At 43.8% G+C, this 56,375-nt stretch carries 64 protein-coding genes and 5 tRNA genes (2 of these 69 running past the window's edge); 52 read left to right on the top strand and 17 right to left on the bottom strand.

The features are described 5' to 3' along the window. From secY to PHI74_00910, 23 genes are all read left to right on the top strand, one after another. Positions 1 to 1,146, top strand: the 3' portion of a protein-coding gene (gene secY / locus PHI74_01020; GenBank protein MDD5484599.1) for a preprotein translocase subunit SecY. It extends 354 nt beyond the left edge of the window; 1,146 of the gene's 1,500 nt are visible here — the last part of the coding sequence; the start codon falls outside the window, past its left edge; its stop codon occupies positions 1,144 to 1,146. Then, positions 1,147 to 1,746: an EMC3/TMCO1 family protein gene (locus PHI74_01015; protein ID MDD5484598.1), complete on the top strand. Its 600-nt coding sequence runs from the start codon at positions 1,147 to 1,149 to the stop codon at positions 1,744 to 1,746. It abuts the gene before it with no gap. 1 nt (position 1,747) lies between these two features. Beyond that, positions 1,748 to 2,278, top strand: a complete 531-nt coding sequence (locus PHI74_01010) for an AAA family ATPase (GenBank protein MDD5484597.1) — start codon at positions 1,748 to 1,750, stop codon at positions 2,276 to 2,278. After that, positions 2,275 to 3,240, top strand: a complete 966-nt coding sequence (locus PHI74_01005) for an RNA-guided pseudouridylation complex pseudouridine synthase subunit Cbf5 (protein MDD5484596.1) — start codon at positions 2,275 to 2,277, stop codon at positions 3,238 to 3,240. Before PHI74_01010 ends, PHI74_01005 begins: the two co-directional genes overlap by 4 nt. A gap of 40 nt (positions 3,241 to 3,280) precedes the next feature. Further along, positions 3,281 to 3,365, top strand: a tRNA-Ser gene (locus PHI74_01000). A 29-nt stretch (positions 3,366 to 3,394) separates the two neighbouring features. Then, positions 3,395 to 3,883 carry a 30S ribosomal protein S13 gene (locus PHI74_00995; protein MDD5484595.1) on the top strand — a complete coding sequence of 163 codons (489 nt, stop codon included), beginning with the start codon at positions 3,395 to 3,397 and terminating at the stop codon, positions 3,881 to 3,883. 5 nt (positions 3,884 to 3,888) lie between these two features. Continuing rightward, positions 3,889 to 4,410, top strand: a complete 522-nt coding sequence (locus PHI74_00990; protein ID MDD5484594.1) for a 30S ribosomal protein S4 — start codon at positions 3,889 to 3,891, stop codon at positions 4,408 to 4,410. A gap of 4 nt (positions 4,411 to 4,414) precedes the next feature. After that, a complete protein-coding gene (locus tag PHI74_00985; protein ID MDD5484593.1) occupies positions 4,415 to 4,795 on the top strand; it encodes a 30S ribosomal protein S11 in 381 nt (126 codons plus the stop codon). Beyond that, positions 4,761 to 5,576, top strand: coding sequence for a DNA-directed RNA polymerase subunit D (locus PHI74_00980; protein MDD5484592.1), 816 nt, complete (start codon positions 4,761 to 4,763; stop codon positions 5,574 to 5,576). The genes PHI74_00985 and PHI74_00980 overlap by 35 nt, the downstream gene beginning before the upstream one ends. Next, positions 5,577 to 5,744, top strand: a tRNA-Leu gene (locus PHI74_00975). 1 nt (position 5,745) lies between these two features. Continuing rightward, a complete protein-coding gene (locus PHI74_00970; GenBank protein MDD5484591.1) occupies positions 5,746 to 6,099 on the top strand; it encodes a 50S ribosomal protein L18e in 354 nt (117 codons plus the stop codon). Positions 6,100 to 6,104: 5 nt separating this feature from the next. Continuing rightward, positions 6,105 to 6,524, top strand: a complete 420-nt coding sequence (locus PHI74_00965; GenBank protein ID MDD5484590.1) for a 50S ribosomal protein L13 — start codon at positions 6,105 to 6,107, stop codon at positions 6,522 to 6,524. Between the two features lie 4 nt (positions 6,525 to 6,528). Beyond that, positions 6,529 to 6,930: a 30S ribosomal protein S9 gene (locus PHI74_00960; GenBank protein ID MDD5484589.1), complete on the top strand. Its 402-nt coding sequence runs from the start codon at positions 6,529 to 6,531 to the stop codon at positions 6,928 to 6,930. A gap of 5 nt (positions 6,931 to 6,935) precedes the next feature. Next, positions 6,936 to 7,145, top strand: coding sequence for a DNA-directed RNA polymerase subunit N (locus tag PHI74_00955; GenBank protein ID MDD5484588.1), 210 nt, complete (start codon positions 6,936 to 6,938; stop codon positions 7,143 to 7,145). 2 nt (positions 7,146 to 7,147) lie between these two features. Beyond that, positions 7,148 to 7,222 (top strand) — tRNA-Pro (locus PHI74_00950). A gap of 15 nt (positions 7,223 to 7,237) precedes the next feature. Continuing rightward, positions 7,238 to 7,432 (top strand): DNA-directed RNA polymerase subunit K, encoded by a 195-nt coding sequence (locus PHI74_00945; GenBank protein ID MDD5484587.1) that lies wholly within the window; start codon positions 7,238 to 7,240, stop codon positions 7,430 to 7,432. An 89-nt stretch (positions 7,433 to 7,521) separates the two neighbouring features. Beyond that, positions 7,522 to 8,718 carry a phosphopyruvate hydratase gene (gene eno, locus PHI74_00940; GenBank protein ID MDD5484586.1) on the top strand — a complete coding sequence of 399 codons (1,197 nt, stop codon included), beginning with the start codon at positions 7,522 to 7,524 and terminating at the stop codon, positions 8,716 to 8,718. Beyond that, complete coding sequence (gene rpsB, locus PHI74_00935; protein MDD5484585.1) at positions 8,715 to 9,320, top strand: 30S ribosomal protein S2; 606 nt, start codon at positions 8,715 to 8,717, stop codon at positions 9,318 to 9,320. The genes eno and rpsB overlap by 4 nt, the downstream gene beginning before the upstream one ends. Before the next feature lie 7 nt (positions 9,321 to 9,327). Continuing rightward, positions 9,328 to 10,119 (top strand): MEMO1 family protein, encoded by a 792-nt coding sequence (locus tag PHI74_00930; GenBank protein ID MDD5484584.1) that lies wholly within the window; start codon positions 9,328 to 9,330, stop codon positions 10,117 to 10,119. A 69-nt stretch (positions 10,120 to 10,188) separates the two neighbouring features. Beyond that, positions 10,189 to 10,356, top strand: a complete 168-nt coding sequence (locus tag PHI74_00925; GenBank protein MDD5484583.1) for a hypothetical protein — start codon at positions 10,189 to 10,191, stop codon at positions 10,354 to 10,356. 176 nt (positions 10,357 to 10,532) lie between these two features. Beyond that, entirely contained in the window at positions 10,533 to 10,997 is a 465-nt protein-coding gene (locus tag PHI74_00920; protein ID MDD5484582.1) for a hypothetical protein, read from the top strand. A 217-nt stretch (positions 10,998 to 11,214) separates the two neighbouring features. Next, positions 11,215 to 11,940 carry a DUF429 domain-containing protein gene (locus PHI74_00915; GenBank protein MDD5484581.1) on the top strand — a complete coding sequence of 242 codons (726 nt, stop codon included), beginning with the start codon at positions 11,215 to 11,217 and terminating at the stop codon, positions 11,938 to 11,940. 83 nt (positions 11,941 to 12,023) lie between these two features. Next, positions 12,024 to 12,797 (top strand): class I SAM-dependent methyltransferase, encoded by a 774-nt coding sequence (locus PHI74_00910; protein ID MDD5484580.1) that lies wholly within the window; start codon positions 12,024 to 12,026, stop codon positions 12,795 to 12,797. Positions 12,798 to 12,898: 101 nt separating this feature from the next. Here the strand turns inward: PHI74_00910 and PHI74_00905 are convergent, their stop codons facing one another. Next, entirely contained in the window at positions 12,899 to 13,870 is a 972-nt protein-coding gene (locus PHI74_00905; protein MDD5484579.1) for a hemolysin family protein, read from the bottom strand. Positions 13,871 to 14,001: 131 nt separating this feature from the next. Further along, on the bottom strand, positions 14,002 to 14,937 hold the full coding sequence (locus PHI74_00900; GenBank protein ID MDD5484578.1) for a calcium/sodium antiporter: 936 nt from the start codon (positions 14,935 to 14,937) through the stop codon (positions 14,002 to 14,004). A gap of 417 nt (positions 14,938 to 15,354) precedes the next feature. On the opposite strand from PHI74_00900, the gene PHI74_00895 reads away from it, so the two are divergent. Genes PHI74_00895 through PHI74_00870 form a run of 6 tightly spaced genes read left to right on the top strand, consistent with a single transcriptional unit; the run spans position 15,355 to position 21,190 of the window. Continuing rightward, positions 15,355 to 16,179 (top strand): sugar phosphate isomerase/epimerase, encoded by an 825-nt coding sequence (locus PHI74_00895; protein MDD5484577.1) that lies wholly within the window; start codon positions 15,355 to 15,357, stop codon positions 16,177 to 16,179. 7 nt (positions 16,180 to 16,186) lie between these two features. Continuing rightward, the gene (gene mvk, locus PHI74_00890; protein ID MDD5484576.1) at positions 16,187 to 17,056 is read left to right on the top strand and encodes a mevalonate kinase; all 870 of its coding nucleotides are present in this window, start codon (positions 16,187 to 16,189) and stop codon (positions 17,054 to 17,056) included. Next, positions 17,049 to 17,813 (top strand): isopentenyl phosphate kinase, encoded by a 765-nt coding sequence (locus PHI74_00885; GenBank protein ID MDD5484575.1) that lies wholly within the window; start codon positions 17,049 to 17,051, stop codon positions 17,811 to 17,813. The genes mvk and PHI74_00885 overlap by 8 nt, the downstream gene beginning before the upstream one ends. Then, complete coding sequence (fni, locus tag PHI74_00880; protein ID MDD5484574.1) at positions 17,776 to 18,885, top strand: type 2 isopentenyl-diphosphate Delta-isomerase; 1,110 nt, start codon at positions 17,776 to 17,778, stop codon at positions 18,883 to 18,885. Before PHI74_00885 ends, fni begins: the two co-directional genes overlap by 38 nt. After that, positions 18,882 to 20,222: an RNase J family beta-CASP ribonuclease gene (locus tag PHI74_00875; GenBank protein MDD5484573.1), complete on the top strand. Its 1,341-nt coding sequence runs from the start codon at positions 18,882 to 18,884 to the stop codon at positions 20,220 to 20,222. The genes fni and PHI74_00875 overlap by 4 nt, the downstream gene beginning before the upstream one ends. After that, positions 20,222 to 21,190, top strand: coding sequence for a polyprenyl synthetase family protein (locus tag PHI74_00870; GenBank protein ID MDD5484572.1), 969 nt, complete (start codon positions 20,222 to 20,224; stop codon positions 21,188 to 21,190). The genes PHI74_00875 and PHI74_00870 overlap by 1 nt, the downstream gene beginning before the upstream one ends. Here the strand turns inward: PHI74_00870 and PHI74_00865 are convergent. Then, positions 21,187 to 22,377 carry a hypothetical protein gene (locus tag PHI74_00865; protein MDD5484571.1) on the bottom strand — a complete coding sequence of 397 codons (1,191 nt, stop codon included), beginning with the start codon at positions 22,375 to 22,377 and terminating at the stop codon, positions 21,187 to 21,189. The genes PHI74_00870 and PHI74_00865 overlap by 4 nt on opposite strands. Positions 22,378 to 22,480: 103 nt before the next feature. Between PHI74_00865 and PHI74_00860 the strand changes: the two genes are divergently transcribed. From PHI74_00860 to ndk, 5 genes are all read left to right on the top strand, one after another. After that, positions 22,481 to 24,163, top strand: coding sequence for a glutamate--tRNA ligase (locus PHI74_00860; GenBank protein MDD5484570.1), 1,683 nt, complete (start codon positions 22,481 to 22,483; stop codon positions 24,161 to 24,163). A 100-nt stretch (positions 24,164 to 24,263) separates the two neighbouring features. After that, the gene (gene rpl7ae / locus PHI74_00855; protein MDD5484569.1) at positions 24,264 to 24,632 is read left to right on the top strand and encodes a 50S ribosomal protein L7Ae; all 369 of its coding nucleotides are present in this window, start codon (positions 24,264 to 24,266) and stop codon (positions 24,630 to 24,632) included. 5 nt (positions 24,633 to 24,637) lie between these two features. Further along, positions 24,638 to 24,853, top strand: a complete 216-nt coding sequence (locus PHI74_00850; protein MDD5484568.1) for a 30S ribosomal protein S28e — start codon at positions 24,638 to 24,640, stop codon at positions 24,851 to 24,853. A gap of 5 nt (positions 24,854 to 24,858) precedes the next feature. Further along, a complete protein-coding gene (locus PHI74_00845; protein MDD5484567.1) occupies positions 24,859 to 25,113 on the top strand; it encodes a 50S ribosomal protein L24e in 255 nt (84 codons plus the stop codon). A 7-nt stretch (positions 25,114 to 25,120) separates the two neighbouring features. Then, the gene (gene ndk / locus PHI74_00840; GenBank protein ID MDD5484566.1) at positions 25,121 to 25,549 is read left to right on the top strand and encodes a nucleoside-diphosphate kinase; all 429 of its coding nucleotides are present in this window, start codon (positions 25,121 to 25,123) and stop codon (positions 25,547 to 25,549) included. A gap of 51 nt (positions 25,550 to 25,600) precedes the next feature. On the opposite strand, the gene PHI74_00835 is transcribed toward ndk, so the two are convergent. Then, positions 25,601 to 26,050 (bottom strand): hypothetical protein, encoded by a 450-nt coding sequence (locus tag PHI74_00835; protein MDD5484565.1) that lies wholly within the window; start codon positions 26,048 to 26,050, stop codon positions 25,601 to 25,603. 398 nt (positions 26,051 to 26,448) lie between these two features. On the opposite strand from PHI74_00835, the gene infB reads away from it, so the two are divergent. The 3 genes from infB (at position 26,449) to PHI74_00820 (ending at position 30,133) form a co-directional block, all read left to right on the top strand. Further along, entirely contained in the window at positions 26,449 to 28,224 is a 1,776-nt protein-coding gene (gene infB, locus PHI74_00830) for a translation initiation factor IF-2 (GenBank protein ID MDD5484564.1), read from the top strand. A gap of 8 nt (positions 28,225 to 28,232) precedes the next feature. Beyond that, a complete protein-coding gene (locus PHI74_00825) occupies positions 28,233 to 28,625 on the top strand; it encodes a 30S ribosomal protein S6e (protein MDD5484563.1) in 393 nt (130 codons plus the stop codon). Between the two features lie 1,106 nt (positions 28,626 to 29,731). Next, positions 29,732 to 30,133, top strand: coding sequence for a hypothetical protein (locus tag PHI74_00820; GenBank protein MDD5484562.1), 402 nt, complete (start codon positions 29,732 to 29,734; stop codon positions 30,131 to 30,133). Positions 30,134 to 30,486: 353 nt separating this feature from the next. On the opposite strand, the gene PHI74_00815 is transcribed toward PHI74_00820, so the two are convergent. From PHI74_00815 to PHI74_00795, 5 genes are all read right to left on the bottom strand, one after another. Continuing rightward, positions 30,487 to 31,053 carry a MarR family winged helix-turn-helix transcriptional regulator gene (locus PHI74_00815; GenBank protein MDD5484561.1) on the bottom strand — a complete coding sequence of 189 codons (567 nt, stop codon included), beginning with the start codon at positions 31,051 to 31,053 and terminating at the stop codon, positions 30,487 to 30,489. 365 nt (positions 31,054 to 31,418) lie between these two features. Further along, a complete protein-coding gene (locus PHI74_00810; protein ID MDD5484560.1) occupies positions 31,419 to 33,035 on the bottom strand; it encodes a flavocytochrome c in 1,617 nt (538 codons plus the stop codon). A 515-nt stretch (positions 33,036 to 33,550) separates the two neighbouring features. Beyond that, complete coding sequence (gene tpiA / locus PHI74_00805) at positions 33,551 to 34,222, bottom strand: triose-phosphate isomerase (protein ID MDD5484559.1); 672 nt, start codon at positions 34,220 to 34,222, stop codon at positions 33,551 to 33,553. Positions 34,223 to 34,237: 15 nt separating this feature from the next. Further along, a complete protein-coding gene (locus tag PHI74_00800; GenBank protein MDD5484558.1) occupies positions 34,238 to 35,419 on the bottom strand; it encodes a bifunctional 5,6,7,8-tetrahydromethanopterin hydro-lyase/3-hexulose-6-phosphate synthase in 1,182 nt (393 codons plus the stop codon). Between the two features lie 512 nt (positions 35,420 to 35,931). Beyond that, positions 35,932 to 36,005 (bottom strand) — tRNA-Met (locus PHI74_00795). 96 nt (positions 36,006 to 36,101) lie between these two features. On the opposite strand from PHI74_00795, the gene PHI74_00790 reads away from it, so the two are divergent. Further along, positions 36,102 to 36,482 (top strand): ArsR family transcriptional regulator, encoded by a 381-nt coding sequence (locus PHI74_00790; GenBank protein ID MDD5484557.1) that lies wholly within the window; start codon positions 36,102 to 36,104, stop codon positions 36,480 to 36,482. Here PHI74_00790 and rpiA read toward each other — a convergent pair. Next, positions 36,477 to 37,151 carry a ribose-5-phosphate isomerase RpiA gene (gene rpiA, locus PHI74_00785; protein MDD5484556.1) on the bottom strand — a complete coding sequence of 225 codons (675 nt, stop codon included), beginning with the start codon at positions 37,149 to 37,151 and terminating at the stop codon, positions 36,477 to 36,479. The two genes, PHI74_00790 and rpiA, sit on opposite strands and share 6 nt — an antisense overlap. Before the next feature lie 63 nt (positions 37,152 to 37,214). On the opposite strand from rpiA, the gene PHI74_00780 reads away from it, so the two are divergent. From PHI74_00780 to PHI74_00755, 6 genes are all read left to right on the top strand, one after another. After that, entirely contained in the window at positions 37,215 to 37,688 is a 474-nt protein-coding gene (locus tag PHI74_00780; protein MDD5484555.1) for a flavodoxin domain-containing protein, read from the top strand. A gap of 127 nt (positions 37,689 to 37,815) precedes the next feature. Next, entirely contained in the window at positions 37,816 to 38,004 is a 189-nt protein-coding gene (locus PHI74_00775; GenBank protein ID MDD5484554.1) for a zinc finger domain-containing protein, read from the top strand. A 1-nt stretch (position 38,005) separates the two neighbouring features. After that, on the top strand, positions 38,006 to 38,278 hold the full coding sequence (locus PHI74_00770; GenBank protein MDD5484553.1) for an elongation factor 1-beta: 273 nt from the start codon (positions 38,006 to 38,008) through the stop codon (positions 38,276 to 38,278). A gap of 6 nt (positions 38,279 to 38,284) precedes the next feature. Then, positions 38,285 to 38,356: transfer RNA gene (locus tag PHI74_00765), tRNA-Ala, on the top strand. Between the two features lie 13 nt (positions 38,357 to 38,369). Then, positions 38,370 to 39,416: a tRNA-intron lyase gene (endA, locus tag PHI74_00760; protein MDD5484552.1), complete on the top strand. Its 1,047-nt coding sequence runs from the start codon at positions 38,370 to 38,372 to the stop codon at positions 39,414 to 39,416. Beyond that, on the top strand, positions 39,413 to 40,714 hold the full coding sequence (locus tag PHI74_00755; GenBank protein ID MDD5484551.1) for a tryptophan--tRNA ligase: 1,302 nt from the start codon (positions 39,413 to 39,415) through the stop codon (positions 40,712 to 40,714). Before endA ends, PHI74_00755 begins: the two co-directional genes overlap by 4 nt. Positions 40,715 to 40,745: 31 nt before the next feature. On the opposite strand, the gene PHI74_00750 is transcribed toward PHI74_00755, so the two are convergent. Then, positions 40,746 to 41,699, bottom strand: coding sequence for a hypothetical protein (locus PHI74_00750; GenBank protein ID MDD5484550.1), 954 nt, complete (start codon positions 41,697 to 41,699; stop codon positions 40,746 to 40,748). A gap of 396 nt (positions 41,700 to 42,095) precedes the next feature. On the opposite strand from PHI74_00750, the gene PHI74_00745 reads away from it, so the two are divergent. Then, positions 42,096 to 42,878: a type I restriction enzyme HsdR N-terminal domain-containing protein gene (locus tag PHI74_00745; protein MDD5484549.1), complete on the top strand. Its 783-nt coding sequence runs from the start codon at positions 42,096 to 42,098 to the stop codon at positions 42,876 to 42,878. Between the two features lie 320 nt (positions 42,879 to 43,198). Here the strand turns inward: PHI74_00745 and PHI74_00740 are convergent, their stop codons facing one another. Both PHI74_00740 and hypD read right to left on the bottom strand, forming a co-directional pair. After that, positions 43,199 to 43,453 (bottom strand): hypothetical protein, encoded by a 255-nt coding sequence (locus PHI74_00740; GenBank protein ID MDD5484548.1) that lies wholly within the window; start codon positions 43,451 to 43,453, stop codon positions 43,199 to 43,201. Positions 43,454 to 43,655: 202 nt separating this feature from the next. Continuing rightward, entirely contained in the window at positions 43,656 to 44,717 is a 1,062-nt protein-coding gene (gene hypD / locus PHI74_00735) for a hydrogenase formation protein HypD (GenBank protein ID MDD5484547.1), read from the bottom strand. Between the two features lie 57 nt (positions 44,718 to 44,774). Here hypD and PHI74_00730 point away from each other — a divergent pair, with 57 nt between their 5' ends. Further along, on the top strand, positions 44,775 to 46,265 hold the full coding sequence (locus PHI74_00730; GenBank protein ID MDD5484546.1) for a phenylalanine--tRNA ligase subunit alpha: 1,491 nt from the start codon (positions 44,775 to 44,777) through the stop codon (positions 46,263 to 46,265). Next, on the top strand, positions 46,253 to 47,860 hold the full coding sequence (gene pheT, locus PHI74_00725) for a phenylalanine--tRNA ligase subunit beta (GenBank protein MDD5484545.1): 1,608 nt from the start codon (positions 46,253 to 46,255) through the stop codon (positions 47,858 to 47,860). Before PHI74_00730 ends, pheT begins: the two co-directional genes overlap by 13 nt. Here the strand turns inward: pheT and PHI74_00720 are convergent. Continuing rightward, positions 47,853 to 48,554, bottom strand: coding sequence for a SagB/ThcOx family dehydrogenase (locus tag PHI74_00720; GenBank protein ID MDD5484544.1), 702 nt, complete (start codon positions 48,552 to 48,554; stop codon positions 47,853 to 47,855). The genes pheT and PHI74_00720 overlap by 8 nt on opposite strands. Before the next feature lie 57 nt (positions 48,555 to 48,611). Between PHI74_00720 and PHI74_00715 the strand changes: the two genes are divergently transcribed. From PHI74_00715 to PHI74_00705, 3 genes are all read left to right on the top strand, one after another. Beyond that, positions 48,612 to 49,712 carry an S-methyl-5-thioribose-1-phosphate isomerase gene (locus PHI74_00715; GenBank protein MDD5484543.1) on the top strand — a complete coding sequence of 367 codons (1,101 nt, stop codon included), beginning with the start codon at positions 48,612 to 48,614 and terminating at the stop codon, positions 49,710 to 49,712. Positions 49,713 to 49,761: 49 nt separating this feature from the next. Next, entirely contained in the window at positions 49,762 to 50,994 is a 1,233-nt protein-coding gene (locus PHI74_00710) for a potassium channel family protein (GenBank protein MDD5484542.1), read from the top strand. Between the two features lie 161 nt (positions 50,995 to 51,155). Next, entirely contained in the window at positions 51,156 to 51,476 is a 321-nt protein-coding gene (locus PHI74_00705; protein ID MDD5484541.1) for a hypothetical protein, read from the top strand. Between the two features lie 50 nt (positions 51,477 to 51,526). On the opposite strand, the gene PHI74_00700 is transcribed toward PHI74_00705, so the two are convergent. From PHI74_00700 to PHI74_00690, 3 genes are all read right to left on the bottom strand, one after another. Beyond that, complete coding sequence (locus tag PHI74_00700) at positions 51,527 to 52,609, bottom strand: DNA topoisomerase IV subunit A (protein MDD5484540.1); 1,083 nt, start codon at positions 52,607 to 52,609, stop codon at positions 51,527 to 51,529. Between the two features lie 5 nt (positions 52,610 to 52,614). Further along, positions 52,615 to 54,450 (bottom strand): DNA topoisomerase VI subunit B, encoded by a 1,836-nt coding sequence (locus PHI74_00695; protein MDD5484539.1) that lies wholly within the window; start codon positions 54,448 to 54,450, stop codon positions 52,615 to 52,617. Between the two features lie 61 nt (positions 54,451 to 54,511). Further along, a complete protein-coding gene (locus tag PHI74_00690; GenBank protein MDD5484538.1) occupies positions 54,512 to 54,742 on the bottom strand; it encodes an Lrp/AsnC ligand binding domain-containing protein in 231 nt (76 codons plus the stop codon). 75 nt (positions 54,743 to 54,817) lie between these two features. Here PHI74_00690 and PHI74_00685 point away from each other — a divergent pair, with 75 nt between their 5' ends. Beyond that, positions 54,818 to 56,005 (top strand): metallophosphoesterase, encoded by a 1,188-nt coding sequence (locus tag PHI74_00685; protein ID MDD5484537.1) that lies wholly within the window; start codon positions 54,818 to 54,820, stop codon positions 56,003 to 56,005. Further along, positions 56,005 to 56,375, top strand: partial view of an SMC family ATPase gene (locus PHI74_00680; GenBank protein ID MDD5484536.1) — the start only. Its footprint extends 2,026 nt past the window's final position; 371 of the gene's 2,397 nt are visible here — the first part of the coding sequence; the start codon lies at positions 56,005 to 56,007; its stop codon lies beyond the right edge, outside the window. Before PHI74_00685 ends, PHI74_00680 begins: the two co-directional genes overlap by 1 nt.

The raw sequence follows: 56,375 nt of genomic DNA, 5'->3' as shown, positions 1-56,375 counted from the left end.
ACGCTTGTGTTCGTCATGATCGCGCTAACAACACTCCCCCAGATAATGGCCGGCTACTTAATGCCGGATTTAGAGCTAGCAAGTAGGTTGGGCGTATCTCCGACAGTAATAACGACGATGATCTTTATTCAAGTATGCATTGGCGGCATTCTCATTCTATTCATGGATGAGACTGTGTCGAAATGGGGCATTGGCTCCGGAGTCGGCCTTTTTATCGTTGCTGGTGTAGCCGGCGCTTTGATACGTGGTGTTTTTCATTGGGCACCCGATCCATTCGTCATACATCCGTTCACCGGAGGGATGCTTCCAGTTGGATTGATACCAAGATGGTACGAGATATTCACTACGATGGGTTTTGAATGGGTGCTCACCGGAAATGGTTTAATCTTCTTGATGATGGGAGGTGGATTGCTGGCTTTGATTGGCACCATATCTATCTTTGCTATAGTCGTATATGCCGAAAGCACAAGAATTGAGATTCCACTTGCACACTCTGCCGTGCGTGGCGCAAGGGGCAAATTCCCTGTCAAATTGATCTACGCCTCCGTTCTGCCAATAATCCTGATCATGGCCCTTGTTGCCAACATACAGATGGTCGGCATGCTACTCTGGAATAGTGACCTATCAATCGTCGGGCATAACCCACTGATAGGGGCATACGATGGAAATACTGCCACCTTTGGGATCATGTATTATATTTCGTCAATACATAGCCCAACTGAGCTGATACCCAGCGTAGCAATGCACTCCCCCTGGCAGATCGCTCTCAGAATAGTCGTTTACCTGATCATCATGATTCTTGGATCCATCGTATTTGCATTATTCTGGATCGATACGGCTGGAATGGATCCCAGAAGTGTGGCAGAACAAATTCAAAGGTCTGGAATGCAAATTCCTGGATTCAGGCAAAATACTGCATCCATCGAAAGGGTGATGAACCGATATATACCCAAGGTAACCATAATTGGTGGCGCGTTCATCGGCGCATTGGCTGCATTGGCGAGCTTTACAGGCACTGTTGGACAAGCTGGTGGAACCGGTCTTTTGCTGACCGTCAGCATCGTATACGGAATGTATGAGCAGTTGGCATCCGAGCAGCTAATGGAAATGCATCCCATGCTGAGAGGATTTTTTGGTGAGAAATAGATGAACAAGTGGAAGGAATACTTGGATAAGTTTGCATTGATTGCAGGATTTGCCCTCATAATCGGGTTTACGAGTCAAGAATTCCGATATTCGCTAGGAGTCATGATGAACGATCTGTTGGGACCTTTGACAGCCTTACCAATCCATATCTTGATTTTACTATTGTCGGCAATAACGGGTTTATTCGTTTCAGTCATCCAGAAGTATACCATCAACTGGGAGACCACGAAGAAGGCTCAAGAGCAAATGAAAGTTTTCCAAAAGGAGTTTAGAGAAGCCCAGCTATCGGGGAATAAGAGCAAACTGAAGAAATTGGAGGGGCAAAGGGCTGAAATGATGCAAATGCAGTCCGAGATGATGAAGCAGCAATTCAAGCCGATGGCATATACAATGTTGGTCACACTGCCCATATTTGGCTGGCTGTATCATCTAATATTCGTATTACAGCCAGAGGCTACGATCATGTTGCCATTCTACGGTATCAAGATATTGGCAACTGACAAGGTCCTGCGATTTATGCCCGCATGGCTCTTCTGGTATTTTATCTGCTCCCTCTCGATAAGCCAAGTCATTCGAAAGTTATTGAACATAGGTGCATGAAATGATAATCACATTGGGTGGCTTGTCAGGAAGCGGAACCAGCACTGTCGGACGAATGCTTGCAGATATGCTACAATTCGACATCGTATCGGCTGGAGACATGTTTCGGAATATGGCTAAGGAGAGAGGGGTCTCATTATTGGAACTTGGCAAATTGGCAGAAGTCGATCCAAAAATAGATAAAATGATCGACGAAAGACAGGCGGAAATCGCTAAGAAAAAAGATAACGTCTTGATCGAAGGGCGTTTATCGGGATGGATGGTGGATGGTGACATAAAAATATGGCTTAAGGCCCCTGTAGAGTCACGATGCAGCCGAGTCGCATCTAGAGAAGGAATACCATTTGACCAAGCCCTACACGACGCAAAAGAACGAGATGAATGTGATGCAAAACGACACAGGGAGCTCTACCAAATCGATATCAATGACCTGACTCATTATGACTTAGTAGTCGACTCATCCAAGTGGGACAAGGACGGAGTAGCGAAGATTCTTTATGCTTCGATAAAAGCTTTAGGCGATAAAAAATGAATACGCAGAGAGAGATGCTCGTTAGAGCAGAGGACACAACAAATCCAAATTATGGTTGCGATCCAAGAAGACGTGATATGAAGGATCACATCAATAAAGGCTTGATAAACATAGACAAACCGCCTGGCCCAACTTCTCATGAGGTAGTTGCATGGACCAAGAGAATTTTAAATTTAAACAAAGCAGGTCATAGTGGGACGTTGGATCCAAGGGTGACTGGTGTGCTTCCTGTTATGCTCAACGATGCCACCAAGGTTGTTGGTGCCCTACTAACGGCGGGCAAAGAATATATAGGTGTAATGAGACTTCACAGAAACGTTTCAGCAGAGAACTTAACAAGAGTTTTCAGCCAGTTCGTTGGATCGATATATCAACGACCCCCATTAAAGTCTGCTGTAAAGCGACGTATTCGCAAGAGAGATATATACTATCTGGAAATAAAAGAGATGGACGGAAAGGATGTGCTATTCAAAGTGGGGTGTGAAGCCGGAACCTACATTCGTAAGCTTTGCCACGATATCGGCAAAGCGCTTGGAACCGGAGCACACATGTCAGAATTACGCAGGACCCAAGCAGGGCCATTTACAGAAGCAACGATCACGACATTGCATGATCTCAAGGATGCATACGTCTTTTGGGAGGAAGAGGGCATAGAATCCACCCTCAGAAAGGTAATTCTTCCAATGGAAGATGCATTAGATTTCCTGCCAAAAGTAGTCATCAGGGATTCTGCAGTAGACGCAATATGCCATGGTGCAGATCTTGCAGTACCTGGAGTACTATCCGCCCAAAAGGGTATCCATGCAGAAGATTGGGTGGCTGTGTTCACGTTAAAAGGTGAGGCGGTATGCCTCGGTACGGCTAAAATGGATTCACAGCAAACGTTATATGCTGAGAAAGGAGTTGTAGTTGACACCGATAGGGTCTTAATGGAACCCAACATATATCCCAAAGGATGGTAAATAAAGACAATGTGGATTTCACGGGGCTTTAGACCCTTGTGCCGGGGTGGCTGAGCGGCCTAAAGCGCAAGCCTGGAGAGCTTGTGTTCCTCTGGAACGCAAGGGTTCAAATCCCTTCCCTGGCGTGCCTGCTTCGTCTGAGCTGGGTGATAACATGGATAAGCAAAAAACGACAGATGAAAAAATCAAGCACATAGTTAGAATCGCTAGCACCGATCTAGAAGGTAATAAGAGCGTGCACTATGCTCTTACCGGCATAAGAGGTATCGGCAGGAGGACAGCAAGTATAACTGCTCGGAACGCTGGATTGGATCTAAAGTCCACTATGGGTTATTTGTCCGATGAAGAGATTGAACGATTGAAAAAGGCGGTTATGAACTTCGACAAAAGTGCCCCTAGTTGGATGGTCAATAGGCAGAAAGACCCAATACTTGGCACTGAACGACACATTATTGGTCCTGATGTCATGCTGACGTTACGAGAGGACCTCAGCAGAATGAAGAAAACGCGTAGTTACAAGGGCATTAGGCACGAGAGAGGTCACAAAGTCAGAGGTCAAAGAACTAAGTCAACCGGGCGAAAGGGAGCTACAGTAGGAGTTGTAAAAAAGAAGATACTGGCGGCAAAAGGAGAGAATAAGTGATTGCCATGGCTTATCCAGGAAAGAAAAGAAAAACGTATGAAACGCCTCGTCTTCCATGGCAAGCGACAAGGATGACTGAGGAAGCAGAATTGGTCAAAAAATATGGTCTAAGAAATAAGCGAGAGCTTTGGAAGGCATATAGCACACTAAGAAAATACCGACGAGAAGCCCGAGAATTACTTGCAGAGATAACTGAACCTGGCGAGGTGGGGAATTATGCTCGATCGAAATCAAAGAACGTGTTAGGGAAACTAAGCAAGATAGGCTTGCTAAAGAAAAATGCTGAATTAGATGAAATTCTCGCCTTAGGAATCGAGGACATATTGGAACGACGCTTGCAAACGTTGGTCCACAGAAGAGCTCTTGCAAATTCTGCCAAACATGCTCGCCAGCTCATTGTTCATGGCCATGTAGCGGTTGCAGGTAGAAAGATTACCGTTCCGAGTTACACCGTTCTAAAGGACGAAGAGTCCAAGATCGAATACTACGCTAAACCTCCTATTGCTCAGACTCAGAAAGAGGTGTGAAAGCATGTCTGATGGAAAATGGGGTATTGCACATATCTATGCATCGTTTAATAATACGATAGTAACCATAACAGACCTAACAGGGGCAGAAACCATTGCAAAGTCATCGGGTGGGATGGTGGTTAAAGCAGATAGAGATGAGGGCTCACCATATGCTGCTATGCAAGTTGCAATGATAGCTGCAGAGCAAGCCAAAGAAAAGGGCATCGTAGGCGTTCATGTACGAGTGAGGGCCCCGGGGGGTAACAAACAGCGGAGTCCAGGTCCAGGTGCGCAAGCCGCAATTCGGGCATTGGCTAGGGCTGAATTGCGAATAGGAATAATTGAGGACGTGACACCCATACCTCATGATGGAACGCGGTCGAAAGGTGATAGGAGGGTCTGAGACGAAAATCGATATAAGAGAGCTATCTGATCGCAGAGCGAAATTCATATTGTCTGGCGTTTCATCCGCTTTCGCAAACGCTCTAAGGCGGAGTGCGATCGCAGAGGTGCCAACACTGGCGATAGATGATGTTAACATATACGAGAACACATCTGTATTATTTGATGAAATGCTTGCTCTGCGTTTGGGCTTAATCCCCCTGGAGACCGATCTGGAGTCCTATATATTGCACTCTGAGTGCAAATGTGAGGGGGGGTGCCCACAGTGTCAAGTATCTCTGACGCTAAGCGCTGAAGGACCGAAAGTTGTTTATTCCGGAGAGTTAAAGTCATCTGACCCAAAAATAGTTCCTTCAGACAAGAGAATACCCATCATTAAACTCATGGAAGGTCAAAAAGTGGGGTTGGAGGCAATAGCAAGGTTAGGCAAAGGTCGAGAGCATTCGAAATGGCAACCAGCTGTGTGTAGCTACAAAAATATGCCGACCATCTCTGTATCAAAATGCAATGGGTGCGGTGCCTGTGTGGAAGTCTGTCCGACTGGCATACTCAAGCTGGATGATACCTTGAAGATTACTAACGAACTCGATTGTTCCCTGTGCCGCCTTTGTGAGGATATCTGCGAGTTAGGGGCGATACATATTAGCAGTGATCCTGCATCGTTCGTGTTTAACCTTGAAGCCCATGGTTCGCTTCCAGCAGAGGAGATAATCTTAAGGTCAATAGATAACATAAAAGAAAAGACTGATGGGCTAAAAAAGTGCTTGAAGAAGCTAAGTTGAGCGGGGGTTGCCAAGTCTGGTCAAACAAGCCCTTTTCCACCTCGCTTGACGGGAAATGAGAAAAGGGTAGGTCAATGGAGAAATGCAATTTCTCCTTGCTGGGTCAAAGGCGCAAGGTTGAGGGCCTTGTCTCGTAGGAGTTCGCGAGTTCGAATCTCGTCCCCCGCATATGGCAAAAACAAATCCAAGATTGGTCAAATTAGTAGAGGGTCTTAAGATCAAATCACGTGAGAGAGAAGCAGCAATCTGGAAAGATGTAGCAAAGCGGCTAGAAAGACCGACGAGAGATTACGCAGAAGTTAACGTCGGTCAAATAAACCGACATGCATTAGAGGGGGAAACAGTGCTCGTGCCAGGCAAGGTGCTTGGCTCTGGTATTCTAGATCACTCAGTGGCGATAGTTGCTCTTGACTTTAGCCTTTCTGCTAGAGATAAAATCGCGAACGTGAAAGGAAAATGCCTCACAATAGAGCAATTAATGGAGGAGAACCCCTCTGGTAAGGGAGTTCGAATAATTCAGTGATTGAAATGACTATAATCAATGCAGATGGGCTCATATTAGGACGGTTGGCATCAAGTATATCAAAACGTCTACTCTTGGGTGAAGAGATAATCATCGTGAACACAGAAAAAGCCGTAATTTCAGGCTCGAAGTTGAACACGTTCGAAAAGTACAATAGACAAGTAAATAGAGGCACCACGGAGAAAGGCCCGTATTACCCAAAGAGACCAGACCGGATACTAAAAAGGACAATTAGAGGCATGCTTCCCTATAAACGAAAATATGGGCGGAGTGCATATTCCAGATTGAAAGTGTATATTGGAGTGCCATATGAGCTGCAAAATGAGCCTTTTGAGACCATTAAGGATGCTAAAATGACAAGATTGAGTAAGATTAAATATATGCGGTTGGGGGCCCTAAGCCAAAAACTTGGTGCTAAATGGTGATTCAATGACAAAGATTGTCAATGAAAGTGGTAAGAGAAAAACAGCTATTGCAAGAGCCACAATAAAGAAGGGTGTTGGCAAAGTCACGGTGAACAAAAAACCCCTGGAGATCTTAGAGCCAGAGTTGGCACGACTTAAGATCTCTGAGCCATTGCTCATTGCAGGTGATGTTGCTTTGGGCGTGGATGTCGATGTAAATGTGAAAGGCGGAGGCGTCATGGGCCAGGCGGATGCCGTTAGAACGGCAATAGCAAGAGGATTGGTAAAATGGACCGCTGATGAAAAACTCAAGAGCCTATTCTTAGAATATGATCGAAATTTTTTGATCAGCGATGCCAGGCAAAAAGAGCCCAAAAAAATTGGTGGACCTGGTGCAAGGGCAAAGTATCAAAAATCATATCGGTGATGGACATGATTCCAGTTAGATGCTTCACATGTGGAAATGTCATATCTAGTTCGTGGGAGGAGTATAAAAAAAGAGTTGAGGAAAGAAAAAAAGAGAGGGGAACAAACGAGATAAAGGTGGGAGATATACTAGATGACCTGGGCATTAAGAGATATTGTTGCCGACGCATGATATTGTCGCATGTGGAGTTGGTGGATGCGCTGGCAAAGTATTAGCAGGGGTTGTGGGGTAGTCTGGTTTATCCTTCGGCGTTCGGGTCGCCGTGACCTGAGTTCAAGTCTCAGCAACCCCATCCAAAGGTGATTGATTGGATCAAAAATATACGAAATATGAGAAAGCGAGGATAATTGGTGCTCGTGCATTGCAGATTTCAATGGGTGCGCCAGTTTTAGTGAATTTAGAAGGCCTGGATATTCAAGATATTTGTGATCCAATCGAAATTGCGACACTCGAAATGAAAAAAGGCCTGTGCCCCATCACGGTAAATAGAAAAAAGGATTAGACCCCTAAAAGCCCCTGTTTAAACCGTAGATTGTCAAAGATTAAACCCTCTGGGATAGCGCCAATTAGTCATTCAAAGGAGGAAAATTTGTGACGATAATTCAGGATGTGATGATTCGAGAGATATCCGATAGCAGGGGGAACAAAACCATTGAGGTCGATATACGTACGAAAAGCGGTTTCGGGAGAGCGGCAGCACCATCTGGTGCCAGCAGAGGAAGTTTTGAGGCAAGAGTTCTCTCAGTTCCAGAAGCAATCTCAAAAGCAAAAGAAAATGTTCTCCCAAGATTGATCGGTGTGGATGCTATGGACCAAAGGAGTATAGATGCGTTGCTCCATGAGATAGATGGCACAGATGACTTTTCGAACATAGGCGGCAATACGGCTGTTGCGACATCCATGGCAGTAGCAAAAGCAGCGGCATCATCTCTTGGAGTACCATTGTATCGACACCTTGGGTTAGGTAAAAATCTCCCTTATCCGCTGGGTAACGTAATCGGAGGGGGGGCACATGCCCCGGGAGGGACTGACATTCAGGAGTTTTTAGTGCTACCAACAGGTGCAAGATCTATGACAGATGCCGTATTTGCTAATGCCTTAGTCCATAAACAAGTTAAGACGTTATTGGACGATAGAGGCATACCTTGTGGTAAAGGTGACGAGGGGGCATGGGCCCCAAAGATAAGCAATGAGGAAGCGCTTACACTCATATCTGAAGCGATGGAGGATGTATCGGATCATGTCGGATTCAAGATGCGTGCTGCTATTGATGTAGCTGCGACAGAATTATGGGACGGTTCATCCTATATATATTCGAATGTTAACCTCAGTGGAGAGGGGCAGAGGCAATACATTGAGGAATTGATAGACCAATACGACCTATATTACGTAGAGGACCCGCTCCACGAGCAAGACTTCGACGGATTCGCTAAACTAACCTCTGATGCGAGTTGTTTGATCTGTGGCGACGATTTGTTCGTCACGAATTTGATCAGAATAAAGCGAGGCATAGAAATCGGTGCAGCAAATTCCGTGCTGATCAAACCAAATCAGATAGGAACGGTAACAGATGCTTATAAAGCAGTAAAGATGGCAAATGCTAACGGTTATGTTTGCGTTATGTCCCATAGGTCTGGTGAGACTACTGATGATACGATAGCTCACCTAGCAGTCGCGTTTGGTACCCCAATCATCAAGACGGGCATAATAGGGGGAGAAAGAATAGCAAAACTTAATGAATTAATCAGGATAGAAGAGTCGGGTGAAAAGATGGTGGAATTAGCATGAATGAAGATTTTATGGATACCGAATATGAGTCACTTATACCCATGGACGAGTATCTGGCTTCAGGCGTTCATATCGGAACTCAGCAGAAAACTGAAGACATGATGAAGTTCATCTATCGGGTGAGAACGGATGGGCTGTATGTCTTAAACGTTCAGGCAACAGATCAACGCATTAGAGTTGCAGCTAAGATGCTGGCAAGATACGATCCAGAGAAAATAGTGATCGTTTCTGCAAGACAATACGGTCAGCGACCTGCGGAAAAACTCGCCAAATCGATCGGTGCAAAAGCGATTGCAGGGCGATTCATACCTGGAACGTTGACAAATCCACAATACCTAGGTTATACGGAGCCGGACCTATTAATCGTAACAGACCCGAGTGGAGATGCGCAAGCTGTTAAAGAGGCGGTGAGCATTGGGATTCCTGTTATAGGAATGTGCGACACCAACAATATGACCACCAACGTCGACCTGGTGATCCCCACAAACAACAAGGGAAGGAAGGCACTGGCAGTAGTGTACTGGTTGCTCGCCAGGGAAACCCTCAAGGAAAGGGGGGAGCCATTTAGCTATGCTATAGAGGATTTCGAAGCAGAACTATGAGGAGTCTATGAGAAGGCCTGTTGTTGCAGGACAATTCTATAGAGGTGACCCAGAAGGTCTGAGATCTCAGCTAAAGGGCTTTTTTGATGTGGCCGTCCCTGAAGAGGGAAATGAAAGTGTAAGCGGAGGAGTGGCACCACATGCCGGCTATGTTTACTCAGGGCAAGTGGCGGCCCAGGTCTATGCTGCGATCCCTTCCGCCGAGACATATGTCCTCATCGGGCCCAACCACCATGCAATCGGCTCCATCATCGCTTTGTCAAAAGAGACCTGGAGCACGCCCTTAGGCAAGGTGGAAGTGGATGAAGAAATCGTGGATGATCTCTCTTCGAGCATAGACGTGGACGAGGTTGCTCACAGATATGAACACTCGATAGAAGTTCAGTTGCCGTTTTTGCAGTACAGGTTCAAGGAGTTCAAGATCGTTCCCATAAGCATGGGCTTACAAGATGAGGAAACTGTCAAAGATGTCAGCATTGATCTGGCGAATGCATTAAGAGATAAAGATGTCGTGGTGTTGGCATCCTCCGATTTCACCCATTATGAGCCTGACAAAGTGGCAAGGGAGAAGGATAGCTCGGTGATAGAGGCAATCCTTGAGCTGAATGCTTCGAAATTCTATTCCCGAATCTATGAACATCAAATGTCGGTTTGTGGCTATGGGCCCATCGCAGTCATGATGGAGACCACAAAGGCACTGGGAGCAAAGAAAGGCAAATTGCTGAAATATGCTACCAGCGGAGATGTTACTGGTGATAAATCCAGTGTGGTTGGTTATGCGGGGATAGTGATAGTCTGACAGTTATAGGACTGGTTTTTGTTGCGTTAAGATTGGCATAAGACTCTTTAGAAATGAAAAAGGTCAAAAATGAAAGGGCAAACTAACAAACAAAAATTTATAGCGATCGGAGTTTGTTTTATGGGAGCTGGAGCAGCCCTTATGGCAGCAGTTAATCCTGGCGTTGGTGCTGGACTGATGGTCGTAGGAGTCGCATGGATCATCATCGGCTTGAAAAAGCGGAAAAGCGATAAATGAGATACCAATCAAATCGAATTAAACTCCAAATCCGAAATCGATTAATTCATTTTAAATTTCGCTATGTTATCTCTTTGAATATAAAGTAAGCAGCTTACATCAAAAGTAAGAAAGCATTTATAATGGATAGTTTATTCTCCTTATAGAAGCATATATTAAAAAGATGGATAGTTTGTATGGTTGACACGTCTACTATATTATTTGGGGGAGGTGCAATATTAGCAGTCATAGGTGCTGCTTTATTCAGTGCAAGAAAATTCCTATTACAGAGAAGCGAAAAGGAACTCGATGAAATTGAAACAAAATACTTCAATGAAGTTCTAATTACAGAAACCAAGAATTTGGCTGAGGCTGAAGACGTTAGCAGAGAGAAGATTGAGAACTATAAATCTTACTTGGACAGTTGGTATAATTTAAAAAATAATAGGGGAATCCTAAATACTACCACTATGTGGCTTTTCATATTATTTATGTTAACGATAGGTTACCTGGTCCTTTTATCAGCTGATATGGTAAATACAGAGTATTTGATTTTGTTTTTTTTAACTTACATATTCTTTATTTATATGTTAATTATTAGTTCAAAACAGATTAGAGACATCGTAAATAAAATGAATGAAGATTTATCTTATCGTAAATAGGCATTTTGATAAAATGTGAATTCCTAACTGATAGAGGATTTTATGTAAAATCAACGATTATGAAGTAGGAGCACGCTCTCTAAAATATTCTCACGCGTCTATGGGGCAGACGCTTGGCTCGGATTAATATCTCCATTTTGAGCCTCTCTTTTCTGCAAAACTTCAAATACGCTCCCAAGCGTAACGTTAGTCGAATATAGATCTTAAGGGGTTAAAAATGTTTGTTGGTGCTGATGGTTGTAAAGCAGGCTGGTTTACGATTCTACTTAAAGAGAATGATGACTGGGAGATAGAAGTTTTTCCAGACATTTCAAGCCTTTGGAATAAATACAAAAATGCCTCCTGGATACTTCTCGATGTCCCCATTGGTTTAAGAGAGAAAGGATATGAAGAGCGGAAATGCGATAAGAAAGCTAGAGAATTGCTTGGCTCTAATCGTGCCTCCAGTGTGTTTCCAGCACCTTGCCGCCCTGCAATTTATGCTTATGTCAAGGGTTATGAGGAGGCTAACAAGATCAATGAGCAAAAGACAGGAAGAAAGTTATCCTTACAGACCTGGAATATAATTCCTAAGATACGTGAAGTAGATATCCTTTTTTCCAAAGACGAATTTGCTAAATCGAAGATTAGGGAAATACATCCAGAGATATGTTTCTGGGCACTTAGTGGTCATCCGATGCAACACTCAAAAAAGAAACCTGAAGGGCAATCGGAGCGTAAGCAGATATTACAAGCCATTTATCCTTGTACAGAGGACATAATAGAGCATGCTTTATCCACCTATAGAAGAAAGGATGTTAAAATAGATGACATTCTCGATGCCTTATCAGCAGCAGTTACCGCAAGGGTAGGTATAAACAAGCTTGAGTCAATCCCAAAAAAGTCGGAATCTGATTCAAAGGGCTTGAAGATGGAGATGATATACTGTCCTTACCAGAAGTAATGCAAAATCATGTGAAGAATCGTCAAGCATCGGCATTTATCAAAAAGCATTTGTATATAATTAAAGATAAAGAGCTGAACAAAATGAACAATAAAAAGGTAGGTTATGGGAATTGGGTTTCAAAGAGAATGTTGATCACTTTTCTCGGGCTCACATTACTTTTCGGTGTAGCCTCGTTTTTACCTGTTCACATAATTGTTCGGAGTATTCTTGGGTGTCTCTCAGCAATTTTCTTGTTAATCTTTCTATATTTTTATTATGCTCACCATGTGTTCGGCAGAAATGATGGAGCGTTCCAGAAAAAGATAATCGATCTCGTGATGGACAAACTAACCTGGGATGGTCAAGGGAAAGCTCTGGACATTGGCACGGGCTCTGGGGCATTGGCAATTAGTATCGCCAAGAAGTATCCTAATGTAAAAGTCATGGGAATTGATTATTGGGGAAAAAATTGGGGCTATACAAAAAAGATGTGCGAAAAAAATGCGGTTATTGAGGAAGTTAGCGATAGAGTTATATTCAAAAAAGCAAGTGCAGCCAGTCTGCCGTTCAATGATGGGGAATTCGATGCTGCGGTGAGCAATTTCGTCTTCCACGAGGTCAGAGACGCCAAAGATAAACGAGAGCTGATCCAAGAGTCTCTTAGAGTTGTTCGAAAAGGCGGTGCGTTCTCATTTCAAGATTTGTTCCTAATCGGGAAATTCTATGGAAAAGTGGATGATCTTCTTAAGGTCATCGGTAGCTGGAACATTGAAGAAGTGCATTTTACCAACACCTCAAAGTTAGTCAAGATTCCACGATTACTTCGCTTGCCCTGGATGCTTGGAAAGATAGGAATTATTTATGGAAAAAAGTGAGTATGTCACTCATTTTTTTTTGCAATGTCGTTTCATTTAATAGCGATGTAAAAACTTCAATTTATAAATAACAATAAATAACTAGGATTTCAGTTTTAGAGCTACTCAATCTCTCCCACGATTTCTTCAACCAAATCTTCTATGGTTAGCAGGCCCAGCAATTGGTCTTTTTCATCCACTACAATGGCAAGATGCTCTCTGGCTTTTTGCATTTTCCTAAGTGCTGCATCAGCTCGCTCATACGCTTTAAGCTTGAAAATAGGCTTCATAATTTGCTTTATCTTGGTATCCCTATTTTTATATTTCAAAGCGTCTTTTATATTGGCGACTCCAACTATATTGTCGTTGCGATAGACTGGCATTTTGGAGACGCCGGCTTTGCCTGCACGCTCTAAAAAGTGTTCTATGCTCTCAAGCTCTTCAATGGAAATAATTCTATCTTTGGGCACCATTATCTGCCCAAGAGAAATCTGGTCCAGCTCAAAAACCTCATGGACCATTTCGCGTTCGCTCCTTTTTATAGTGCCGAGGTCTTCTGCCACTTCCAGAATAGTTCTCAGCTCCTCCTCGGTGATTGTGAGCTTCTGCGAGGGCAGCTCCCTGCCAAAAGCCCTAATGAGGTTATTTGACAAAAATGTAAATCCTGAAGCCACTGGAGAGAGAAAACGTATGACAAACTTTACTGGCAAAGCAAATCTTAGAGCTATTTTCTCGTTTCTCATCGCAAGTGCTTTAGGGGTGATTTCACCAAATAAAAGTAGAAGGAACGTCATGCCCAAGGTAGCGATTGCAATGCCCATATTACCAAAAATTCTTAGCGTAATCGTACCTGCAATTATTGAAGCGAGCACATTCACAAAATTATTTCCCACGACTATCCCTGTAACGAGTTTGTGAGGCTCTTTTAGGAGTTTTTCGATTATTAGTGCACGCTTGTCTCCTTTTTTTGCATTATGTCTTATCCTTATTTTACTTATTGTCATAAGAGCCATCTCTGCCGCTGAGAAAAATGCAGAGAACATCACCAGAAAAATCAGACAAATTATTCCAATAACGATCCAGAAATCCACCATTTCTTTTTAACCTTTTTATAGTTCACAATTAAATTTGGTAGATAGGATGTCAACATATGATATTTAAGTTTGCCCTCGGAATATTTGCCATTACCTTCGCAACAAGACTCTTAAGGTAACACTCTTTTACATTACATAGAAAAGATATAAAAAATATATAAACAATATGCAGCCAACAATACCGCCCCTTCCCTTCTGGAAATAGAGGAGCCCGTGTATAACATAAGAATAATAACTAAACACATAAAGATCAAAAATATAGTTGCAAGCCAAGAAATCATTTCTATTTGAATTGGCAAGACCAATGAACAGACGCCCAATATAAGTGTTATGTTAAATATGTTGGATCCAATCAAATTACCTATGGAGATGTCTGCCTCTCTTTTATAGGAGGCAACAGAAGAGACAGCCAATTCTGGTAAAGAGGTACCAACTGCTACTACGGATAATGCCAGTACAACATTCGGTATTGCTAGAGCATTTCCAATAAAAATAGATGACCTAACAAGAAGTTCTGCACTCACGATTATCACCATTGTACCCACGATAATAAACAAAATATTTTTGGAGATGCCATTTTTTTGTTTCCCATTTTCTCGAGCATTACCGGTCTCCTTTTTAGCCAATCCTACGAAGAGATACAAATATAAAACAAACACAACTAAAAGTATAATTCCACCGATCCAATTGAGTGCGCCCCTGATTGAGACCACCATGAACAGGGATATCACCCCCAACATGATCGGCATCTCTCTTTTGATGATGACCCTCTTAACCTTTAGTGGTCTCACTAATGCACTTATGCCTAAAACAAGAAGCAAATTTGCGATGCAAGACCCTAGCACATTACCTATGGCTATACTTTCGTAGCCTTCCAAAGCAGCCAAAAAAGATACAAAAGATTCTGGTGCAGAGGTCCCATATGCTACGATTGTTAGGGATATGATGAGAGGAGATACGCCTAATTCGGCAGCAGTTTTTGATGCGCCGTCTACCAAAATTTCTGCACCCTTGCAGAGGAAAATTATACCGATTATGAATATAGCGGAATATAGTAGGAGTTGCATCATTCTTCAAAGGTAATGCCTAATCACTTATATAGCTGATGATTAAATTAAAAGTTGAACCAACTAGTTTGCCCAGATAAAACGTGAGAGGCCTCTGGAATATAAACGAAAATATCAAACTTGAAATAGCATATATTTATTGAAACCGCCCCACATAATAGAAAGCATTATTTAAAAGAGAGAATGTTAATGAAATGAAAAACGAATATAACCATTTATTAGGGAGTTGGCTCTTTGCTGACTTTGATTTTCGTTTTTCTGGCATTAATCTGGAAACATAAGTATCCATCTGACTTATAACTAAATGACTCTACGATCAGAGATATAAGACTCACAATAAACAAATGGCATCAGAATCATGATTTTGTCACGTTTCACGCATACTTTTATCTGGGAAGCTTAATGTATAGGTAAATCATGAAAATTGGTGCATCTACAGCAGTCTACTGGAACTACAAGGATCATGACCTTCCAGCAGCCATAGATCACATGTGCGACATGGAATTCTCTTGTGTGGAGATCGTCTGTGAACATCCTTTTTACACAAATTGGGCAACAAAAGACGCAGATAAGGAGCGGGGGTTAATAAAGGAGAGTTTGGATTCTTATGACCTAAACGTTTCCGTGCATGCACCTTATCATGATGCTAACATCGCCAGTTTTAATCCTGGGATAAGGTCTGAGGTTGTTCGGCAACTAAAAGAAGCGGTTGACGTTGCATCTGACCTTAATGCAGAAATACTTGTAGTACACCCAGGATTTGTGGCATCAAGGAAGTACCCCCGAGATAAGATATACGAGATCATGATAGATACTCTCATCGATATCACAGATTATGCGAGCGAAGCCGATATGACCCTAGGGTTAGAGAACCTTGCCAGTAAGCCTAAGGCATTGGCAGTACATGCAAAAGAGCTAATCAAGATAGTTGCAGATGTAGGTTCAAAAAATTTGCGAGTGACATTTGATGTTGCACATGCCAACACAATCGGAACACCTATTATTGATTTTATCGACGAGCTTGGACCACTCATAAAACATGTCCACGTCAGCGACAACATCGGTTTTAATAATCATTTGCCAATAGGAATTGGTAACATCGATTATAGGGCAGTACTTTCCAGACTGATCAAAAATGATTACAGGGGATTTTTGATAATCGAAGGATGGATACCAAACGATCCTGACCAATTCATTAAACTTAGCAGGGATAAGCTAAAAAATCTGTTGAAAGATTTGTGAGGAGTTCATGGCTATTTGTTCTGCACCTGGAAAAATATTCTTATGCGGTGAACATGCCGTTGTCTACGGGGAGCCTGCTATCGCGTGTGCCATAGATCTGAGAACCCGCGTTAGGGTTCAAGAAGGAGAAAAGTCCAAGATAACTAGCCCTTATGTAGCCGGAGCTGTAAAAAAGATTTCTGATCTGGTGGAATTTGAAAGTGTAACCATAGACATCCATTCTGACATTCCCGTTGGATCTGGGCTGGGGTCCTCTGCTGCTGTTACAATTGCAACTTTGTTTGCACTAAATATGGAGTTCGGCGTCGGTTTGAGCAAAGAGGAGATAGCACAATTAGGGCACCAAGTTGAAAGGGAAGTACAGGGCGCTGCAAGCTTGACTGACACGTTCGTCTCTACGATGGGCGGTGTCTTTTTTGTGCCAGCTGGTAGGAGACTGAACAGCTTGGACTGCGGGATAGTAATCGGAAACACGGGTCTATCCTCCTCAACAAAAGAGGTCGTAGCCCAGGTGGCTCAACTTAAGGACAAGCATCCCGCCATAATTCTGCCCATATTCCACACAATTGGAGAATTAGCAAGAAAGGGCGAGTATTTAGTAAATGAGCGTGATTATAAGAACGTTGGCGAGTTGATGGATATAAATCAAGGTTTGCTCGAATCCTTAGGCGTGGGTTGCCCTGAGTTGTCTGCACAAATATATGCTGCGAGAAAAGCTGGTGCTCTCGGCGCAAAGATAACCGGTGCTGGCAAGGGAGGGTGTATGGTGGCACTTGTCGACTTTGATAAAATGGGGGAGGTCGCATCTGCCATAGAAAGCGTTGGTGGAATGGCAATCCATACAAGGGTAACAGAAACAGGTGTAATACATGAGTGAGGTTACGATACTAAAGATCGGTGGAAGCGTCCTGACTGATAGGAGTAAAGAGAGAACCCTTAAATTGGGAGAGATTAATAGAATTGCAAAAGAGATTGCCTCCGCTGATGTAAGAGACTTGATCATAGTGCATGGCGCCGGCTCGTTCGGGCATCCACAAGCCAAGAGATTTGACTTGGATGTACCCGGAAAATGTGGTTATGAGACCATACTTATTCATAATATAGTAAAAGAACTCAATAGAGTGTTCATCGAAAAATTGGCCGAGAATGGAATGCTTGTTGTGCCCGTTCACCCATTAAACTGTACAATCTCTCGAGAGGGACGGTTAGAAAATATGATGACAGATCAGATCAGATTAATGTTAAAAAATGACCTAGTCCCGGTATTTCATGGCGATGTGGTAATGGACAGGATTTGGGGGAGGGCAATACTGTCTGGCGACCAAATAGTCGCCCATGTCGCCAAGTGCTTAAATGCAGAGAGAGTAGGCATTGGAACCAATGTTGACGGGATAATGGAGGGTACGAAAGTCATGGATGTTATCACTCCGGAAGAGTTTTGCGGCGTTAAAAAATTACTAAAGGGATCCAAGGATGTGGATGTCACTGGGGGCATGGCATCCAAGGCAAATGAGTTGTTTAAACTGGCAGAAGAGGGGGTCTCATCTCACGTATTTAATGCATCAAAAAAAGGTCTTGTCATGAATTTCTTAAGTGGTGAAAGAAATTTCGGTACCATTATTAGAGGTGATTGATCTGGACATACCTAGCAGAAAGATCGAACATCTGCGGCTTTGTGCAGAGAAGGATGTTGAATCATCCCCTAGTGGATTTGAGGATATTATGTTAGTCAATAAGGCGTTACCGGAGATTCACATGGAAAAAATTGACCTAAGCACCGTCTTTCTTGGCAAGCATTTTAAAGCGCCTATTATGATCGCATCCATGACAGGCGGGCATCCTGAAACAAAGAATGTGAATGAGGCACTAGCAGGAGCGGCAGAGGAGCTTGGTATTGGTATAGGGGTGGGCAGCCAAAGGGCAGCTTTAGAGGATCCCAAGCAAGAGGATTCGTTTCGTGTCGTCAGAGATATCGCGCCAAATGCATTCATCTACGCAAATATAGGTGCCGCCCAGCTGAAGGAATATGGCATAAGCGAGATCGAACGAGCGATAGAAATGATCGATGCAGATGCCTTATCAGTTCACCTGAACTTTTTGCAGGAGGCAATTCAACCAGAAGGGGAGGTTGATGCCAGAAATTGCATTAAAGCGATTCGTGCAATATGCGATGAAGTTAGCGTCCCGGTGATAGTAAAAGAGACTGGTGCGGGAATATCACATGCCGTTGCAGTAGCATTAAAAGAGGCGGGTGCTGCTGCGATAGACGTTGGAGGGCTTGGAGGTACTTCCTGGGCAGGTGTAGAGGCCTATCGAGCAAGGGCAGAAGGAGATAAAATATCAGAACATCTGGGCAAATTGTTCTGGAACTGGGGCATTCCCACAGCCATCAGCATCGTCGAATCATCTGTTGGCGTTCCGATCATTGCAACTGGTGGCATACGCAATGGTATACACATGGCAAAGTGTATTACTCTTGGAGCCTCTCTTTGTGGGGTTGCACTGCCCTTGGTGGGGCCTGCCCTGAAAGGTAGGCAAGAGGTAGTTGATGTACTTAAAAGGATGACAGAGGAGCTGAGGGTAGCGATGTTTCTAACGGGTTGTCCTTTCATAGAAGATTTAGGCAACGCTCAACTCATCATAACGGGTGAGACGAGGGAGTATCTAGAACAAAGAGGATTTGATACGGCGAGGTTTTCAAGATGACAGATACAGATATAGGGATAATTGCAGTCGGAGGATATGACGAAGTTGGAAGAAACATGACTGCGATACGGTATGGAAAGGAAATAGTAATAATGGATATGGGCCTTCGCCTTGACAGGGTTCAAATTCATGAAGATGCGGAGACGGAAAAAATGCACTCATTAGACCTTATCAGGGCGGGCGCCATACCAGATGATACGATAATGAATAATATCGAGGGCACCGTCAAAGCTATTGTCTGCACACATGGCCATTTGGACCACATAGGTGCGATCCCAAAACTAGCGCATCGATATAGTGCCCCCATCATAAGCACGCCTTTCACAATGGAACTAATATCACAAGAGATCTCCTCAGAGATGAAGTTCGGTGTGGAAAATGAACTGCGCATACTAAATGCCGGTGAGACTTACCCCATCACAGAGGATATTTCGGTCGAGTTTATTGGAGGACAGCATAGCATAATCGATTGCGTATTTGCTGCGATCCACACCCCACAGGGAATAATCCTATATGCCAACGACTTTAAGCTCGATAGAACGCCTGTTCTCGGAGATGCGCCCGACTTTGATCGGTTAAAAAGTTTGGGGAAGGAGGGCGTAGTTGCCATGATCGCCGAGAGCACCAATGTTCAGCGGTCTGGCAAGACTCCATCGGAGCAGATCGCGCGTGATTTGGTCACTGATGTGCTGGTAGGCACTGAAGAAACAAAATCAGGTGTGCTTGTAACGACGTTCTCATCACATATCGCACGAATCAAAACGATAGTTGAAGCAGCCAATAAAATGGGAAGACGCCCAATATTACTTGGCAGATCCATGGAAAGGTATTCTGAAGCTGCAAAGCGGTTAGGATACATTGATTTCTCTGCAGAGGTGCGTGGGAGCAGAAGATCGATCGACAAAGCTCTTAAAAGGGTCATGACAGAGGGCAAGGAGGAATACTTGATGATCCTGACTGGGCACCAAGGAGAGCCCGGTGCTGTCCTCTCCAGAATAGCGAATGATTCAACCCCCTATGAGATCGAGAGGGGAGATAAGGTCATATTCTCAGCGAACGTGATACCAAATCCACTTAGTGCCGCTAACAGATATATTATCGAGACCAAGCTACAAATGAAAGGCGTTAGGATATATGATGACGTGCACGTTTCTGGACATGCATCCAGAGAGGATCACTGGGAGTTACTCAGAATGGTCAATCCCGAACAAGTCATACCTTCCCATGGAGAACTTAGTATGACTTCAGCATATGCAGAATTGGCGGAAGAGGCGGGCTACGTATTAGGAGATACCGTGCATGTTTTACGCAATGGACAAGAGCTTTGTCTCAGGTGATGTTCATGCATATACTCGATGAAATCAAAAAAAGGGGGAAGATGGTAGATGAGGCCATAGGGCAACTATTGCCCATCATCCATCCTGAGGGGCTTTATCAAGCAGCTCGATATTTAGTTGACGCCGGAGGCAAACGAATTCGTCCTGCGATGTTGATGCTAGCAGCTGAGTCGGTCGGTGGTGACGTAAAAAAAGTCCTTCCTGCAGCAGTTTCCATAGAGCTCATTCATAATTTCACGCTTATTCACGACGATATCATGGACCAAGACGAAATACGAAGAGGCAATCCAACAGTTCATGTAAAATGGGGATTGCCAGCAGCGATACTAGCAGGAAATACGCTCTATTCGAAGGCATTCGAGATCATAACAAACGTCGATGCTCCGCCAAAGATAGTAAAACGCTGTCTGTGCATTCTCTCGAAAACATGTACGGATATTTGTGAAGGTCAATGGATGGATATGGAACTCGCGAAACGAAGCTCTGTTAGTGAGGGCGAATACCTCAAGATGGTCCAAAAGAAGACAAGCGTCCTATTTGCAACATCTGCCATGATTGGCAGCTTGTTCGGTGGTGCAACCCCTGAGATCGCGGACGCATTATGGCAAGCAGAAAGCACAATTGGAGTTGGATTTCAAATACGTGATGATGTGTTAGATTTGATCACACCAGAAGTGCGACTTGGAAAAAGGAGAGGTAATGACCTTATGGAAGGAAAAAAGACATTGATAATGATCCATGCGCTCACAAAAGGCGTTAAATTGGATGCACTTAGCAGAGACTCTTCCAGAGAAGAGATCGACGATGCAGTTCAACAATTAATTGATGTTGGATCAATCGATTATGCGATGGAGAAGGCATTTGAATTAGTGGAACAGGGGAAATCCAAGTTGGATGTGTTGCCAGATTCCACTGCAAAGGAGTTATTAATGGAGTTGGCAGATTACATGATTACTCGCACATATTAAACTTTTAACACATATTCGGGTATAAGTCTTGCTGCCAGTTCTCCAAGACCTAATTCAAGTGTTTTAATCACGACTTCCCTACCCCTATAAATAAACTCGATGTCTTTGGGATTACTAAATATTTTATGCCCTATAGCATTGTGCATCTCAACCTCAAAGTATCTCTCACCTTTTACTTCAATTACATTTGTCACCGTGAGCAGGTCTCTAAACGTATATCCTCCTCCATGGGGTAAAATATTCGCATTTTTTAAAGATGAATAAACGCCCAAAGTTTTCGCCCTCTTGGAAAAACCTAGAATTTCAATCATTTCATCAGAGAGATTCTCTTTGCCCTTTATCAAATATGCGGGCAGATCTGCTCTCAGGGCTATGGGGAACAGGGACCCTCTCTCGTCTTTTATGTAATGTGAGCCCAAAATAATCTCATTATAGTTCAATAACCCCTGATGTAATGGATTTGATATCTCCTCAAAATCTTCAAATAACATTTTTGCTGCTAACCTTCTCTTTTTCTTGGAAAAATTATCTGCAAAATGAAAGAAGCGTAAATATTCTGTCGCATCATTATCGAGAATTACGTTTGACCTTCCAAATGGTGTTTCTATCGTCTCTGCCATTTCACTTAGTATCTCACTTTTATGAACATAAAGCCCAAATCCCTTAACATTGTCGCCCTTTAATTCTGGCGCCCCACTATGGATAATAAACGCATAATCAGGAAAATCTATGTCGGCTAATCTTACGACCTTGAATACATCAATAAAATGGTTGCTTTGACTAAAATCCCATTTTACTTGGACATCATCGATATATGATTCCTTGGTCTCTATATCATTGATTCGCTCTATGAGACTGCCAGGCTGTGGCAGTTCATCCATGCCTCCGACAAGCATACCGCAGGCATTCGGCATCACATCCAAGATTATTGCCTTAGAGGTCCCATCACCCCACGAGATCTTGCCCCCATAACCAAAACCATTGGTCCATCTCATTTTGTTCTTGGTGACAGTTTCATCTGGACCTGAGAGAAAGATAGCGTTAGACTCCATACCCAATTGTTCTTGTATCCAGTGAATCTTCGCAATTCCATATTTCATGTTTTCCCTGCAGAGTGAAGAGCCTATATCCTCTAAACCAGTTGAAAATATGTGCTTCTTCGCTATTTCGAGCCTAGGATTTGACATATCATTTCACCTCAGTAAAAGAGCGACAGTAGATACTTAACAGTAAGAGGATAAAAGTTTTTGTTGCCATAATTTCAAGTAATACAAAAATAGGATAATACCGATGAAAGAATCGATAGAAAAAGTAATTGAAAAACATGCATTACAGAATGCACTCAAATACGATTCAGCCCCCCTAGCAGATGCTGTGATGGGCAAGGTGTTAGGCGAATGCCCCTGGCTTAGAACAAAGACAAGTAAAATTTCACCCCTAATTCAGGGACTCATAGAGAAAGTAAGTGCGATGACCTCTGATGAACGTTTAGCACGACTCCAGCAAATTGCACCTGAATTGATGGTACCCCAAAAAAAGGAGAGAATGCGTGGACTCCCGCCCTTGGAGGCTGGAGAGAAAGTGACGATGAGGATTGCGCCCAATCCCAATGGACCGCCGACATTGGGAAATGCAAGAGGTATAATCATCAATCACGAGTATGCACAAATGTACAACGGCAAGTTCATCCTTCGATTTGATGATACCGACCCAAAGACTAAAAGACCCATGCTGGAAGCCTATGCTTGGTACAAAGAGGATTGTGAATGGTTAGGCGCTAATCCCGATGAGATCGTGATCGCCTCTGATCGAATTGAGGAGTATTATCAATATGCTGAGAAGCTCATAAAAATGGGCAAGGCTTATATCTGTTTCTGTGATAGGGAGAGGTTCAAGATTTTTAAGGATTCCATGAAAGCTTGTCCGCATCGAGAACAAGAAGCAGAGGCCAACCTGAATCACTGGAAAAAAATGTTGGCCGGCGAATATGACGAAGGAGAGGCTGTTTTGCGGATAAAGACAGATATCCTGCATAAAGATCCTGCCCTACGTGATTGGGTTGCTCTCAGGGTCATCAAAGAGTCACATCCTAGAGTAGGACGCAAATATGTGGTCTGGCCAATGCTGGATTTTGAATCTGCGATGGAGGATCATTTGCTTAGAGTCACACACATAATAAGGGGAAAGGACCTGATGGACAGTGAAAAAAGGCAAAAATTCATCTATGACTATTTTGGGTGGAAATATCCCAAGACGAGCCACTGGGGGCGTATAAAAATTCATGAATTCGGCAAGTTCAGCACAAGTGAAATAAAGAGGGCAATCGAAAAAGGAGAATATAGGGGCTGGGATGATCCGCGTCTACCAACAGTGCGAGCCCTAAGGAGAAGGGGCATCCAAGCAGAGGCTATCAGAAATTTCATGATCGATCTTGGCATGAGTGGGACCGATATAGCAGTTAGTATGGACACACTATATGCCGAAAACAGGAAAATTGTAGATACCATTGCTAACAGGTACTTCTTCGTTTGGGACCCCTTACACTTGGACATAGAGAACGCGATGCCAACTGTGGCAAAAGCTCCACTGCATCCCACAGAGAGAAGGGGCTTGAGAGAGATCTCAGTGCAGGGAGAAGTTTTTGTATGCAAAGATGACTTACAAGGCATCAAGAAAGGCGATAATCTACGGCTTAAGGACTTGTACAATATCCAAATCACCGGCTTACGCCCACTTAGGGCAGAGTATATCGGGAACGATTTAAGTATCACCAAAAAAGGCGCTGCTATCATTCACTGGTGTCCTCCAGAAGGAGTTAAGGTCAAAGTGATAGGTCCGGAGAAAGAATACACGGGCATTGGAGAAAGAGGGATTGGCTCAGAGTTAGGTAACGTCGTCCAATTTGAACGGTTCGGATTCGTGAGGATAGATGCCATAAATGATGAGATAGTGGCATATTTTGCGCACAAGTAGTATCGAGCATAAGGTATAAAAAGCAAGGATTTAATATTAGTGGCTCAACACTTCACAATCGATGATTGATGAAGGACTTAGTCCAGAATGAGGTTAGAAAATGGCAAAACCGATATATGTTCGATTTGAGGTTCCAAAAGAGCTAGAGGACCAGGCATTAGAATTGTTGGAATTGGCAAGGGACACGGGTAAAATCAAAAAAGGCACAAATGAAGTCACGAAAGCAATCGAGCGAGGCATCGCAAAACTTGTTTTCATAGCAGAGGATGTTCAGCCAGAGGAAATCGTTATGCACATACCTCCTTTATGCGATGAAAAGAATACGCCCTACATATATGTCCGCAAGCAAGATGAACTTGGTGCAGCAGCAGGATTAAATGTTGGTTGCGTATCCGCTGCAATCATAGATGTGGGCAAAGGCAAAGGTCTCATTGAAGAGATTGCACCAAAAATTAAAGCGTTAAAGTGATCTAAATGGTAGAAGATGAGGGAGTTGTCCCAGCAGAAGTCATACAAGTGCTTGGCAGGACGGGAATGCATGGAGAAGCAGTCCAGGTCAATTGTCGGATTCTCGATGGCATCAATAAAGGAAGGATAATCACTCGTAATTGTATGGGACCGGTGCGCTTAGGTGACATTCTAATGTTACTTGAGACCGCAAGAGAAGCTAAGAAACTGACGACGCGGTGAACCTGATGGAAAATAAATGTTCGTTCTGTAGTAGTCCCATAGAGCCAGGAACAGGCAAGATGTTTGTTCAAAGCGATGGAGCCATCTACTTCTTTTGCTCCTCGAAATGTGAGAATAACTTTGCTCTTGGCAGGGTCTCTCGAAGAACAGAGTGGGTAAGGAAAAAAGTAAAGAAAACGGCCGAGAGCAAATCAAAGGAGAAAGTCGAGAAGCCCAAACCAGCAAGGAAGCCTAAAAAGCCGAGATCGAAGAAAGAGTGATTCGTATATGGGTATGGAAAGAATAGAGCGCACACTCCTGCTGATAAAACCAGATGGGGTCGAACGAAGACTGATAGGAGAGATCATTCGTCGCATCGAGCAAAAGGGGCTAAAGATAACTGCGCTCAAGATGGTGTCTGTTGACGAACAAACCGCAAGACGACTTTATGCAGAGCATGTTCATAAGCCGTTTTTCAGCTCGCTGGTCGATTATATCATGTCTGGCCCTATAGTGGCGACGGTCCTCGAAGGAAAAAATGTTATATCGGCTGTAAGAACCATGGTTGGTGCCACAGATCCCTCTAAAGCCAGCAAAGGCACAATTAGAGGAGATTTTGCCTCCAGCGTCACGCAAAATACAGTTCATGCATCCGATTCATTGGAGAGTGCGAAAAGGGAAATCAGCATATTTTTCGATGATGAATGTACTGAATAGATACTGTTGAAAGATACTTTTGAGGATATTTAACCAAATACCACGTTTATCTCAGACAGTTACTTTGTATAACGGAACTAAATCGGTTTCATCTGAAAATTTTCCTTTCCCCAGCATCTCTACTGTTACTTTGATCGTCCCATATTCGTAGTACTCTTTGGAATCGACTGAAATGTCATCAAAGGGAATTCTAATGTATTTTCCAAACATTTCGCCCAACCTCATTGAATGGTCTATGGTAATAGATTCTTTATGTACTAATTCCATTTTATCCTGATCAAAGGTATCTGAGATATCGTGATAGCCATACAATTCTATGACAACATTCATCGGAACATTCGTGAAATCAATAGGTTCGCTTTTACTATCATAATAAACAACATCAATAGCGACACCTTCAGATTCGGAATCAGCATCGTCACTATACCCAGCAGCCATTATTTTGATGTAGGCTAAATCGTCTAGTTGTTTTTCATTTTCTTGTAATGTGGGCCCATACATAACGCCATGGACTATGACATAGAGGGAAAGCAAAATAACCAGAATAAAAGGTGTTATAGCAATAGCAAATCGCTTTTTATGTTTTCCATACCATCTGTTTTTCAGGGGAATAACAATCCAAAAAAAAATATTGGTCCAAGAGGCATCAAAAGAAATCCAAAACCCATGATGAATCTAGACCAAAAATATGATTCTCCATAGAAACTTATTGCTGCAGCTTCTACTATACTAGCCATGATCCAGAGCATTAAACCCAATATAAAAATGATCAAGCCCTTCCAAAAGTCTTTCATTTTAATTCTCTTGTGTTATTCAATTTTTCGTGAATATTTTGGCCATAAATCATTGTTATCCCCAACATTCTTATATATTGTCTCGGAATAACTAAGCAGACCAAGATGGTAAAAAAGGCAGATCTAAGAACTCCGATCATATGTGTATTGGGCCATATCGATCATGGAAAAACATCGTTACTAGATGAGATACGAGGTACCAGCATAGCGGAGCAAGAAAAGGGAGCCATCACCCAGCATATAGGTGCTACTGAAGTCCCCCTAGCAACCATTCAGGATAAATGCGGCTCTCTCATGAAGGGCGACTTCAAAGTCCCTGGACTGCTTTTCATCGATACGCCCGGACACCATGCCTTTACAACGCTTAGGAGCAGGGGCGGGGCATTAGCAGATCTAGCGGTTTTAGTTGTCGATGCAACAGAGGGTTTTCAACCTCAGACGACAGAAGCTCTTAAAATCCTTCGCCGTTTTAAGACACCTTTTGTATTAGCAGCAAACAAAATCGATCGAATTCATGGATGGCGCCCACATGAGGATAAAGCATTTATATTAACATATGAGAATCAAAGCGAATATACAAAAAGATCACTCGACAACCTCGTCTATAGGCTGATCAATCAGCTAAATGAAGCGGGTTTTAGTTCCGATAGGTATGATAGAATCAGGGACTTCCAGAAGAATGTCGGCGTTATTCCAATTAGCGCTAAGACCGGAGAGGGGATCCCAGATTTACTGATGATCTTGATAGGCTTAGCACAACGCTTCCTCGAGGGAGATCTAAGACTTCATGCAAAAGGCCCAGGTATGGGGACTGTGCTAGAGGTCAAAGAAGAGAGGGGGCTTGGCAAAACACTCGATGTAATATTATATGATGGAGAACTTAAGACTGGAGATACGATAATAGTAGGTAGTTATGGGGAGCCAATCGTGACAAGAGTTCGTGCACTATTAAAGCCAAGACCTCTGACCGAGATCAGGATCGAAGAAAAGTTTCAGCGAGTAGATAAAATCGTTGCAGCAGCAGGTATAAAGGTAGTTGCACATTCTCTGGAGAGCGCACTGGCTGGCTCACCTATGCGAGTTGTTGAGGATGAGGCCCTAGTAGAAAAAATATCAAATGACATTAAATCCGAATTGGATGAAGTAAAGATTAAGACAGACGAGATCGGTGTAACCCTCAAAGCAGATACAATTGGATCTTTAGAGGCGTTAGTGCAAGAGCTAAACGATGCCAAAGTTCCGATATGGAAGGCTGATGTGGGTGACATTTCTAAACGAGACATCATAGAGGCTGCAACGATTAGGGATCCCTATTTAGCGGTCGTCATCGGATTTTGTGTAGAGATGCTTCAAGATGCAAAAGATGAGGCGTTGAGGTCCAAGGTTCAAGTATTTCAAGGTAATGTCATCTATCGGCTGTTAGAGGATTATAATATATGGGTTAAAGAACGGCAGTCGATATCTGAGAGGAAAGAACTGGAGGCAATCATTAGGGCTGGTAAGCTCAGGCTTATGCCAGGTTGTGTTTTTAGGAAAAGTAAGCCAGCAATCGTTGGGGTGAAAATACTCGGTGGTAAAATCAAGCCTGGGGTTTCTGTAATCAAAGAGAGTGGCATAAACGTTGGAATAATCAAGGGCATCCAAGAACACGGAGAGAGTAGAAATGAAGCTGTTGCCGGAAAAGAGGCTGCAGTATCCATCGAAGGGCCCACTGTTGGAAGACAAATAAAAGAAGGGGATATTTTATATGTGGATATTCCAAAAAAACATGCGAGGACCATAGAACAGGAGTTATGTGACACAATACCTGCGGACGAGCTTGAGACGTTGAAGGAGTTTCTAGAAATAAAAAGGAAAATTGACCCATTTTGGGCTAGGTAGGTAAAAACATGGTGAACTTTAGAGTAGTCATTTCAGATCCCCAGAAGGGGAAGGCATATCAAGTGGAAGTTTCTGAAGCACATGCAGATAAGCTTGTGGGCAAGAGGATCGGCAGCACAATTGACGGAGAGTTACTTGAACTCCCTGGTTACGAGTTGCAGATCACAGGTGGAACAGATAAAAATGGATTTCCAATGCGAGAGGATTTGTCTGGGAGTCAGCGGCGAAAAGTCTTGACGTTTGGAGGGACGGGGCACCACCCAATAGATGAAGGCCAAAGAAGACGAAAAGAAGTCTGTGGACGAGAGATATCCATTAACATCAGTCAGATAAATACCATCATCACAAAGTATGGGCCAAAACCAATAGAATACTCTTTGGGCAACGAAAAAGAGAATTAAGGTGATTTTTCTTCAGAACTCTCACTTTTCCTCTTCTCATATTTTTTAATCCACAATTTAATTCTTTTTGGTTGTTTCAATTTTTAGGTTATCCTAAATATATTTTAGGCTCCCTAAAAAAATATACTCTAAAAAGAGTATATCATAACAATAATGTCATATAATATACTTTCTAATATAACTATTAGAATTAGCCAAATATTTTTTATTTAGATGTGATTATATATTTATTTTAGGCTATTTCATCTAACTAAATTGGGTACCATAAATATTATATAAAATATATCTTATAAAAAAGAAAAAGGAACTTTATTGTAAAACGAATTAACATAGAGAACAAGTATTACAACTTATATAGGAACAAAACTCAAAAAATTTCTGAATGATCGATTTTGACATACTTTTGGTCGTTAAGGGGGGAGTTGCACATACCATAACATAAATTCCTATATACTTTGGAATGATTGAGTTGACAATCATCAAGATTTTTTGGGTGCTGAAAATTTGTTCTTATATTATTTGTAATACGGATGAAAAAGAAGTCTATTCAGTAGTACTATGCACATCAAAAACTGAAAATAGGAAAATCCATATGTTGTTTGAACCAAAATCAATTGTAATCAAAAAAGTTCGCTGATTTCAAGATTGAAAAGTTATTTTAAAGGTTTTTTTAAGATAAATAAGTCATAAAAAAGGAATAATAACAAATTAATTCTTTTATAAGGCTTAAAATTAGATGAAGTGAGATACATCTGAGATACATCTAAGATTATATTTTTCATCTAAAAAAGAAAAAAGATAAAATAAAAAAAGAAATTAATTAAAATAATGTAATGAATGTTTTGTTAAAAATGGTTGGTGTGGAAAAAAGTGAGAGTTAAAAGTTGAGAGTTAATTGAAAATAGGGATATAAAATAGAGGTATGATTAAGTTGATTAGTGTCGTATTTAATTACTGTCAATTGATTGAATGAAATGAGTGAACGAAATTGGACGATAAGATAGAGCTATTGATAAAAAGGTGTATAAGTTATGGGCTGACACCAACAGAAATAGCGATAGTTGAAGAAAACGGTATATAAAAAGGAGGAGGGTAAGGAAGAACCCATGACCAAAGTAAAAGATGCCCCTAGGACGGCTACCACGCTGGTTGTAAGATCGCACACTACAGCTAGAATAACACAATCTCGGGACCCTTATCTTGAACTCATGCATAGACTGTTTCAAGGAGAGGTGACAGCTATGAGGGCCAAAGGTTTTCTTGAGATAGTTGAGGAAAGAAAGAAGGCTGGTCAACCCATATTGGTCAGCGAATGGAGTCTCTTGATGAAGGAACTGGATATCGGCCGATCCTCGTTCTATTCCATGCGGAATAAATTATTGGGTGCTGGACTACTGGAGATAAGGGGTGGAGAATATCACCTGTCTGGAAAGTTTAGCAAAGACTTAGTAGACATGGCAAAGTGGTGGTGGGTTACCATTCTGGAAAATTCGCCGGAAACGCTATGACTCCCTAGGACGAGCGTCTAGATAGAGTATACATCCATAGGCACTAAATATCAGATATGACCTTAGCCAGCAGAAACAGTGGGAGGATTATGGCAACAACGAGCATAGTAAAACCATGCTTCTGATGTCCCACTATTTGAGGTCATTTTTGATACTATGTTAATCTATTCGCAGCTTTCCCCTCTGCCTTTTCTGCCTGGTAGATTCCGCAGGTATCATAGTATTCTATGCATCCGACCTCTAAAAATACAATTATAATAATTAATAATGAAGGGATATGGTATCTACGCTTTAGAGAGATTATATTATATGGAAATATGCAGATATGGGTATATTCACCAATCCATTATCGACTAGGACTTGAGCTTTTCTTTAAGCAACATAAGTTCTTCTATACGTTTCTTCAGCTCATCAAACTCTTTTCTCAATGATTCGGCTCGAATAGGTATCGTGTCCATCTTGCGTATTTCCCTGCAATATGGTCCAAGCCTCCTACTTACCTTGGTGGACTCTGTCATACTAAGAGAGTTTCTGCAAGCGAACTCTTCTTTATATATCCTCTCCACTCTCAAACGTAAGGAAGTTATTTTCTTCTGTAATTCTGTATCTACCTCAGCTTTTGGGATAACTTGAACTTCTCCAAAGGCACTAATCAATACGCTTAATGCCTCCGCTATGTTCTTGCCGAGATCGGTAAGCTCAATATACTTCACTCTGCCATCTTGACTAGAGGAGATTAACCCATGGTGCTCCATTTCAGAGAGCACGCTTGTAGTGTGTGCATATGTGGCATCAACTTCTTTTGAGATGACAGATGCGTAGGGTTTACTCTGCTTTGCAATCGCTAGCAAGATGCTTGCAGGTTTCTCCCTTAGGAACATTTTTTCGATGCTTTCTTTAACTGTCTCCTTAGGGGTCATATCATCGTCCTCATTCACATGATAAAAAACCAATATTCAGATGAAAAATTCTTTGTTCTACCTCTAGGATAGGGATCTTAATACTAGAAACGGTCTTCAAATTTGAGACATCTATAATAACTTGTTTTCTTAGTGGCATACTTCTCTAGGACATACTCACAGTAACCTCGTGATATCAAATCCTTTTTTAACATATATCAAGTTATCTTCATTAATAATTTTGTCAATTTTGCAAGTGCATCATACTATTAGGGAGCTGTCCTAGTTCTTATATGAAATTCAACCAGGGAGCATGAAAATGGTTATTAGATACTTACAAAAAAAGATCACGTACCATTGAAAATAAGCTGCACTATCCCACAACCCTAAAACCATGACTCTTCAGCGGCTGCGTTTCTGCCTGCGATGCGACCGAAGCACGTTCCTTCCTGAATGTCAGAGCCGCTCCCGGGATAAACTTCACCGATTGCCCCCCCAGTTGTTCTGCCAGCCGCGTACAACCTTGGGATAGTCTCATTGAACACATCTAACACCTGAGCTTTAACGTTTATACTTACACCACCCATTGTATCAAAAAATGCAGGCCTGGTCTCAATAGCGTAAAAGGGAGGGGTTTTGATTAGTCCAAGCCCACGCGCCCTACCAAACTCGGGGTCGACTCCTGACTTCGCATTTTCGTTAAAGATTTCCACTGTATTCTCTAACTCCGTTGGATCTACACCAATCTTCATGGCTAAACCCCTAATAGTAGACGCTTGCAACACTACACCCCCTTTTATCTCATCATCCATTTCATTAGTAAAACCAAGTGCAATCATGGACATTCCAAATTTAATACCTTGTATGACTCCAGAACCCCCGATTTTTCTCACATTATCATCGAAAATCAAGAACGCTACCTCCTGATCCAAGAAAACCTCATTCAGATAATCATAGTATAGAGATTCATCAACGAATCTCTTTCCATTTTTATCCACGAAAATAGCAGGCAAGTCTATCCCTGCTGAAGGCGCAACTACTGGAACACCTCTCCTCAATCTGGGAACCTCAGTTCCTGGTACACCTATGGTCTCATGCATGACTCTCAAGTCAGCTCCCAAAGCCCTTGCCATTCGAATACCATCTCCGGTATTGCAAGGAGGATTAACAGATATGCTCTTGTAACCTTTGGGGCTATAATCTTTGAGCATCTCCCTATTATGCCCAAAACCACCTGTAGTTATGATCACGCCCTTTTTAGCGCAGATGTATAATTCTTCCCCTTTACCTTCTGCTTTGACACCAATAACTTCTCTTTTAGTGTTTACTATCAGCTCAATTGCCTTAGTCTCCAGCAAAACCTCAATCTTCCTTTCTAAAACGGCATTATTAAGTATTTTAAAGAGTCCAGCACCCTCTCCCTCAAATTTAATGCCCCGGGGTTTAGGGGGAGTTGCAGCCGCAAACTCGGGTAAAAATTCAGCACCAGAAAAGCCGAAAAATACCGCTTTTGCGCCCAATCCCATTAGCCAATCTACATTTTCACTAGACCTGTCTGCTATCACTCTGACCAGTTCTGGATCATTCAGACCTTTGCCAGTTGCCATCCAATATTTAAACATCTCATCTGGAGAGTCTTGTACTCCATACTCCTTTTGAAATGAGGTATCAGCAGCATATATTACTCCACCACAGATGGCGGTGGAACCGCCAGGTTCGGATTCTTTCTCCAACAGGATTACTTCAGCTCCGGCATCATGTGCTTCTATGGCTGCTGCTGCGCCAGCACATCCAAATCCTATGACCACAACATCCATTACTTTATCCCACTTTCTATGCATTAAAATCTCGCTAACTCTCTGCAATAGGATAGCAACTCCGCCGACTGTGGCTGCCCCTATAATAAACCCCTTCATGAAGTTCCGACGACTGACAGACGCACCCTCTCTTCCTTTAAGCCCCAATGCTTGATACCTCCTATAAGCAACCTCAAACAAAGACATCCTTCTCCGCAAAATTCACCAATAAAACTTGTAAAAGTTCTCATAGAAATAGGTTTCGTGTTTTATTATCTGAAAATACTGGTAAATGTTTTTAGTTTTTTTATACATAACTAAACTGGAGTCATTGTATAGCAATAGTTATGAAATCCTTGAAAGGCGAAGTGTACGCTCACAAATTTCCCTATTAACACAATATGCCTGATAACTACCACCAATGTCTACATAATATCAACCTAGGATTATCTAAATCTTGACCAATTCAAGCTAGCTAGCAGAGTTCGCTGAGGTAAGCTCAAGGTTAAACGCTAAGTTCCCGTGATATGAGCTTTATCTTTTACTAGAGTAAATATAAGATGAAAATATATGTAAAAAGCTCATCAAGGATATATTCTCCAAAAGGTTTCGTTATCCAAGTTGTGGATGATTTTTCCTTCTAGTAGATACTATCACAGCAGGTATAATCCTTTAGTAGCATAGTTGAGTTTATCACAAATCAAGACTTGATGAAGCAGCACCTAGATCAGAATCCCCTTAGCCAATTCTTCGAGAACTTTTTTTGGATCCTTAGCTTTTATAACACCAGATGCGAGCAATACGCCTTCTGTGCCAAGTTTCAGAGCAGTTGCAACGTCCTCACCTTTTGAGATACCTGCCCCACAAAGCACTCGCACCGCAGGGTCCATTTGCTGAACTATTCTAACAGCTCCTGCAACCACCTCTGGGTTTGCTTTGGAAACAGGAATTCCGGTTCCGATCAGCTCAGGCGGCTCTATGGCTATGAAGTCTGGTTTGAGAGCCACCACAGCAGACGTGGTTGTAAGATTATTAGCACATACGACCGTTATGAGCCCTGCTGTTTTTGCCACTTTTATCGCGGCGTCTATGTCTGCCAATTTTAATTGCCTTTCAGAGTGGTTGATGAGCGTCCCAATCGCTCCCGCTTCTTTTATTGACTCTGCTAGAACGTAGCCAGTATGACCGCCCGGAACGATAGCATCGATGTGCTGCGCAAAAACTGGAATTCCCATTCTTGCAATCGTGCAAATGTCCACGAACTGGGGCGCTACGATTATCTCTGCACCAGACTTGTCCCTGAACTCTTTGACCAATTTGGCGATTTTTAAAGCATTTTTGCCAGTGCTCTCAAGATAGGTTTTAAAATTTATGAGGATTATGGGGGTTTTCATCATCGTCCTCTCATCTCAGAAATCAGTCATCACTCTAAACTGATCGATTTCTTCCTTCATCAGCTCAAGGAAACGCCTTGCCATGCCCTCGATGTCTTTTGCCTTGGTGATAGCCCTGCCAACGATGAGGATATCTGCACCTGATTTGATCGCTTCTTTAGCGTTGTCGGCCACGATACCGCCTGCTACTGCCACCAACATCTTATCCGAAAGAAGTTTAATCCCTTTAATATCACTCCACGCATGCTTTATTTCCTTGGATTCTACATCTATCGCCCTATGTAGCTCAACTACATCCGGCATAACGGTTAATCGCTCCAGTAAGCCCTTGGGATCTCCAACGTTTAGCATGTCTATGACAGAGCAAATCCCGGTTTTTCTGGCTTCTGTTATCACTTTTTCAATGGTCGCAGGAGGCGCCAATCCAGATACGACGAGCGCATCAGCGGTGGCGTCTGCCGCCATTCTAGCCTCTAGGTTACCGACGTCCAGCGTCTTAAGGTCTGCAACGATGAACGCGTCCCTTCGAATTTCTCTCATCTTTTGAATTATATCTAGGCCATATCTTTTTATCAGTGGCGTACCTGCCTCTAGGATCAGGTGGTCGCTCTCTGGTAACTCTTCGAGCACCTTTTTAGTTGACTCTATGCTCGGTATATCCAACGCGACCTGCAGATAGGGTGGATCCCACAATTTCACAATCTTGAAACCCATGATCGGATGAATAGATCGATCTTTTTCATATATTATTTTATCCACCGAAGGAAATCCTTCCATAGCTCGCTGTATTGCTAGTTTTGTCGCCCCATAGTTATAGCGGTAAATCTTACCATAATCCTCTGCCTTTGGATGGATAAAAACGCTCACTATTAGGACTAACTCCTCTGCTTTATCTTTAGGAATCAAACCCTCTTCCACCGCATCTGCCACAGCCTTTGCAACGGCCGTCTGTGCAGGTCCGAAAACTTGCGCAGCCTGCTCTAGATTTTGCACGGTGACCTTCGGAACGACCAACGTGGATGGCTTAGTTGGTAGATTTGGTCTGATGACTGCTAAGAGCGGAGTGTGCCCAGCAGACATATGAGACATCGCGTTGACAAATGCCATCCCTACAGGCCCGTTTTTGTCTCCGATGACCAAATCAATGTGCGCGATCTCTGGTTCTTCACCGATCAATGCTTCGCCCAATAAATACAAAGTGACACCCCATTCAAGGTTGAACCAGAGGATATATATCGCTTTTTATTGGACATACAATATAACGTCGCAGGGGGTAACAAAGATATCGATGAAGACGATATACAAGTGACCACTTTTCCATGTGATGAAATTATGTGATGTATTTCAGGTGCCAAACAACCTTTGAGCAAGAGAATTTCAAAAGATTTAGATATTAAAAGTCAATTGACTAGGATACGTAGGACTTGTGAGAGTCTCCAAATAGGGTCTAAGAACCTGAAGAACATAAGATTAGAATAAAGAAAGCAGATTTCTGCATAAACACGTTAAAAAATCGTAATCATAAATGAGCTGAAGTCAATACAATGAATGTAATGCTGATTGCTTGCCGTTTAGATATTCGCTACTTTAACAGAATGATGCCTTACCCCAAAAACGTGTTCTGGAGAGAGAGTGATTCCGAAAAAGTAAGTGTGAGAATATAACTCACAGTATTCAGCAACGATTTGCTATTTTTGACGTTTCAATCATGCCGGGAGCGCGATTCGAACGCGCGGTCTTCAGGTTATGAGTCTGACGCCTTAACCAACTAGGCCACCCCGGCTTGTTTTATAGTCGACATAAAGTGACATAATAGTTGTGGTCTCCGAAAGGTTTATTGTGACTGAGATATTTTAAAGTATACATATTAGGTGAATAGATGAAAAAATTAGCAGTATCAGTATTGGATGATACAGACGAAGAGTCTGTAGGAATATTGATGGACCTAGGGCTTAAGAGGAACGTTGCCAGGACACTTATGTATCTGGCTAACGCAGATGATGTTACCTCTAGAAGCATAGAACTCGGAGCGAATCTAAGACAACCTGAGGTGAGCATCGCTATGCGGAAATTAAAAGAGGAAAACTGGGTTGTTGTACGAGATATCAAGAGAGAGGGCAAAGGCAGACCGTTAAAGAGCTACAAATTAGCTGTTCCCATCGAAGATATCATCACCCGTCTCGAGGAAATGAAACGGCAACAGGCAGAAAAGGATCTTGAAAACATAAAAAAACTACGTAAGTTAAGTCACCTATCATGACTTTTTTAAGACTTTCACCCCCTCCTTTCTCCCGACGTGTACCTCATCCACGTTTGTGAAAATACCATGCCCGATTACTCCAATGATGTTTGATAGGTGCTCCTCAAGCTCTTTGGGAGCTATTATCTCACCAAAGTCCACATCTAACACAAAATTACCATTGTCTGTTATCACCGGCCCATCCTTTTTACGAGCTGCCCTCAGCCTAGGAACGCCCCCAAACTTTGTCACTTGCAGTTCCACGAGTCGTAGAGCATAGGGCAGGACCTCCAACGGAACTGGACAGTTCAGTACACCCACCATTTTGCTCTCGTCCACTATGACAATAAATCTACTTGCGGAAGATGCCATGATCTTTTCACGTGTATGTGCAGCTCCCTGACCTTTGACGCAGTTCAGCATCGAATCAACTTGGTCTGCCCCATCTATCGCAATATCCACAACTGGATGCGCCCATAATGTCGTAAGCGGTATTCCTGCTTGAATCGAAAGCAACTCTGTCTGGTGAGACGTGGGGATTCCAAGGACATCCAAGCCCTCTTTGACTTTCTTACCCAGATGTCTGATCACATATTTGATCGTCGAGCCCGTGCCTAGCCCAACTACCATCCCATCTTGGACTAATTCTACTGCAGATTTGCCTGCTGCTTCTTTCTCTTTATTTGCCATCAGAGCTAGATTGGCATGCATGATAAAAAAACTTATCACGACAAATGATTGTTAGATTAAACCATGATTAAGATACTTGTGACATATTACTCGAAGACCGGGCATACTGAGGAGCTTGCTAAAGCCGTAGCAGAGGGCGTAAAAGATGCAGGAGGGATGGCGGTCCTAAAAAAAGTGAGCGAAGTTGATGTGGAAGAACTGCCCACTTATGACGGAATAATCATCGGCTCTCCGGTCTACTTTGGAAATATGGCGGCAGATGTCAAAAGGCTTATCGATGATTCGATCAGCGTTCGCCGAAAATTAGAGGGGAAAATCGGCGCCACATTCGTGACATCCAGGCACAGAACTGGGGGGAAAGAGACAACCATGCTTTCCATATTGGAAGCGATGTTGATACACGGAATGGTCGTCGTCGGCGACCCCATCGAAGTCGGTGGGCACTATGGCGCAGCTGGGACTGATGAACAAGCTAAAAAAGAGGCTTTTGGGCTTGGAAAGCGCATGACAATGATCGCAGAAAAATTGGGTATATAAGATAAGGCAAATATTAAATATAGGTTCATCAAATTGTGTATGGAGTGAATTTGGGTGTCCCATCCCCTCTAGATAAACGCCTGAATTCACTCTTTACGATTTTTTTGGAGTTATCTAGGAGAGAACAATGGCTAAGAAAACAACAGACAAAGGTACAACATCAGAGAGTTGTATATCCTGTGGGGTTAGGCTCACAGAGAGAGGGTTTACTCGGTTTCTGTGCCCAGAGTGTGGAGAAAAGATAGGAAGATGCACGAGATGCCGACAACAGAGCAATCCTTATAGTTGTGCTAAATGCGGATTTATAGGGCCCTGAGGTGGACATTTTGTATGTAGCAGCTACAATAAAAATAATGCCAAAAGACACAGATATCGACTTTGAAAAGCTCAAGGCAGACATAAGGGCAGCCGTGCCAGAGGGCGCAAAATTGCAGGGATTTGCAGAAGAGCCGATAGCATTTGGCTTAAAAGCGCTAATAGCCGCCATAATTGTGAAAGACGAAGAGGGCGGAACCGAAAGAGCAGAAGAGTCGTTCGCGAAAGTTCATGGCGTAGAGAGCGTACAAGTCATTGAGCTCAGCCGAATCTAATAAATGGGGCTCGTAGCTCAGTGGAAGAGCACCACGTTCGCAGCGCGGGGGCCGCGGGTTCAAATCCCGCCGAGTCCATCTGTGTGAGGATATGAACGGCGAATTGATAGGTGACAAGGTCATAGTAGGTAGTGAGGCCCTAACAGAGCTATATGATTCCAGCTACTATGGGCGCCCCAGAGAAGACACCCTGGAATTATCATTAACAGAAGCATCATATCTGCTGGAAAGGGCAAAAATCACCATCGCTTTAGATAAACATGTTCTGAGCTTTGCGGAGTTTTTCAAGATAGCTTCCATGCGAATGGAAAATTTCGAACTGAAATACCTCGTTTACAAGGACCTTAAGGAAAGGGGGTACCATGTACAGCCGAGCGCAACCGATTTTCGATTATATCCGAGGGGTAAAAGACCCGGTGAAACCCCAGCGGAGTATTTTGTGCATGTGATATCAGAGCGAAAACCCCTTCCCTTGGCAAAACTGACATTTCTTATGGAAACCGCGGAAAATGTACGAAAAGGAATATTATTAGCGATAGTTGACGAGGAAAGTGAAGTAACTTTCTATGAGGTCAAAAGGGCAATGATGAAAGGGGATATGAAGCCAGTAGATCATGTTAAAGAGGAGGCCCTATTATTAGAGGATAGGGCCATGATATTTGACTCAAAGCTGGCTCACTTCCTTTACCATAATGGCTTCTTCGGAAAGCTCCAAGAGGAGAGGTTACAATTATCTTTGGTCGAATCTGCATACTTGCTAAAAAAGAAGGTCATCGAGATCGTTGATCGAAGTGGACATGCACTCAGTCTAAGGAAATTCACAGGGGTTGCAACCAAAATTGAGCCCACTTTCAAAAGGAAACTCAATATCTACGAGGACATGAGAAATAAGGGAATGGTTGTAAAGACAGGTTTCAAGTTTGGAAGCCACTTCCGTGTCTATAAGAAAATAGAGCCTATGAAAAGGTTACAACACTCAGAATATTTGGTACACGCGATTCCAGAGGACCACATATTTTTGTTGCCTGAGATGTCACGTGCCATAAGGCTTGCTCAGAGCGTTAGAAAGCAGATGATCTTTGCTTACATAAAGGATAAAAAGGTAAAATACATTGATATCGGGAGGGCCAAGCCATGATGCGGAAAATAAAGCTCAATCCATGGAGCACGAATTTCATAGAAGATTATTCTAAGTTATTTGATGAGTTTGGCGTATCCCCTTTCGGGGATCTGTTGGCAGAGGTGCCCAATCCACACCTATACATGAGAAGGCAAATAATCTTTGGCCATCGCGATTATCAACCCATTTTGGATGCGATGCATTCAAATCAGCCCTTCGGCGTCATGAGCGGATTTATGCCATCCGGTCCGGTGCACCTAGGACATAAGATGGTGATGGATGAGATCATATGGCACCAACGGATGGGCGCAGACGCATTCTTCGGAATAGCTGACATGGAGGCGCATGCCGTGCGAGGGATCCCATGGAAAGAATGCACTGAGAGGGGCATCAACGAGTATGTCCTTAGCGTGATAGCACTCGGATTTGAACCGAATGGTAGGATCTATTTTCAATCGAAAGACACCTTTGTCAAAGATCTGGCCTTTGAGTTAGGTGTAGAGGCAAATCTCTCTGAGATGAGCGCAATCTATGGTTTTTCCGGCGAGACCCATATATCACATATGGTAAGTGCGCTTGTTCAAAGCGCGGATATCCTCCATCCACAGCTGAAGGCATATGGGGGACCCAAACCAGTTGTGATTCCTGTAGGATTTGACCAAGACCCCCATATCAGACTTACGCGGGACATAGCAAGCCGGATGAGGATGTTCAAAGTGGAACAACGCGAGGATTACATTAGCGTCAGGGCAAAGCACCCTAACAAAGAGGCAATGTATGAAATAGCTGATAGCTTGGAGGGTGACGTGAAAATTTATGCCGAGCACGTGGACATTTATGACAATAAAGACGTAAGGAAGATCGAATCGGTTGTACGGGCCGTGGAAATTGAGCATGGTGGATACGGGTTAATCCTTCCTTCCTCTATATATCATCGCTTTATGAGCGGACTGACGGGAGGGAAGATGTCGAGCAGCTCTCCCGACAGCATAATCGCTCTCACAGAATCCCCCGATGTTGCAGCGGAAAAGGTTAAGAAAGCAAAGACTGGAGGGCGGGTGACCCTAACGGATCAACGCAAATTGGGCGGTGAACCCCAAAAATGTACGGTCTATGAACTGTTGCTTTTCCATTTGATAGAGGATGATGCCCATATGGCAGAGATATTCACTGAATGTAAGGAGGGTAAACGCACCTGCGGGAGTTGCAAGTCGCTCGCTGCAGAACTAATGATTAAATTTTTGAGGGAGCATCAGGAGGGACGGGAACGCGCAAAAGAGCGATTGGATGAGTATGGGCTGAAGTTAGAGGGGTGATAAAAAATAAACTTCTTTTTTAGTATTGGAATTAAGTATTTTTGTTATATTGCTCTTTAAAGTCTTCCAAAGAGGCTTCTAGTTGAGGGTAGCCACGTGTACAATTTTTCGCCCCATACATCAATCCACCCTTACCGATATCTTCTTCTATTTCTTTAAGACTTTGGATGGCTATATCACTATTTTTAGGTAAGTATTTCGTCACAAATGCACCTACCCACCACAGCTCATTTACAGCTAAATGTTTATCTTCTAATTTCATGCAAATGTCAATTATGCCGCCCATTGAGACTCCCATGCAAGCGGTCTTTAAATCTTCAGCAACACGAGCGGATCCACCGTATATTTTATTAAACCCCTTCTCATCAGCTTTAATCTCAGCAGCTTTAATCCCGATCTTTTTTAACCCATTGATGGCTTCTTCAGCCAGAAAATCCCTACTTTGGAGGAAAGCACCCTCCAATCTATTTTTAGCAGCCATAACACCGATATTTTTTAATCCACGGACTGTAGGCTTTGTCGCCCATGTAAATATCCTTCCAACGCTATAGACTCCAATACGTGTTAAGTTATCTATAACCAACCAAGTCTCATCTACCCATCTCTTTTCGGCACATTTTTTGCCTATTTGTGATAAATAAAATATTATATTTACTACCGCATCTTCACAAGATTCTTTAACTGCGCCTTTGACAATCTCACCCAATTCAAAGATGATGCCCGATGTCTCTGTTTCATACCCTGAATTAATTGCGTTTATACACTCTGTATATAGATTCTCAGCTCCAATCTCATATTTCAATATGCTATTAACGTCTTTTAAAAATGGAATTAATGAAAAGACGCAGAAAGCCGCAAGAGCAATTGAGAAATTTACACCCAATTCCCAGAAGCCTGCTTTAAGAACTAAAAGTGGTGTGACAACCCCTAATCCAAAAATAATCATTAAACCGATGGTTCCACGTCTAAATATGATCTTATCCATCGCCGTGTATCTTCTCGTCATCTGAGCTACTACCAACGTAATCGTAAACACCAAAGCAAGTATGGCAGCCAAGCCCTGAGAGATCGCACTTAATATGTATCTTGCATTGTCTTGATCTGTGTTTGGAGAGGCGTAATACAAGATTAAAAAGACTGCCAATGTTATGATTATGCATATGATCCACCCCTTATATTTTTGCCAGTTATAGTTCATTTCACCCCTTCTCCACTAATTTATATAATCAGATATTTGTGTTTAAAATACCTTTCTTATACCCTATCTAGTAACAAAATTCCCACCGAAACCAGATGTATAATTAAACGAACCTTTAAAAGTTAACAATATAATATTACATATGCCAGTCGGTAACTGGAAGAAGTATTGAGGAGGTAACCCATGCCTAAACCTAGCCTTGATAAAGCAACCAAGAAAGCCATCTTATATGCTCGTAGTTTAGTAGAAGCGATTGCAAAAGCTGATAGTAATGAAGCGGAAACACGCAAACGTATAGACCATATCCTTGAAAATCTTATGGGATATGACACTTTCAAACATATCACACAGGAGTATGCAATTCATGGGACTGGGGATGCTGTACATTGTGATATTGCCATCCAACTCGGTCATGAAGAGACATCAAAGCCAGATGTACTCATTGAAGTTAAAAGGGTGAATATTGACCTCTCCACAAAACACATCAGACAGGCGGCATCCTATGCTATTGATATTGGCTGTGAATGGATATTGCTAACCAATAGTAAAGAATGGAAACTTTATCACATTACATTCGGTCAACCCCCTCAGACTAAATTGATAGAATCTTGGGACTTGTTAAATGATAACCTAATGGTCTTAGCTCAGAAGTTTGAAATAGTCAGCTATAAAAATCTTAAAAAGCAAGGATTGGACAAATTGTGGCAAAAAAGAAATGTGTTAACCGCTCTCAATCTTCTAAAGACCGTATTATCGGAAGAATCGATAAGGAGGTTCCAGCGCGGAATAAAGAAAGATACTGGCATATCTGTGTCCCCAGAAGATATTGTTGGAGCTTTCCGCCACCTGTTGAATGAAGCCGCACTCATTGAAATGGATAAAACCAAGATATGCTTACCTGCTAAACGGAGACAAGTTAAAACTTCAAAAGCTACCAAGAGTCAGCCAACTTCAGTAGAGCAATAGATATAGGCTATACAGACAGAAAAAATGCAGTAGGATGGACATCTATCCTATGCCGCCTCAAGTCTTGGAATAACTCCTTCTATATTTGCGCTCTCTTGCATTTCTCTCTCCGAGAAGGTAGTCTAAAGACCTGAAAACCCCAAGAAATGCCTTATATCTTCTACGAGGTCGTTTTTTAGAAGTGTTTAGTTAAAGAGACTATAGGGAGGTTATTTGGTTAAAAGAAGGGTTATAGCAGGATATGGATATAGTGAGAAGGAACATAGTGAGAGCTGTAAAAAAATAAAATTTAAATGAAGAAGGAATGATTTGGATTTACTCTATCCAAATATCATTCCCATACCTGTTGCAGCCGAATCCTCTTCAGCCTGGATCTTTTTGATTATCTGCTTAGCCTCCCTCCCTATGAGCTTCTCTATCGGCAAATCAGCAAATAACTCACTGATTTCTTTGAGTTTCTTAGGCGTTCCAGATATGTACAAAAAGTACCCTTTACGATCAGATTCCAGTAACTTGCATTCTCGAACTGTGTAGCCTGTTCGCTTGAGGAGGTCGTTCTCCAACACTTTATCCATATCTTTCTTTACATCATAGCCACAGAAATATAGTTTCTCCAAATGCTTCCCTCCATGGTCAATCACATATGCTCTACTTAGGATAAAACTATGGTCTATAAAAGTTTTAACTTTTCCTTCTGGGGTTATAAGTGGCTTACCTGCCTCATTAGCTTACCTAACATATCAATATTAACGATCTACTATTAACGATCCGGAAATCCTAGAGCTGGGCATGCCTCGACCAGATATTACAAGTGCCCTCATGGGAGACCATGCAAGGTCCCAGTGGGTGCTCAGGCCTGCACGCTTTCAGGAACATTGGGCATGAAGAAGGATTTATTTTTCCCAAGATGACCAAATGACAGCTACAGCCGGGCACCATATCCCTTGCTGATTCTGTTTTAATATCATATCTGAGGCGCGCATCGCAATCGGCAAATTCATCCTTTAACCTATATGCCGAAGACGGAATGCTTCCAATCCCCCTCCAACATCCGTCAACCACGTCGAAAACCTCTTTGAGAATGCCCTGGGCTTTAACGTTGCCCTCTTTGGTTACTGAACGGGAGTATTCGTTGTCAAGTCTGGCACCATATTTCATCTGTTTCAGTAGCATGAGAACTGCCATCAGGATATCCATGGGCTCAAATCCGGCTACAACTGTGGGCATATTGTGGGTCTGAGGAAATATGCTGAATGCATCAGCTCCGATAATAGTCGCCACATGGCCCGGACAAATGAAGCCATCTATCTGAATGTCCTTGGTGCCCAAGAGGAGTTTCATCGCCGGTGGAATCAGCCTATGTGCGGTGAGAAAGCTTAGATTTTTAGGCGGACCCCTCAGAATCTCGGCGGCAACCGTTGGCGCTGTTGTCTCAAAGCCTATCGCAAAGAAGACAAAACTCTTATCAGGCTCTTTCGTTGCCATCTTCACCGCATCGGTAACACTGTAAACGATACGTACGTCTCCGCCGGTTGCTTTCGCATCCGAAAGTGACATCTTGGTCCCAGGAACCCTGAGCATGTCGCCAAAGGTCATTACAGTCAAACCATGCTGTGCAAGCCAAATAGCCTCGTCTATTTCCCCTGCAGGAACGATGCAAACAGGGCAACCCGGACCAGCTATCACCTCTATAGCGGGAGGAAGAAGTGAACGTAACCCGAAACGCGTAATAGCAAACTCATGCGTACCGCAGACATGGCAGAATTTCACAGGACCCTTTGGGACCAAATCCTTAATCTTGCTGACGATTACCTGGGTTAAAGCCGGATCTTTAAACACAGAAACTAAGATAGCATAAGAACAATTATAATTATTGCCTGTCAAGGGATTAGTACAATGGCTCAAATTAACCAAAATGACTTAACCACCGATGAAAAACGCATTCTGTTGGCATTGACCAGGGTTGAATCCGCTAGCCCAGAAAAACTGACATCGCTAGCAGAGATTAACGTCGAGACTGCGATGAGGTCTGCGCTCCTACTTGAACAGAAAGGACTTTCAAAGATTATTGAGAAGACAGCCGAAATGTACTCACTTACCACCGAAGGAGTTCTTTACGCAGAAAAAGGGCTTCCAGAACAGCGAATCATCGAGTTCATGGATGGCAAAGAGACCTTTTTGTCCGACCTCATAGAAGCGTTCTCCGACCAAGAGGTCAACATCGCGCTAGGTTGGCTCAGAAAAAAAGGCTGGGCATCCATCGAAAAGCGTAAAGACGAGGTGGTCATCACCCCTTTGAGCATAACGAGAGATCCCCAGAAAGATATACTGAATCTGTTGTATGTGAAAAATACGGACCTCAAGCGATTTGACCCCGAGGTCATCAAGGCTCTGCTGAACAGAAATCTGATCGTTGCAACAGAGAAGAGCGATCGGGTCATAAGCCTCACAGACGAGGGGCGCAGGTTGGTTGCAGAAGGTATCGAAATTATCGAGGAGATCACTCAATTGACGCCAGATTTGATTCGATCTGGTAAATGGAAGGAGAAACATCTGCGTGCATATGATGTCAACGCACCGGTACTCAAGGTTTTTGGAGCCAAGAAGCACCCCTATCGAAGGCTGCTTGATCAAATGCGCAAGATATTTTTGGAAATGGGCTTTGAGGAGATCCGGGGGGGCATAGTGCAGACTTCTTTCTGGAACTTTGATGCGCTGTTCCAGCCACAGGATCATCCTGCCAGGGAAATGCAGGACACCTTCTACCTTGATTCCAAAGGGGATATACCAATGGAACTTGCACAAAAGGTGAAGGTCATGCATGAGCAGGGCGGAGACATTGGTTCGACAGGTTGGGGAGGCAAGTGGAGCTTGGAGCTGGCAAGGACGGAAGTGCTCAGGACGCACACCACGGCAATAACGATCAGGCATCTTTCCGATAATCCAGACCCTCCAGTGAAAGCGTTCTGTATAGGACGCACCTATAGGAGGGAGACAATCGATTCAACACATCTGCCGGAGTTTACGCAACTGGAAGGAGTCGTGATGGATGAGGCTGTCTCATTTAAGAATTTGTTGGGATGCTTGGCTGAGTTCTATAAACGGATGGGATTCGAAAAATTACGCTTTAGACCCGGATACTTCCCCTATACTGAGCCCTCTGTAGAGCCTGAAGTGTACGTAGAGGGTTTGGGCTGGATGGAACTCGGGGGGGCAGGAATCTTCCGCCGCGAGGTCACAGCACCACTTGGAATAAGGCACCCGGTATTGGCATGGGGCCTTGGCGTTGGCAGACTGGCGATGCTGCGTCTGGGGCTAAAGGACCTTAGAGACCTTTATAGATCAGACATGGGTTGGCTTTGGAGGTGCCCTATATGCCAATGGTGACGCTGCGCTATGAAGACTTGGAGAGATTGATCGGCACAGACAAGAACACCATTGTCGACAGGATGCCAATGATCGGTGCTGATGTTGAACGCATCGATGAAGACCATATGGATGTGGAGTTCTTTCCAGACCGTCCGGACCTCTTCAGTATCGAGGGCGTCGCCAGAGCGATGCGCGGTTTTTTGGAGATAGAGACGGGTTTGCCCAGGTATGATGTAAAAAGTTCAAAAGTCTCAATCACGATAGATGAGTCCATTAGACCGATAAGACCTCATCTCGCCTGTGCCGTTGTCCGTGATTTGCACCTGGATTCTAACAGCATTGAGCCCTTGATGAGCTTACAAGAACATCTGCACTGGGGCATTGGGCGCGATCGAAAGAAGGTATCTCTTGGCGTCCATGATCTTTCAAAGATCAAACCGCCGTTTTTATACAAGGCAGCTGACCCTGACACTGAATTCGTACCACTTGATTTCGACTATCCCATCTCGATGCGCAGGATACTTGAAATCCATCCAAAAGGGGTCAAGTTCGCGCGTATCTTGGATGGCATGAAACGCTACCCCCTGATAACCGACGCTGCTGACAACGTATTATCCTTCCCGCCAATCATCAACTCGGCACGGACCATGGTCACCGATACGACGAGGGATTTGTTCGTCGAGGTAACAGGAACGGATGCGTCCGTTGCCACGGCACTGAACATCGTGGTAACTGCACTTGCGGAAAGGGGCGGCAAGGTTGAATCAGTCAGGATATTTTCAGATGGAAAGGTGCGCAAGACGCCTAACCTGTCTCCAACTATTAGGTCGCTCCAAGTTAAGGATGTGAACTCACTTCTCGGTTTGGATTTGAATGCAGAAGAAATCGCAAGAAATCTCAGAAAGATGAGGTTCGGCGCAACCATCCATGAAGATGGGATCGATGTGGAGGTACCGGCATATAGGGCAGACATATTACATGCCTGTGATCTGATCGAGGATGTCGCCATCGGATATGGATATGACAGATTCAAACCGGAATTTCCCGAAATCGCTACGATAGGCAAAGCACATTACATCGAGGATAAATTCGAATGGCTGAGGGACATCATGATTGGCCTGGGCTTTTCAGAGGTTATGACCTTCACGCTCACGAACGAAAAAGTGCACTTCGACAGCATGCGACGACCTAAAGTGGAGGTAACAAGGGTCAGGCATCCGATCAGCATAGACCAAACCATGGTCAGATCGTCCATTCTTCCGAGCCTAATGGAGATTTTGTCTTTGAACAAGCACCATGTGCTCCCGCAAAAGATATTTGAGGTTGGAGAGGTTCTGCTCAACGGAAAAAATTCACAGCGATTGGCATGTGTTTCCATAAACTCCACAGCTAACTTCGCCGAGATAAAATCCATTGCTGAGTCTGTGCTGAGAGAGCTCAAAACAGAATTTACCCTAGAAGAGGCAGAGGATACGGCATTTTTAGAGGGGCGGAGAGCCCGCATCTTGGTGGATGGTAACAACATAGGGGCATTCGGTGAGATCCATCCAGACGTGATTCTGAATTTCGGACTGGACCAACCTGTTGTGGCCTTCGAGCTGGACGTCAGCTAGGTTTCCCTATTGGAATGAGGTATAAGGGTGAGGTTTCCTCACTTACATCGAGGATTCTGCGAACCTCGTCATCGAGAAAGGCACCCACTACGGTGCAGGCTAATCCCAAAGATTCCGCCTGCAAGTATATGTTCTCGCCAACGTGACCTGCTTCCATGTGCACATATCTTTCTCCTCTTGCACCATACTTAGAGGTGGTCCTTTCGTATATCGCGCAGATTACCAAGATTATGGGCGCATCTTTGATCCACATCTGGTTCAAAGTCGATGCAGAGGCCATCTCGAGTCGCAGGTCGCCTTCTCTGCATAGTTCAAGAGAGTGCCCTTCGGCATCGTAGTGATATATGCCCTCTTTCAGTCCCTCAACTCCCCCTGCCAATATGAAGAGCTCCAGTGGATAGAGGGCACCAGCGCTGGGTGCAGCCCTAAATCCCCTTGAGTCAGTGATGCCCTGAGCTGCCCATAACAGTTGGGATAATTGATTGAGACCAATAAATGCGGATTCGAATCTCCGAACGGATCTCCTGCCAGCAATTGCCATTTCCACTGACATCTCTCCGTCTGCATTAGGTTCAGGCAAAAGTATCCTGGATTCTGCTTTCATGCAGTTGTAGGCTCCCAGGGTAAACGATGCCGCTCCCATGAGACCCAGAATTTTGAGGATGCCTCTTCTGGTCCATTTAAACGCCATCATCTGTTATAGTTATTGGTTGACTTAGGATAAAAAGCCTGAGATCAAATCAGGAGCCAAATGGGGATCGTGAGAGATAAAACACCCCTAGAATTAATACACATTAAGCATTACAGTAAATTCATGCGAACAATCGACTGGAACGATGAAGATAATAGTGTCATGTTAATAGACCAGACGAAATTGCCCAAGGAGTACATTGTGCTGGAATGTAAAGACGTGGGCGCTCTGGCCGAGGCGATAACCTCCCTGAAGGTGAGGGGTGCGCCCGCACTTGGCGTTGCCGGTGGATTTGGCATCGCGCTGGCTGCGCATACCAGCCATGCCCAAGGTCCAAGGGATTTGATGCAAGACCTCGAGGGTGCAGCACAAATTTTGAGGGGTACCAGGCCAACCGCAGTTAACCTGTTCTGGGGCATCGACCGCGTTCTCAGCAAAGCGAACGCCGGTCATTCCATCGCACAAATAAAGGAATTAGCGCTGGAGGAAGCCAAGAAAATGGCAGACGAGGATGTGCAGAAGTGCCGGGATATCGGCAAGCACGGCGAGGCATTGCTGGAGGACGGCGACATCGTTCTGACGCATTGTAATGCAGGCAGGATGGGTTGTGTCGACTGGGGCACAGCCCTAGGAGTTGTAAGGTCAGCCATAGAAAAAGGCAAGAGAATAAAAGTCATCGCATGTGAAACTCGTCCCCTAAACCAAGGCTCAAGGATAACCACCTGGGAGCTCCTCCAAGACAACATTCCCGTTACGCTGATTACCGACAGCATGATCGGGCATGTGATGAAATCCGGAGACATCGATAATGTGATCGTCGGCGCAGACAGAATCGTCGAGGATGCGGTCTTCAATAAAATTGGCACCTATACTCTATCCATCGTGGCGAAAAAGCATGGCGTTCCCTTTTACGTTGCAGCCCCCTCATCTACCTTTGACTTTGACAGGCGCGCAGCGGACATAAAAATCGAGGAGCGCGATCCGTCAGAGCTTAAGTACTTTGGAGGCGAGCAGATCGCTCCTCTGGAGGTGAAAGCCTATAATCCCGCCTTCGATGCCACGCCGATGGAGAACGTGAGCGCCATAATAACTGAATACGGGATATTATACCCGCCTTTCGTATTCGAGGAGATAAGGGAGAGATGGGCGGGGTTGAAATGATAGTTTCAATGGATATTTAATTTAGTCGATGCGATAAGATAGGATAGAAATGAAGACCTGCGGATATACCTTCAGGAATAAAGAAAAATGTGCTGAGGAAGCTCTGCAGAATTCGAAGTGCATACTCCATATCGATCTCCCAGAAGACGAAGAAAGCGAAGAGTTCAAGGAAATAAACGATTTAAAAAGGAAGAAAGTTGAAGAAAAAGTCAGCAAAGAGGATTTTAATTTTGAAGGTGCGAGATTACTTGAAGTCGATTTCTCAGAGAAGAAGATTAAAAAGAATCTGGATTTTACTGATGCCATTATTAGAAGAGATGTTTCTCTTAATAGAGCCAAGATAGGTGGAAATGCTTGGTTTGGGGAAGCGACGATAGGTGGAAATGCTTGGTTTGTGGGAGCAAAGATAGATGGAAATGCTTGGTTTGGGGAAGCGACGATAGGTGGAAATGCTTGGTTTGTGGGAGCAAAGATAGATGGAAATGCTTGGTTTGGGGAAGCGACGATAGGTGGAAATGCTTGGTTTGTGGGAGCAAAGATAGATGGAAATGCTTGGTTTGGGGAAGCGACGATAGGTGGAAATGCTTCGTTTGTGGGAGCAAAGATAGATGGAAATGCTTGGTTTGGGGAAGCGACGATAGGTGGAAATGCTTGGTTCTATGGAACCGAGATAAAGTACTCTGCTTATTTTGATGGAGCCATAATAGTCGGAGATGCTCGTTTTGATGAAGTTAAAATAGGGAGAGATGCCCTATTCAATAGAGCTACTATATGTAAAGATGCTTCATTTGATAGGGCTAAAATAAAAGGAAAAATAGAGTTTAAAGATACGACTTTCAAAAATCCAGAAGCTCAAAAAAATGCATGTATAACAGCAAAAAATATTTGGACAAAAGTGGGTGACAGAAACGAGGAGGATTACTATTTCCGTCTTGAAATGGAGGCAAAAAGGAAACAGAAAAAACCCATTATACAATTTTTAGAGCTTATTTTAATCCAAAAAATCTTCAGATATGGCACAAAATGGGAATATGTTTTACTCACATGGTTCTTGGTAGTGTTTGGATTTGCATTTCTCTTCTGGATTGGCAATGGCGTGGAAGGTGCAACTTCTTTGTGGGAGAATATTTATTTCAGCATCGTTACAGCGACAACTTTGGGGTATGGAGATTATCATCCAACTCATGGAATTTATCAAGGAGTTGCAGGCATTTTAGCCATCTTTGGAGCTTTTATGTGGGCCGCATTCATTGCGATATTCGCGAGAAAATATATGCGCTGATCTTAATAAAATAAAGTAAAGAAGATGAATAGTTACCAAAGGCTTATAACACAAAAATAAAAAGCTCGATCAAGCAAAATACAACAACTCTTATCTTACTATGATTTAAATTATAATCGAATCGAATATCAATACAAAAAACCACAAAGGAGATTAAATAAATGGCAGAACCGCAGAAAGTTCAAATAAGGGGTACACCAGCCATAGTAAAGCCCCTGTTCGCAGATGAGGTGATGCTCGGAATTACCGTAAAGGCAACAAAGACCGAGGAGGGAGTTAAAAAAGAGGGTTTGGTAAGGCTCAGCTTTCTCGACGTGATAAGAGGGCAACTGTTAGCTGAGGTTGTCATAACTCCTGCAACCGCCAAATCGCTTTCAAAAATCCTAAATAACGATCTAAAAAGGATGGAAGACGAATTAAAAAGCAAAAAGTTGCCGGAAAAACCGCTGATAAAAGAAGAAACGACCGGGTACATATACTAATAGTTGAAAGCTAGTTTGTTATATATTATTTTGTTTTAGACCTTACCATACTATAGTATACCCATCTCTGTCAGGCGCTCAGGCAGATAGGTATCGGTGACGAAGTCCAGGCCGTACTTTGCAAGAGACTGCTGCTCAGACTTCTTGTTCAGCTCCAACTGGAGGTTGACCTCGCTTTTCCAGAACTCTGACTCAAACCTGGGATCAGAGAGCAGGGAATGTAGTGCCCTGATATCCTGATCTGTCAGCTTGTCGTTGGGCAGCTCATAGTTGATGATATCGGACGGTCTGATTCCAACGAACATCGCCGCCGGAGCAGCCATATATTCGGACAAATGAGCGCTCTTAATCGAGCCATAGGCAACGGATGCAAAAATACGATAGGACCAGGGGTCTCCATCGGTAAAGACCGCCACTGGAAGCTTCAATTCCTCGCTGATCCTCTTCATCAGTCTGCGCGTGCTTCTGGCTGGCTGGCCCTTCAGGTGAATGATGATAGCATCAAATTTTTCATCAAACTCGTTCTCGATGAGCCTGTCACGCATACCGCCCGTCTCTATGGCGATGACGAGCCTTGCGTCATGCTCTAAGAACTCAAGAGCGTCCACGTTACATGGAACCTGATAGCCTGCCTCGCCAACATCATCTTGACAGTGTATGATCTTGGTTCCCCTTCGGGTTTGCTCCCGGATGCGCAGGGGGCCCAGGATAGATGCACCATCTTCCTCCGGTCTTATATGAAAGTCCTCTCTCTGGAGTTCGCTCACGATCTCAAGGTCCTCGATCAACCTATCGCTTTCCTGCTGCTCCCCGAACTTTGCCAGGCCCCAGTTTTCAGATATGTAGTACAGCTCTCTCAGCGTGGAGGATTTCGCCTGCTTTAGCTGCGTATTCACAAAATCGACCACATAGGAGGTCTTGAGCAGCTGGTAGGCACCACGGGTCGTTTTAGCGCTTCTGGTGCTTTCTCGCTCGCCATATACCCATACTTCCGCATCATCATCATAGGCTATGTTAGCTTTCGTCCGGGTCGGCAGTAAGAGAGCAGGTATCTCCCCGTTCTCCAGCTGGGTGTAAAACCCATTGATCAGATGAAGTAACTTCCTCTGTGTCAGCTCGTCCTTCTCGATCATACTTACTACACCACCTTCGCCCCTGTTATGACCTCTTCGTCTATGCCCTCTGCTATGGGGGCTTGCAGCTCTGGAGTTCCGCTACACTCGATATTGTAACAAAGCACTTTCTGCTCGCCTGGAACCAGAGATACCTTCCACACCAGACTGGTCGAATTACCGACTTTCATGACTTTTGCCCCTGGAGCGTCCAATACCTCATATTTGAACAACTCATGAAGTTTAAACGACCTGGCATGCTCGTCAAAGTTTCTGACCTTCAGGGAGACGAAACACCCGTCAGCCTTTGGCGTAACTTCTCTCTGGACCAGCACATTGCCCATGATCTTCGCTATCACCGGTCTAATATCAGGCTCCTCCTTTTCCAATATGGAGGATACCTTGACAACCATCTTCGGGAGAATCTTCTTGATGATTTCCTCCTTGTCTTTACGCCGTTCGAGCAGTTTTTGTCGAGAGAGGTAATTCTTCGTGTCGCGGGCTACTTCCTGAACAGCCAGCTTGATTTCGTTCATGATCTCTGGGATATCTGCTATCGCGTCCTTCGATTCCGATGTGAAGGGAACTTTCGTAGAAGCGACATGGACAAACACAACCGCTGGGCCGACCGGTATGCCATTTCCACCGGATTGGTTCAGCTCATAGTTCTTCCAGTTTATATCACTTATCGCATGAGTGATTGCACATCCCCCTTGCTGATATAGCAAAGGCACCTTGTTGGCGAAACGCAATATTTCAATCCTATCCTCCTTGGGCAGGCTGCCACCAAATGCGATGCCGGCCTCCACAATGAAAGGATTGCCAGAATGGACACTGGCGGCCCTTGTCGTGGTAGATATGAAATCGACGTCATATTCCTTCTCAAGACCTTTGTATATCTGATCCTCCCCTAGGGGGGACAGGCAATCCATTGGCGGAGCCTGGATTCTGACTTTTCTGAACGCCCCCAGAAGGTGCTTCGCCTGATCATGGGATATATTAGCAGGAACCTCACCAGGATCAATGGCAGCATCTTTGCAGATGTCCTCTGCAGTCTTCCGCCCCATCCTGGAAAACTCGTTCATCAAGAAGGACACCAATTTCTGCCTTTCCGTGTAGCGCAGCATCTTGATTAAAGTGCCTAATTCCATCCCATCCGGATGGGGCATAATCTCCTTGGGCTGGGGCGGCATGATATCCGTAGCCCTATCAAATACCATTATGTTCCCATCAGGTTCTATTAGCGTCAGCCTGGCATGTGGGTTCACAATGGCAGTGGATTTCAGATATTCATGGATGGACTGGCGCCTCCCACGCACATAGGATGCTTCTATCTCCATCTCTATTCTGGTTCCATGGGGTCGATCCCAATCCGCAGTTCTCTCCACCAGGATCTCTGGCTCATTGACCTTGGTGTTGATGATCAGCTCATAATAATGTGCAGGGTCGTTCAGGCTTATCCTGGAGGTTATCTTGGTAGGCTTGCCAGAGGTCAGTTGAGAATAGAGCACTGCCGCTGAGATGCCTATGCCTTGCTGGCCCCTGCTCTGCTTTAATACGTGAAATCGTGAGCCATAGAGCAGTTTGGCGAAAATCCTGGGTATCTGCTCTCTAACTATGCCAGGCCCATTATCTTCGACCGTGATCAAAAAGGCATCTCCTGCCCGAGCAACCTGCACAAAAATGTCGGGAAGAATGGAAGCATCTTCGCATGCATCCAACGCATTGTCCACCGCTTCCTTAACGCACGTTATTAGGCTTCTCGGGGCAGAATCAAAGCCAAGTATTTGTCTGTTCTTCTCAAAGAACTCAGCGACGCTTATGGCCCTCTGTTTTTTTGCAAGCTCCTCTGCAATCGCCATCTATCTGTCCCATCCCCTATATTTTTTAGTTGATTTTAATTGATGGATATATAGCAACACATCACAGCTCGGCCCCAACTATGGTCTGAGTTGACGTCACACCCTGTATATCCCGTATGGAATCAACCAGTTTATTCAACGCGCTTAGACCCTCAACTTCCATTATCACGATGAAGTCGTACTCGCCAAACACATGAAAAATATCCCTGATTCCATCTATACCTCTCAGCTTGTTATAGACGGACTTTTCTTCCCCAGGAACGACGTTCACCATCGTAACTCCTATGACCATCTGATCCACCCTCATAATTACATGTCACACTGAGAACAAAAAGGTTATTGTCATCAGCGCATATTCTAAGCATAAATGAATGAGATTGTCGCCGTAGGTGATGTTCACGAGGGCATCAATTTTGGTTTTCGAATCGATCCAGAGACCGGACTTTCCGAGAGAGCTTTAGACATACACAATAATTTCGCCCGTACGGCGCAATTTGCAATAGATAACAAATCAAAGCTTTTCGTGGTCCTCGGCGACCTCTTCGATAGAACGCACGTCAGCCCGATTTTCCGGGAGATGATAAGACGGGATGTGATGGAGCCCTTAAAAGAAGCAGGCATACCAATATGGATACTCGCAGGAAATCACGACCAGCCCAGGGGAAAGAAGGGCACCTCTACGGATGATTTTCGGGGTTATCCCCATGTCAATGTGTACAGGAAGCCTGCTGTGGAGACGCTGGAAATCAACGGGAAGAGAGTGGGATGCCTCATCGTTCCATACATGCATCCAACGCATATTGCAGAGCTGGTGCTGGAGAAATTTGGCAAAGAGACGCCCATAGAGCAGACCTTCATCCTCGGACAAGAGTTGCTGAAACAATGGCTCCAAAAAAGGGCAGAGGAGTTGGATGTGGATTTCAAGCTCCTCTTTGCCCATTACTATGTGGAGGGTGCGAGGCTAAGAGAGACCTCATATCCGGAAGTGCTGCCGGGGGAGTTCTCCTTTCGGAAGGACATGATCCCTTACGTGGACCTTGCAGTCTTCGGCCACATTCACCTGCACCAAACGATGCACATAGGGTCTACAGAGGTCCTCTATTGCGGGGCAGTCGAAAGAATAGACTGGGGCGAGAGGGAGGACGAGAAGGGATTCATCGTGATCAGTCCTTTCGACGAGATAGAATGGCGATTTGAAAAACTGCCTACCAGGGATATGTTGAAAATCAAAGTTGAAGTGAGCGGGGGGAACCCCATGCAGAAAATTCTGGATGCCATACCAGACGTCACAGGGAAACTGGTTCGCCTTGAGATCAAGATCGACGAAGGGCTGCGAAGCAAGGTCGTAGATGCTGAGATCGCAGATAAGCTGAAAGATGCATTCCATTATGAGGTGCGATGGAACGAGAGAGAGGAGAAAAGGCTCGGATTTGTCAGCTTCACCATGGACCCATTTAAGCTGCTCAAAGACTTCATAGACCTCAATTATGGGGGGCATCCAAAGCACGACGAACTCCAGAAAAGAGGGGGGTCCCTCCTAAAAACGGTGTTGTGATGAAAACTCTCGACTCATTCTTCAAAGAGCTAGAAGAGACTACATCTGGGGGATTCGTCATAGAAGGGATCGAACTTAAGGGTTTTATGAGATATCTGGATAAATCCTCAGTCCACTTTCCGCATAAATTCAACGTCATCATGGGCAAGACCGGCACAGGAAAGACGTCCCTGCTGGATGCGGTCACCTTTGCATTATATAAGCGAACCTCTAGAACAGATTTACCCAACGTGAAAATCCAGGATATTTGTAAGCCCGGCGGGTATATTAAGATCACATTTAGCCACGGGGAGAGCCGCATACCGAACAGATACGAGGTAATACGCGGCCTGACCTCCTCTGGAACCTCTTATGTAACCCTCAAAAGGGA

Source organism: Methanocellales archaeon, assembly GCA_028715985.1.
GTDB lineage: Archaea > Halobacteriota > UBA148 > UBA148 > UBA148 > UBA148.
This window is presented reverse-complemented; position numbering and strand designations above follow the sequence as displayed.

Bases quoted from the DNA above. Each gene is read 5' to 3' on its own strand.
- PHI74_00720 (MDD5484544.1), bottom strand. From the start codon at position 48,554: ATGATGGCGTTTAAATGGACCAGAAGAGGCATCCTCAAAATTCTGGGT.
- PHI74_00845 (MDD5484567.1), top strand. From the start codon at position 24,859: ATGGAAAATAAATGTTCGTTCTGTAGTAGTCCCATAGAGCCAGGAACA.
- PHI74_00905 (MDD5484579.1), bottom strand. From the start codon at position 13,870: ATGGTGGATTTCTGGATCGTTATTGGAATAATTTGTCTGATTTTTCTG.
- rpiA (MDD5484556.1), bottom strand. From the start codon at position 37,151: ATGGCAAATAAAGAGAAAGAAGCAGCAGGCAAATCTGCAGTAGAATTA.
- PHI74_00860 (MDD5484570.1), top strand. From the start codon at position 22,481: ATGAAAGAATCGATAGAAAAAGTAATTGAAAAACATGCATTACAGAAT.
- PHI74_00965 (MDD5484590.1), top strand. From the start codon at position 6,105: ATGACTATAATCAATGCAGATGGGCTCATATTAGGACGGTTGGCATCA.
- PHI74_00990 (MDD5484594.1), top strand. From the start codon at position 3,889: ATGGCTTATCCAGGAAAGAAAAGAAAAACGTATGAAACGCCTCGTCTT.
- mvk (MDD5484576.1), top strand. From the start codon at position 16,187: ATGGCTATTTGTTCTGCACCTGGAAAAATATTCTTATGCGGTGAACAT.
- PHI74_00730 (MDD5484546.1), top strand. From the start codon at position 44,775: ATGGCTCAAATTAACCAAAATGACTTAACCACCGATGAAAAACGCATT.
- PHI74_00820 (MDD5484562.1), top strand. From the start codon at position 29,732: ATGACCAAAGTAAAAGATGCCCCTAGGACGGCTACCACGCTGGTTGTA.
- PHI74_00780 (MDD5484555.1), top strand. From the start codon at position 37,215: ATGATTAAGATACTTGTGACATATTACTCGAAGACCGGGCATACTGAG.
- PHI74_00895 (MDD5484577.1), top strand. From the start codon at position 15,355: ATGAAAATTGGTGCATCTACAGCAGTCTACTGGAACTACAAGGATCAT.
- PHI74_00915 (MDD5484581.1), top strand. From the start codon at position 11,215: ATGTTTGTTGGTGCTGATGGTTGTAAAGCAGGCTGGTTTACGATTCTA.
- PHI74_00985 (MDD5484593.1), top strand. From the start codon at position 4,415: ATGTCTGATGGAAAATGGGGTATTGCACATATCTATGCATCGTTTAAT.
- ndk (MDD5484566.1), top strand. From the start codon at position 25,121: ATGGGTATGGAAAGAATAGAGCGCACACTCCTGCTGATAAAACCAGAT.
- PHI74_00900 (MDD5484578.1), bottom strand. From the start codon at position 14,937: ATGCAACTCCTACTATATTCCGCTATATTCATAATCGGTATAATTTTC.
- infB (MDD5484564.1), top strand. From the start codon at position 26,449: ATGGTAAAAAAGGCAGATCTAAGAACTCCGATCATATGTGTATTGGGC.
- PHI74_00705 (MDD5484541.1), top strand. From the start codon at position 51,156: ATGGCAGAACCGCAGAAAGTTCAAATAAGGGGTACACCAGCCATAGTA.
- PHI74_00740 (MDD5484548.1), bottom strand. From the start codon at position 43,453: ATGGATAAAGTGTTGGAGAACGACCTCCTCAAGCGAACAGGCTACACA.
- PHI74_00810 (MDD5484560.1), bottom strand. From the start codon at position 33,035: ATGTCTTTGTTTGAGGTTGCTTATAGGAGGTATCAAGCATTGGGGCTT.
- PHI74_00715 (MDD5484543.1), top strand. From the start codon at position 48,612: ATGGGGATCGTGAGAGATAAAACACCCCTAGAATTAATACACATTAAG.
- PHI74_00700 (MDD5484540.1), bottom strand. From the start codon at position 52,609: ATGATCGAGAAGGACGAGCTGACACAGAGGAAGTTACTTCATCTGATC.
- PHI74_00825 (MDD5484563.1), top strand. From the start codon at position 28,233: ATGGTGAACTTTAGAGTAGTCATTTCAGATCCCCAGAAGGGGAAGGCA.
- PHI74_00695 (MDD5484539.1), bottom strand. From the start codon at position 54,450: ATGGCGATTGCAGAGGAGCTTGCAAAAAAACAGAGGGCCATAAGCGTC.
- PHI74_00955 (MDD5484588.1), top strand. From the start codon at position 6,936: ATGATTCCAGTTAGATGCTTCACATGTGGAAATGTCATATCTAGTTCG.
- PHI74_00750 (MDD5484550.1), bottom strand. From the start codon at position 41,699: ATGGATAAGATCATATTTAGACGTGGAACCATCGGTTTAATGATTATT.
- PHI74_00925 (MDD5484583.1), top strand. From the start codon at position 10,189: ATGAAAGGGCAAACTAACAAACAAAAATTTATAGCGATCGGAGTTTGT.
- PHI74_00870 (MDD5484572.1), top strand. From the start codon at position 20,222: ATGTTCATGCATATACTCGATGAAATCAAAAAAAGGGGGAAGATGGTA.
- PHI74_00885 (MDD5484575.1), top strand. From the start codon at position 17,049: ATGAGTGAGGTTACGATACTAAAGATCGGTGGAAGCGTCCTGACTGAT.
- PHI74_01015 (MDD5484598.1), top strand. From the start codon at position 1,147: ATGAACAAGTGGAAGGAATACTTGGATAAGTTTGCATTGATTGCAGGA.
- PHI74_00850 (MDD5484568.1), top strand. From the start codon at position 24,638: ATGGTAGAAGATGAGGGAGTTGTCCCAGCAGAAGTCATACAAGTGCTT.
- rpl7ae (MDD5484569.1), top strand. From the start codon at position 24,264: ATGGCAAAACCGATATATGTTCGATTTGAGGTTCCAAAAGAGCTAGAG.
- PHI74_00875 (MDD5484573.1), top strand. From the start codon at position 18,882: ATGACAGATACAGATATAGGGATAATTGCAGTCGGAGGATATGACGAA.
- pheT (MDD5484545.1), top strand. From the start codon at position 46,253: ATGCCAATGGTGACGCTGCGCTATGAAGACTTGGAGAGATTGATCGGC.
- PHI74_00970 (MDD5484591.1), top strand. From the start codon at position 5,746: ATGGCAAAAACAAATCCAAGATTGGTCAAATTAGTAGAGGGTCTTAAG.
- PHI74_00755 (MDD5484551.1), top strand. From the start codon at position 39,413: ATGATGCGGAAAATAAAGCTCAATCCATGGAGCACGAATTTCATAGAA.
- PHI74_00685 (MDD5484537.1), top strand. From the start codon at position 54,818: ATGAATGAGATTGTCGCCGTAGGTGATGTTCACGAGGGCATCAATTTT.
- PHI74_00710 (MDD5484542.1), top strand. From the start codon at position 49,762: ATGAAGACCTGCGGATATACCTTCAGGAATAAAGAAAAATGTGCTGAG.
- PHI74_00690 (MDD5484538.1), bottom strand. From the start codon at position 54,742: ATGGTCATAGGAGTTACGATGGTGAACGTCGTTCCTGGGGAAGAAAAG.
- PHI74_00775 (MDD5484554.1), top strand. From the start codon at position 37,816: ATGGCTAAGAAAACAACAGACAAAGGTACAACATCAGAGAGTTGTATA.
- PHI74_01010 (MDD5484597.1), top strand. From the start codon at position 1,748: ATGATAATCACATTGGGTGGCTTGTCAGGAAGCGGAACCAGCACTGTC.
- PHI74_00910 (MDD5484580.1), top strand. From the start codon at position 12,024: ATGAACAATAAAAAGGTAGGTTATGGGAATTGGGTTTCAAAGAGAATG.
- PHI74_01005 (MDD5484596.1), top strand. From the start codon at position 2,275: ATGAATACGCAGAGAGAGATGCTCGTTAGAGCAGAGGACACAACAAAT.
- endA (MDD5484552.1), top strand. From the start codon at position 38,370: ATGAACGGCGAATTGATAGGTGACAAGGTCATAGTAGGTAGTGAGGCC.
- PHI74_00930 (MDD5484584.1), top strand. From the start codon at position 9,328: ATGAGAAGGCCTGTTGTTGCAGGACAATTCTATAGAGGTGACCCAGAA.
- PHI74_00790 (MDD5484557.1), top strand. From the start codon at position 36,102: ATGAAAAAATTAGCAGTATCAGTATTGGATGATACAGACGAAGAGTCT.
- PHI74_00745 (MDD5484549.1), top strand. From the start codon at position 42,096: ATGCCTAAACCTAGCCTTGATAAAGCAACCAAGAAAGCCATCTTATAT.
- PHI74_00995 (MDD5484595.1), top strand. From the start codon at position 3,395: ATGGATAAGCAAAAAACGACAGATGAAAAAATCAAGCACATAGTTAGA.
- PHI74_00835 (MDD5484565.1), bottom strand. From the start codon at position 26,050: ATGTATGGGCCCACATTACAAGAAAATGAAAAACAACTAGACGATTTA.
- PHI74_00920 (MDD5484582.1), top strand. From the start codon at position 10,533: ATGGTTGACACGTCTACTATATTATTTGGGGGAGGTGCAATATTAGCA.
- PHI74_00815 (MDD5484561.1), bottom strand. From the start codon at position 31,053: ATGACCCCTAAGGAGACAGTTAAAGAAAGCATCGAAAAAATGTTCCTA.
- tpiA (MDD5484559.1), bottom strand. From the start codon at position 34,222: ATGAAAACCCCCATAATCCTCATAAATTTTAAAACCTATCTTGAGAGC.
- PHI74_00960 (MDD5484589.1), top strand. From the start codon at position 6,529: ATGACAAAGATTGTCAATGAAAGTGGTAAGAGAAAAACAGCTATTGCA.
- PHI74_00980 (MDD5484592.1), top strand. From the start codon at position 4,761: ATGGAACGCGGTCGAAAGGTGATAGGAGGGTCTGAGACGAAAATCGAT.
- PHI74_00865 (MDD5484571.1), bottom strand. From the start codon at position 22,377: ATGTCAAATCCTAGGCTCGAAATAGCGAAGAAGCACATATTTTCAACT.
- rpsB (MDD5484585.1), top strand. From the start codon at position 8,715: ATGAATGAAGATTTTATGGATACCGAATATGAGTCACTTATACCCATG.